Genomic DNA, 57,379 nt, shown 5'->3' on the forward strand with positions numbered 1-57,379 from the left:
CCTATCTCGCCTTGCGAGACGTGGAAGCCATGGTCGACGCTATAAAGACCAAACGCGGCATCAGGAGGGTGACCCTGATCGGCTGGTCATGGGGCGCGATGATAGCGGGCTACTACGCGTCTTTGCACTCGGAGAACGTGCGGAAGCTCGTGCTCTACGCGCCGCTCTACAATTTCAACGATCACACGAACCTGGGACCCGGCAGCTCGCTGCAGAACAAGCGCAAACCTCGCGAATTCAACTTCTCGCTTGGAGCTTATCGCCTTGCTTCCGAGGCCGCGAATACCGGCCGTTGGAACGGCGAAATCCCTGTCGAGAACAAGGATGAATATCGCGATCCGGCTCTACCTGCCGAGTTCTGGAACGCCTGTCTTGCCACCGATCCAACCAGCAACTCGCGATCACCTCCAAGTCTTCGAGCGCCGAACGGTGTATTGGAAGACTCGTTCTATCAGGCGACCGGCAGGCCACTTTGGAATGCCGCCAACATCTATGCGCCCACATTGATCATCGGCGGCACTTTCGACACCTGGTCCTATCAAGAGGATCGTGAAGGGCTGATGCGCGATCTCATCCACGCGCCGACCAAGAAGAACGTGCTCATCACAGATGCCACTCACTTTGTCCTGTTCGAGAAGAAGCGGTTTGAGTTCTTCGATCAGGTCCTCAGGTTCCTGCGCCAATAGCGAGGACGGCTGGTAGCTGGAAACAGCCTAGGGGATGATCCTGCGGATGAACGCGTTTGCATTGGGCTCTTGCAAATTGCCGGAGAATTTTTCATGAAACATCTAACTCGGCTCGTATTCATTGGATGGGAGTTTTGATTGGCTTGGCATAAGCCCATTCGCGAAGTGCGCTTTGGATAAAGAGCTCGGCTTTGCCGTTGGTTTGGAATTGTATGCCTAGTGAAGATTTCGCGCAGGCTTGGCGTTTGCAACTCTTGAGCGGTGGCACGGGCCATTGTCTCATCACATGCTCAAGACGGGCTCTGAGCCTTGGCAAAGTAAGTGGCGGAAAGCCACAGCACTTTCCTGGCGCTGATTGGGCATGACCTGCACGAACTTGACGTGCGAAGCGTCGTCAATGGAGCCGCGGACGAGCTCCCAGCAGCCGATGCCAAGATGCCGATTGACCGCGCCAGGATAGCGCCCGGTGATGCGATGTCCCACAGAGCCAACGACGGCGGCGCACGCGGCTGCTGGGGTTGGCTTGACAAGGAATGGGCAGCAGAAACGATCCCGCAAACCATCCATGATTGTAAACCCGGAGCGTGTCGACGATCGCGCCGCTCTGATTTTTGACAATGACCTCGACTGCGTACGCATCGGAGGTGTTCGAAACGGTCGCTGTACCGGAAATGGTCAGCGGCGAGCTATACTCCGCTGCACTGAGGATGTTGTCGCCATAGAGCTTGTTGATCGACATAGACGACGATGACGGCGTCGCCATTGAGATCCCCCACGAATATATCAGTGCTGTCAAATAACTTTAGGAGCTGCGACGGTGCTGACTTCGTTGCTCTGAGAAATGCTCGAGAGAAATTCTACACAGCGAAAACTGCTCCGCGAGCGTGGCTTGCACCAGCGCTTCGCAGTTCCCGCTATTCACTACTGAATAGCCCGAGATGAAGGCTTCGATTTACACGTGAAAAGAATCTCGCGGCCCTGAATCGGAACTAATGCAATCTCTGGCATTGGAGCGCAATTACAATACCCATTTGGGAGTAAGCCCTTTCGGGATTGAGACCGGTTGAATCTTGTCTTTCTCAAATTTGGCTATTGCATTGGCGATCCCCGCGTCGACCTTTTTGGGGCGCGAGGGGCGTATCGCGGGCCGGGCGAGCTTGATTTCTGGACCTATCCCCCTTGCGAGATCAGCAACTCGCATTGAAGGCGCGGGCTCGGCTTTACTGGCGCGTGCCGAGCACTTGCAGGAATCGCGGCTCGAACTCCAGCGGATCACCGAGTTGGAGGCAAGTGCGGTCTAACGGACGCTCTTTCGAGGTGCAATCTTGGTCAATGCGGCTGCATTCGCGGATGCGTTGTTATGGAAGAAATCCGGCATGCGCCAAGAACTGCTCTCCCCGTCAGGTCGCATTGACCCGATGCCGTTTTGCGCCAAGCGTCACATTAGCTAAGCAGCATTTACAAGCACTGAGTGCGATGACCATCGAAACGTGATACTCCGTCACCCACGTCCTCTCTAGCTTTGCTTTGGCGGCCGCCCGGCACGCCGACGCAATGCTGACGTCAGTCCGTGCTGGCTCTTGAGGCCAAAGCGGCCAGGCAGCAGCCGGCTCACGCCAGCCGTCGGACGGAACGACACTTACCGCAATTGCGCGGGTATTTCGATACGACGAATTGCGAGGCTGTTCACATACCCAGATCCGACAGCATGCTATTGTGGATGGGTAAGGTCGAACTGCCCGCTGAATGGATCTTCGAGCAAGTCGAAGAAGCCCGAACCAAGGTTTGGCTTTGAGATGCCGAAGCTTTTCGCACACACCAGGGTCCTGCCATGGAAATCGGGACTTGGCTGAGAAGGCTGGGACTGGGACAACATGAGTCCCTGTTCATCGCTAACGCCATAGATTGCGATGTGTTGCCGCAATTGACCGAAGTCGACTTCGAAAAGATTGGCATCCCACTCGGCGACCGGAAGCGCCTCATGAACGCAATCAGTGTGCTTCCCTCCGGCCCTCCCTCCGGTGTCGTGAATGCTGCAATTGCGCAGTACGCGGAACGGCGCCACCTCACGGTAATGATATGTGACTTGGTCGATTCGACCGCCCTGGCGGCACGCCTTGACCCGGAAGATATGGGTGCCGTCATCGACGCCTATCACGCTGCTTGTGCTCGTATCACGCGCTCCTATGACGGCTTTCTCGCCGACTTTCGCGGAGACGGCATCTTAGCGTATTTCGGCTATCCCATTGCGCACGAGGACGATCCCGAACGAACTGTGAGAGCTGCGCTGGATATCATTGCTGCTGTCGCACGGCTTGAAACCCGCGCAGGAGAGCCACTCGCCGTGCGTATCGGCATCGCTACCGGCATGGTGGTAGTCGGCGACCTGGGCGGCGAGGGTAAACTTCGGGAGCACTCCGTGGTTGGGGGCGCTCCTAATATCGCGGCTCGCGTGCAAGCCTTGGTCGAGCCGAATACGGTGGTTGTCGCCGACTCCACCCGCCGTCTTCTTGGCGATATCTTTAGTCTTCGCGACCTTGGCGCCCACCACCTCAAAGGCATTAGCGAGCCCGTGAGCGCGTGGGCCGTTCAGGGCCTTTCGGCTTCCGAAAGCCGCTTTGAGGCGGTGCGTCCGACAGAACTCGCCCATCTCATCGGCCGCGATTCCGAGTTGGAGTTCCTGTTGGAACGTCAACGTTTGGCTCGCACGGGCGAAGGCCAGATCGTTCTCATCTCCGGCGAGCCGGGCATCGGGAAATCGCGCTTAGCGGCAGCTCTGGCTGAACGTGCGGCTAAGTACCAACCACACGTGCAATTCCGTTATCAATGCTCGCCTTACCACGCCAACAGCGCACTTCATCCCGTGGTCGAGCAGTTGGAAAGGAACGCCGGATTTAAGGCGGACGATCCCGTCGAGACGCGGCTTGACAAGCTGGAGGCGCTCCTCTCATTGAGAGCGCAGCAAGTTCAGACGGTGGTACCACTTTTTGCTGAACTGCTATCGATCCCATTCGCGGGCCGTTATCCAAAACTGGAGCTAAGCCCCGCCCAGCAGCGTCGCCGCACGCTTGCCGCACTGCTCGATCAATTCGAGAGCCGTTCCCGCAAACAGCCCATCTTGCTGCTTATCGAAGACGTTCAGTGGGCCGACGACACCACCCTCGAATTGCTCGACCTCATCGTAGAGCGAGCCCGACAGCTGCCTATCCTTGCGCTGGTTACTTTTCGACCAGAGTTCGAGCCTCCCTGGACCGGTCTCGCAAATGTCGGAAGCCTGGTGCTCGGACGGCTCAACCCGGATGATGTCAAAGGTGTTGCCATGCAGGTGGCCAATGGCCGCGCGCTTCCGATCGACGTGATGAAGCAGATCGTAACAAAGACTGACGGAAACCCGCTCTTCGTAGAGGAACTCACCAAGGCAGTCCTCGAAGCAGGCATTCTGGTTGAACATCAGGATCGCTATCAGCTCGAGGGACCGTTACCGCCCTTTGCCATCCCGGAAACCCTTCACGACTCCCTGATGGCGCGGCTCGATCGCCTGCACTCAGTGAAGGAAATCGCCCAGATTGGCGCCACCATCGGTCGCGAATTTTCTTATTCCTTGATGCGGGCTGTGGTCGCTCGAGACGAAACACGGTTGCAGCATTCCCTCACCGAGCTCGAGGAGGCCGGGCTTATTTTCCGCCAAGGTGACCTGCCGGATGCCATTTATAGCTTCAAGCACGCATTGGTGCGGGATGCGGCTTATCAGAGCCTGTTGAAGAGACGGCGGCGGCAACTCCATGCGCAAATAGCCCGCGTCCTAGAGGGAGGATTCCAGGACGCCGCCGTGAACGACCCTGAAATCCTTGCGCACCATTTCACCGAAGCCGGCATGCTTGAGCAGGCTACGGACTATTGGCTCAAGGCCGGAAAGCGCGCGCTCGGTCGCTCCTCCAATGCCGAGGCTGTAAAACATCTCACGCGAGGAATGGAGCTGACCCAGCAACTGCTCAGCTCGCCGCAACGCGATCGCAAGGAACTGGATTTCTATCTGGCTCTTGGTCCTGCAGTCGCCGCAACTGAGGGCGATGCCGCGGCTGAAACGTCGCGGGTCTTCTCACGTGCTCGCGCGCTGCTTGGCGAAAGTGCCAGCCTAGAAGAACGGATGACGATCCTGTGGGGCAACTATCTAGCCCACACTATGCGCGCGGAGTATAGCTCAGCGCTGGAGGATGCCCGGCACGGCCTCGCGTTGGCCGCAGAGCATGATCATCCCGGTGTGGCCGTCCTAGCCACACGCTTCATTGGACAGTCATTGCATCTCACGGGTGCCTTCGCCGAAGCACGCGAACACCTCGATCGCGCCCTCGCATTATGCTCAACCAATCCAGCCACGATCTCGACCTATCGCCGCTTCGGAGTCGATGATGCGGTGAACAGCCTGGCGTGGCTCTCGACGACGCTATTAGTCCTTGGCTATCCTAAACAGTCTACAACAATCGTCGAGCGGACTGAAACTCTTGCTCGAACGAGAGAACAAAGCTTTACGACGGCCTTGGCTCTGGGGAACATAGTCGTTTTAGGCACGATAGGGGGCGACGCAAAGCGCGCCTTGGCTCACGCCGACGAGGCGATATCGCTTAGCATCGAGCATGAATTTGCGGCAATTGAACGAAGAGCACGTTTTTTCCGTGGAGCACTACTAGCCCAAGGAGGAGATCTTCAAGTCGGGATCGAACTGATGCGCAGTGCCTTGGCGGCAACTTACCGAAACTCGGAACGGTGCCGCCGCACTCTCTATTTGGGCCATCTCGCCTTCGCCCATGCCCAGCTCGGAGAGCCTGAAGTTGGACTGCGCTTGCTGGATGAAGGCGTTCAGCTGGCCGAAGCAACAGGCGAGAGGTTCTTTGAGGCCGAGTTGTATCGTCTTCGGGGCAGCATCAACCTAAAACTCGGCAGACGTGACGAGGCAGAGGCAGAACTGCTGCGAGCCGTGGCGATCGCACGGCAACAACAAGCCCGCTGGTGGGAGTTGCGTGCCTCGATCTGTCTCGCGCGGCATTGGAGTAACGAAGGCAGATATTTCGAAGCCAGGTCCCTCGCAAAGCCAATATACACTTGGTTCACAGAAGGTCGGGATACACCCGATCTAAGAGACGCCAGGAATCTCGTCGACGAACTAAGCGCAGTTTCAGGAATGAAAGAGGAGCCAGATCACGGCAACTGCTAGCCAACTCCTCTCAACATCATGCCTAGCGTAAATTGACCAGCGTCCGATCACCGCCTGCCCTTCGCCCGCTTTCGAGCCTTGGTGCCTGTTCGTTCAAGCTTGGCAAGGGCGCTCTCGACATCCTTGATTGCCTTCTTGAGCTGCTTCTCGCGGTTTCCAAGAATGCTCTTGAGTTGTTTTCGCTGCTCCGCAGTCAATGTGGTAAAATCGATCACCTTCGTAAACGCGATGAAGGCCATTGCTTACCTCCCGATGATGGTGGTCGTCAGGCCGTGATCACTATGTGCAAGGCAGTGAAATGCAATATTCTCCATCATCGACCTATAGTCAAACGGCATTTCTTCCAGAAATACTCGATAGGCCTTCCTGCGCGCGGTGCCTGCGGGAGCACTAGAAGAAACGGTAGACATCTCACTAGCACGCCGTCGCTGTTTCACTTCCGCTTTTTCTTTTTGAGACACTTCGGTCGTGAGGTGCGCTTCGCGCGGGCGGGGCGGGCGGACTTTACAGTCAGAGATTCATGCTGCGGCCTTGGTCGCTGCAACAAGGCACGGAGCGTGGCAAACTCATGTTGATCCAGCTGATTGGCAAAGCTGTCGAAGTTGGCAGCGTCACTGCCAAGCTGGCTCAACCAAACAAATGCAGTATCCAGGCTGCGCAGTTCAGGCGTTTGGTATGATAGCAGATTTTGGTAATAAGCGGCCGATTCCTCGCAAAACAGATCACGCGCGATCCCGTTTACGAGCCGCCGCACTCCATATTTTATTCCCGTGATGGCCGCTCCCGAAATACCATGGCTCAGCATCGCTCCGAACGTGAAATTGTGTAGTCCTCGCAGGAACGGAGCGGCACCGCGGTGCCGCTCCGTGAATTCGAAGGCTTGACCCAAATAGGGATAGCGCGCGAGTGACTCGCTTTCTTCGCCGGATGGAGGCGTAAAGCGATCGTGCCAAAGGGCTATTTGTTCAAAGAATAGGGCGAGCTCCGGACGCGCCGAGAGGTCCGTCTCGACTCCGCTCGCAAATATCATGAAATCGAATTCGAAAGTGCGATTGCTGCTTCGGACCCTCGCAATGCCGCATGCTTCGTCAATGACGCTCCATCCGCAGTTGGGGTGCCAGCTAAAATTCTCAAACCTGCGGCATCGCCAATAGGCGTCCTGTGTCGGCGGAACCGGAAGCTCCTCGAGAATGTGGCGCATGAATCGCCAGCGGTCCAGGTCCGTCAGCTCCCCGAAGTGGCCCAACATACCGGCAAAATTCATCCAGGTGAGTGGGTTAACTCGCGGCATCTCCGAACGGCGGAAGCAAAGGTCTACTCGCGCGGCGCCCGCCTCAAGTGCGAGAGCTGCGTTGTCAAAGGCCGATGCACCGGCACCAAGGATACCAATGCGTTTTCCCGCAAGCCTGCGAAAATCGATATCATCGGCCGAATGTGCATAGAGCGCTGCGGACAAATGAGCGACCAGAGACTTAGGAGCTCGCCACCTGCCGCTCCCCTCAAAGCCCGTTGCAAGAACGATCTTTCTTGCATGCACCCGCTCAATCCCATCGGAGCGACGCAGATGGGCTAGGAAAATGTCATCCGCCGGCTCAATCAGAATTAGTTCGACCTCGTTTTCAACCGCGAGATCCAAGACATCCCGGTACCAATCCAGATACAAACGCCATACTTCCGGAGGGAGGGTGTCTATGCGATCCCATGCTCGCCGCCCAAATTTTTCCTCGTACCACGCCCGCACCGTTAGACTCGGAACGCCGAAATCAATGCCGGTCACCTCTTTCGGCGTGCGCAAATGCTTCATCCGCGCGAAACTGCGCCAAGGTCCTTCAAACCCGCGCCGACGACGATCAATGATCCTGAAATTTGTTATACGCTCCAGCCTCAGACCGAAGGCGATCCCCAGCCCGCTCTGTCCAGCGCCGACAATCAGCACGTCCAGAACCGGCACGCCGTCTATTAATCGCGGGACGGTCCACTCCCGAGCCGGATAGTCCAAATACGTCAGCTCGCGCCGAACGCGCTTCGTGAGTTCGGAAACGCTCATGGGACGTTCCTGCCGCTGCGATCTTGTTAGATATGATCTTTGCCTCTCGGCTTAGTTATGTTCCATTACCACGGGTCTGAGTGCAGAAAAATCGACCACTCGACTGCCGGCGTTGCCATGTCCGCCCAGTCAGACGCGGCGAGCGACGCTGAATGGCCGAGTGCTGCGTTCGATAAACTAGCATTGCGTCGGACCCTGCCCTTCTCGCGATCGCGGGTCACCCCGTGCGAGATATCGCAAGTGCGCGTCAACCGCCTTGCCTGCCAGCCCACGCATTCTCGGGACACGCGGCCCGCGCTCTGGACTGAGCTTGACGACCCAGGCCTTGACGACGACACGGCGGAAGCGGCCGGCGGCATCGCTTTGCCATTCACCGCTATCCCGGGGCAGCGAGGCCTTCACCTTCGCGCCGCGACCACGGGCATTGAACCGGCCGCGGCCCTTCCCGTTCCGGCCGGCTGATGATTGCGACCCGCCGATCCGAGAGGGATTGCCGACCGCTTTGCGCACGGCGATCTGAACCTGCTTGAGGAACGGCTGGGTCTTCGGGTTGAGGCGCGATCCGCCGCTGCGGGCTTGTCCCGGTCTGATCCGGAGCGAGGGCAAGGGCAGTTTCAGATCGAATCCGCAGCGCTGGAAAGCGCCGGTGTGCCCCTTCCCGGGGAGACTATCCTTGTTGCGGCCGCTCTTTTGGCCGCCGCCACCAATCAGATCGATATCGTTGTCGTGGTCGCCGCGGCCGCTGCAGGCGCAATCGTCGGAGACGGGATCGGATACACGGTCGGGCGCCGCTTCGGAATGCCGCTTCTTCGCAACTACGGGCGATACATTCGTCTGGATGAAAACCGATTGCTGATCGGTCGATACCTGTTCCTTCGCTATGGCAGAGCAGTCGTGTTTTTTGGTCGCTTTATCGCGGTGCTGCGCATGTTTGCGGCTTTGCTTGCCGGCGCAAATGGCATGCCGGCGGGCCGCCTTTTCATCTTCAACGTCACCGGGGGCATCTGCTGGGCGTGTCTCTTCGGCTTCGGTGCCCACGCAGTCGGAACCGAAATCTACAAGATTTCTGAAGCGCTGAGCCTGGCGTCGCTGGGATTGTTTATTGGCGCTGGATCTGCGCTTTCCGTCGTCATGCGGCGATATGAAATTGTGCTTCTTCGTCAGGCCCAGCGTGCGCTGCCGGATGGCTGAAGCAGAAAGAACGTTGCTGGTGGCTAAGCGGACATGATTATGGGTGCACGGCCTGGCGCTGGTCGGATCGGCAGGTGATCTCGGCTGGCGGTGCGACGATGGATGCGCGGTTTGACCAGCCACGCAGTGCTCGCCCCTGCATTTGCCGCTTATCATCGCCGCGGTTGTGTCGAAACTGCCGAACGCGATCGAGCTGAACATCTGTTCCGTACCGCTGGATATCCAGTGCGGTTTCTTTCACGCAGCCCCTAAACCACAGCATCCTCTCGCCTTTGCGCGAGAGGATGCCTATGTTGTGGAGTACCTGCGGCGACCCCAAAGCGACAATGGGAGGCATGCATGGACGCGCCCGGCAAGGAATTTGCGCTGGCGGGCAGCCTTGAGGAGCTGAAGATCGAGGGGCGGCTCGTTGTGCGCGGTGGCCATCGCCCGATCCTCGTCATCTACGACCGCGGGCGCGTCTTCGCCCTCGACAATCGGTGCCCGCACATGGGCTTTCCGCTCGAGCGCGGCAGCGTCGAGGACGGCATCTTGACCTGTCACTGGCACCACGCTCGCTTCGATCTCGAAAGCGGCTGCACCTTCGATCTGTGGGCGGACGACGTGCCGATCTGCCCGATCGAGGTGCGCGATGGTGACGTCTGGGTGAAGACCACTCAGGCCGATCCCGCTGCGCACTGGCATCAGCGGCTTGCAAATGGCCTCGCCCACGACCTCAGCCTCGTCATTGCCAAGGCGGTGCATGGTCAGCTCGCGGCCGGCGTACCGCAGGGCGAAATCGTCCGGCAGGTGGCGCTGTTCGTGGCGCAAAACCGCGACGGCTGGGGCGTCGGACTTACGATCCTCACGGCACTCGCCAATCTCCTGCCTGTGCTGCCGGAGGAGGAAGCCTATCTCGCTCTGTTCCAGGGCGCACGCCGCGTGGCAGCGGACTGTGACGGCGAGGCGCCGCGGCGGGAGCGCGCGCCGCTCGGCAGCCGACCGGATCCGGCCGCGCTCAAGCGCTGGCTGCGGCGCTGGACCAATGTGCGCCATCGCGAGGCGGCCGAGCGCACCCTGCTCACGGCGATTGCGGCCGGCTTCTCCCCGGCTGAATTCGCTGATGCCCTGTTCGCTGCCGCGACCGACCGCGCGTTCGCCGACACCGGCCACTCGCTCGACTTCGTCAACAAGGCCTTCGAGTGCCTCGACCTCGTCGGCTGGCAACACGCGGCGGCCCTGCTGCCGACTGTCGTCGGTCAGATGGTGGCAGCCCGTGGTGCCGAGGAATCGACGGCCTGGCGCCAGCCCGTTGACCTTGTTGCGTTGTGCGAGGAATCAGGCAGCGAACTGGCGGACCTGTTCGCGGCCGGACGCGGCGCGCGTGACTGGTCGGGCCACGCTGCACTGGCGCAAGAGCTGCTCGGTGACGATCCGGCCAGGATCGTTGCCGCTCTCAAGAGGGCGATCCGCGCCGCTGGCGCTCCGGCCGACCTTGGCCAATCCCTCGCGTACGCGGCCGCGCTGAGGGTGGCGCGCTTCGGCAATGCCAACGAGCACGCCGACTGGGAGACGGCGCACCACGTCTTCACCTACGCCAACGCAGTCCACCAGATGCTGACGCGGATCGGGACCGCCAGCATCGACACTCACGTCACGGCCGTCCGCGGCGTCTTGCACGGAGCGATGGCGCTCTACCTTGCTCGATATCTCAATGTGCCGCCGGCGCGCATCCCGGGCGACGGCGGCGAGCAGCTCAATGATCTGCCCGCGGATCCGAAGACGATCGGTGCCGCCTTGCTCGACGCCTTCGACCGGCAGCGACAGGTCGATCTCGCCGCACGCTTGGTGGCACGGCACCTCACGCTCGGCCATTCGCCGCAGCCGCTGATCGCTGCGCTTGCGCGTGCGGTGCTGCGCGAAGATGCAGGCTTCCATGCATATCAGATGCTGGAGGCGGGAGCCCGGCAATTCGGCGCGTGGGGCGACGTGGACGCAGGCCGGCACATCCTGATCGCGGTTGCCCGCTATCTCGCGGCGCATTCACCAACCGAACGCGCGTTCCTGCAGACGGCCGACATCGCCCGCCGCTTGATGCGGGGTGGGGAGCTGCATCAAGAGGCTGGATTGTCCTGACCTCACGCGCTGAGATCGCAGCAACGGCGATCTGAAGTGGCAAAAGCCTGCGCCGGCGAACCGAAACGCGCTTCCAATTACCATTCGCATTGCCCCTGCTTTGCGAGTAGGTATGACGACGTCCGGATCATGTCCCGGACAGAACCGCGACAGCACGGCTCACTTGGGGGTCCTCCGATCCGGCGGAGGCACCGCCTGCCTGAACCTCGATCGTCGGCGTCACACCCACGCCCTCCAGGCGCTCGCCATCGACCCGGACATCCTCGACGGCGAGCAGTAGCAGGACGCTTCCGATGAGGAATGCGGTGGCAGCAAGGACCGCGCCCTCTGTCCGGGTCCCGATGAGCTCGCCCAACCGGTACTTCTTGAAGCCATAGGCAAGGACCTCCTTGCCGCTGCGCGTACCGCCGTTGATGAGCATCGCAACGGGTTTGCGCCACTTCACGTTTACGAATTCGCTAGTGCCGCTTCCGGTCGGTGACCTGCATTGTTGGCGCTCGGGCGTTGAACAGGTCGAGATATTCGGGTTGCGCGCCGCCCCAGCCATCCCGCAAATCCCAGATCAGCGCGTCCGGGTCTTTTAGCTCACCTTGCGACAGCAGACGTTCAAGAGCGCGTTGATAGACGGAGCCTGCATAGCACCAAACATGGACATAGCCGATGCGTCGTCCGTTGGACTCAATGACGCGAGCACTGGACTCCAACCCACGAAGGAACATTGTCGTGGGCTCGAGGTCGACCGGCCTGACCGGGATTTGCACCACCGCCGCGCCGCGCTGCACCTCCAAGACCACCGATTCGCCCACCTTCCCACGGAAGGACCCGACCGGCTCAAATGCCGTCCCGTCAGCCGCAATTATCTCGTCTCCAGCACGGAGCCCCGCCTGCTGAGCCGGCGTTCCATCGATCACGCTAGTGATCGTGGTACGATCAGTCACCTCGGAACCTGAAATGATACCTATGCCAGGGTACGAAATGCGGCCGTCCGGAAACGCACGTTGCAGCCCCCGGCGTCGCAGTACGCCGGAAAAGATCTCTGCAAGTTGATATATTCCGGCGCATCCGGCGTGTAGAAACGCGTGTGCGAAGCGCGCAACTCAGACAGCATGGCATTGATGATGCGCGCCAGAGAGTTCTGGGAAGTTGCCCGTTGAACGTCCGGAAGATATCTCTCCCGAACCGCCAGCCAGTCCAGCCCGTTGTGATGCGGATCGTAAAAGCGATCACGCACGGTCTGCCAAACGCTTTCGAAGGTCGAGACGCCGTCAGCGGGAACATAGGAACTGCTTGCCTCTCCCTTTAGAGGCTCAGCGTTCGGGGCCTTCGCAGCCACGGCACATGCCGCAACCATCACTGCCAGTCGCAAAACTTGGCGACGCGAAGGCGAAATATCGATAGCCTTTTTCATCGTCTTATCTCGCGGTGAAGCGCCCGCCGGGCGAGTTCGCCGGCGCTGCGATGCCGGCGCGTTACCCATTGGCGAAAGGAGGCGGTCATTGAGGTCAGGACGTGCCAGACCAGGATAGCGATCCTGCCACCACGAGGCTACTTCTCGCAGGACTTTACCCTTGTCGAGCCCCAAAGATTAGGTTGTGCTCCTCCAACTATTTGCCTAGGCTTCGCGCATCCCGCTAAGTGGTTTCCAGCGAGCGTCGCGCCAGCTGTTAGCTAGAGAGACTTCAACGGCGCACCGTTTACTCGCGCCTAAGCCGGCTCGGCTCGATGACGCTGCTTAAATTGGCGTATCAACGTGCCGAAGTCCGCTGGACTACCAGTCGAAATAGGTGGAGAACGAGCAGATCGACTTCTGCGCGGGATACTTTACTTCCTCGATGAGGACTACCCACAGTCTGGCGTTCTCGCCCAGAAGTACGTTTTGCCCACCGCTATTCGACACGACATCTCTGAACCTGCTGGGGACAAGTGGCGAATATCCGCCCCCATCCGAACCTGGTTCGTCGGCTTGCCTGAGCCGACCAAGGTCAAGGTCCTGCATGCGATCGTGCTTCATCTGCTGACGAACTCAGGTGATCTCACGAAGAAGATCGTGTCTCGGACGTTAAAGAGGCATCATCTCACGTTTCTGCAGGGATCATTCTTCGACACGAGGATCTCCGAATACAGAACGGTGTTTCACGCCTATCAAACCGACACACGGGTCGGAGAGGGTGGAAACGGGACGGTTTGGAAAGTTCGTCGCGATGACTACCGGCCGTTTGCGATGAAGGTACTTACCAAAGTCGACCTTCTTAGTTCTCGACGTGATCGCTTTTCCAACGAGCTTTGGTTCTGCGCGCACTCCAACCATCCGAACATCGTGAAGGTACTGGATTGGGGCCTGTCGACTGTCGGCGGGCAGCCATTCTACGTGATGCCGCTCTTGAACAGCAGCCTGCGCAAGCTCATCGACGATGGAATTGAACCGGACAAGGTACCGAAGCTGTTTGCCACAGCGCTCGCTGGCGTCGAAGCAGCGCACAAACAAAACATATGGCATCGCGATCTCAAGCCAGAGAACCTGCTCTACGACAAAAATTCAGAATCGTTAGTCGTCGCAGACTTCGGCATTGCCCACTTTGCGGCAGACGCAATGAAGACCAAGGTCAACACTCAAAAGGGAGCGTGGGTAGCAAACCGAAACTACGCTGCACGCGAGCAGCGTCAAAAGAACAGAGTGGTAGATCAACACGCGGATATCCGACGAGAATCACGACAAGGGATTCGCCCCGTCGGTTCCGTTCGTCGCGTGCGTCAGCGCCTGCATGATCGCAACGGAATTCGTCCGTCACCTGAGCGAGGGACGCGTCGCGCCCGCCCCGAGATATGCGCTCAACCTGCTCTTGGGCCCGCAGCGCGGAACCGACCTTCCCGAGGCGCGGCACGCGAACTGTTTCTGCGTCGAACGCGCCCGTTTGATCGACAGGACGAGAGCCCGGCGCAAAGCCACGGGCACCTGATTCCTTGTCGGGTCGACCTAAGCGGGCCTCGGTGCGGACCTACTCGCGGCCGGTTCGCGATCCCGCTTCGAGCGCGGCTTCCTTCAGAGGTCTGGAATCTTGATGCCCATCTCCCGCAGCCGGTTCAGAGTGTAGTAGCACTGGCCGCCGCGGCAGACGCATCCGGGCCCGCAGGACGTACCGTCGTCCTTGCCGGCACAAGGATTCAGTTCGGAGGGGCGCGACAAGGGATAGAAGGTCTCCCCATCGATCTCCACGCCCTTGCCGAGGTCGACCGACCCACCGCCGCCGAATTCGCTTTCCGACACCCCGCTCTCCCTTATCTGGACTGGCTGCGAATGGCGGCGGCCGTGGCGTTGCCTGCGACCGCGGCGTCGTGCTGGACGGCGGCCTGAAGGGCGAGTTGCGCGGCACCCGCGGGTCCGGCGGGCTTGGCCAGCGGCCCGAGCGTCACGATCACCTGGCTGGTCTTCGTCCGCGAGCCGGACAGGAACGGTCCGCCCGGATTGACTGACAGGCGGATGAATTTCCAGCTCGGAGTGACGTCGCCACCGACGGAGACGACGAAGGTGAGCGTCTCCTGGAAGGTGCTGAACTGGGGGTACAGGATCGGGCGCGTCCTAGCCTCGTGCCCGCCCGCGATCGACGCCTTGTCGTAGATGAACTCGTCGATCTTCAGGTCACTCGATACGGTGACCCCGTCCTCCAAGGCGCTGCAATCGAGTCCTTGACTGGCATGGCTGGTCAGCATCGCCTCGCGCAGAAGCTCCCTGTTCTCGAGCGTGAAGGTGATAGCCTCGTTCCGCGTGGAATGCGCCGAACCGGACACCCCGCCGCCGGCGGAAAACACGTCGGAGCCGCCGATCGGCGTCGTGTAGAGGATGCCCGGATTGACGTTCGACGTCTCCTCCCAGGTGAGATTGAGAGAAATGCTGGTGCCCCATCCCGCCAGCCAAGGCACATTCCCGGTGTTTACCGCGCGATAGAGGCCCCTGGTGATTTCGCACCTGATGTTGGCAATGATGTTGCTCTCGATCTTGCCCTGGCGCGACATGCCATTGCGCGGATCGATGTCGTTTTGGACCAGCGGGTCCTTCTGCGGGACGTAGAGCCCGCAATCCGACAGGACCGGCAATAAACAAAGTAGGAGCCCTGAATTGCGAAATGAAATCACGGCGTCCCCCATAGACCCGTTACGACCAGAAATTGTCCACCGGATAAACCCTAATCAAAAGTTTTGCGGCTCGTACAGTCCTAACGGAGGTGCCGTCCGGCTCCGGCCACAGGCTTCGCTCCGCGATCTCCGGGCAGACAGCGAAGGCGACCGTCACGGCGGGGGGCGCCGGCGATGGCGCTTCGGCAGGAAGCCGGTTCGAGGGCGAGCCGGCGGCGGGCACGCAAGGATTATGGAAGACAGGAACGAGCGGTGCCGTGACGGCTCGACCGCGAAGGAGCCCGCCGCCGCCAGACTCCCCCCGTATTCGAAATGCGGCGGCTAAACGACTTCCTCCGCAGCGCGACCGCCCGGCGAATCACGGTCGGCCATAGCCCCGCGCTCCATCGCGAACCGTCCTGCTTTTGGCCGTCGGCTGCGTTGGCATACGAGGTCGGAAAACGCCGCCATCGCCCGGGTTCAAGGACTCGGCCCGTCAAGAAAAACTGCTTTCGAAGGATTCGGGCTTTCGCCAGCGGGGTAATGATGGCAACTTGAGCCTGCCGCGGTCCCCGTCAGGGTCTCCACCGCAGTTCTCCACCGTCGAATCCGGTGGCTCTCGGCGCCCCTTGTTTTACTGGGGTTTTCGCACGCTGTGGTTAGTTGGCGGAGAGGGAGAGATTCGCATCCCTGTTAGAGGACGCTGTGTTTATACGGAAACATATCCTGAGTTTTTGAGATAGTTGGCGCATTCCTGTTTGGAGAAGATATCGAGGAGTTCGCCGACCTTGCGCCAGGTTGCCTCGACATCGCGCGTCTCCGCGGTGCGCATCAGGTGTTTGAGCTTGGCGAAGACCTGTTCGATCGGATTGAGGTCGGGGCTGTAGGGCGGCAGGAAGAAACAGATGCGCACCCCTGGCGCGGATGGCGCTGCGGGCCGCCTTGCCCTTGTGGCTGCCGAGGTTGTCGAGAATGACGACCTCGCCCACGGTCAGGGTTGGTGCCAGCACCTTCTCGACATAGAGCGTGAAGAGCTCGCCGTTGATGGGACCGTCGATGACCCAGGGCGCGCCGATCCGGTCGTGACGCAGCGCTGCGATGAAGGTCATGGTCTTCCAGTGGCCGAAAGGAGCAGATGCTTCGAGACGCTGCCCCTTTGTCCCCCAGCCGCGCAGCGGTGTCATGTTGGTCTTGATCCAGGTCTCGTCGATAAAGACGAGGCGCGAGGCGTCAATCCTGCTCTGATGGGCCTTCCAGCGGATCCGTTTACGGGCGACGTCGTGCCGATCCTGCTCGGCCGGCCGAACGGTTTTTTTTGAAGCTCAGCCCCTCGGCGTGCACAAAAGTCCACACGGCCCGCACGTCTGTCTTGATCCCGCGCGCCGCCAGTTCCTGCGTGAGCTTACGCAAGGTAAACGGTCCCGAGCGAATGCGCTCGCGCAGCCAGTCGCCGTTGGCACCCGACAGAACCGGCTTCTTGTGACCGCCGATCTTGCCGGGCGATAGACCTCCTGTCTCCCGCCGCAGATTCTTCCACTTCGTCACACAGGAGGGGCTGATCTGCAGCGCTGCCGCAATCGAGCGAACCGTCTCGCCCGCATCAGCCCGCGCCAGAGCACGCTTGCGAATGTCTTCTGAAAACGGTCGCGTCATCCATGCTGGCCTCCGTTCCCCAGCATGGAGTTTGAATCAGAAATTGGTTCCTCTGGGAATCCCGATTCCGGCAAAAGACAACATGCTCTAGGTGCGGTGGCGCTGATACCGACGTTTCCTGCACTGTCGATGCTTATCCGGTTCGGTAATCATTTCGAGCGGCTGGACGGGCGCCTCGCAGCCTCAACTAACACCATTGGCAGGCCTGATGCGCGATGCGCGCGCCCGGAAGTTCGAGGTCATCATTGCCGAGTCGCTCGACCGCCTGTCGCGCGACCTTGAAGAGTTGGCGCGGTTTCACAAGCGCACCAAGTTTTGCCGGCGTCCAGGTCATCACCGCACAGGACAACATCGTCGCCGATGATCTGCAGTCGGCGTCAAGGGGCTGTTCGCCTCGCTCTTCCTCAAGGACCCAGCGCACAAGACGCGCCGCGGTCAAGCCGGCGTTGTCCGCGACGGACTCCACAACGGCTGCCCCAGCTACGGCTATCGGCCAGCCCCGGAAAAGCCGGCGAGCTGGAGATTGACCAGACGGAAGCAGCGGTCATCCGCCAGATCTTTGCCGATTACCTCAACGCCAGGTCGCCGCGCGACATCGCGGCCACGCTGAGCAAGCAGGGCCTGCCAGGCCCGCGCGGCGGCGTCTGGAACGCATCGACCATCGCCGGCAGCCGCAAGCGGAGCAGATCACGCAGATGCGAGAGCTGGTGGCCCAGCACGGGATCGATATCGGGTGGCCGACTTGATCTTCCTTTGAAAGTTAGGCCTTGGGATTCTAATGAAGTTGTCACCGCAGGTTGTGCAAATGGAGTTGCTTGGCGACACAATCAGCATCCGGAGGCAGGCGGAAGAGCCTTGCGTACGCTTTCTTGAACTCGTCCAAGCTATTCATCGACCACGCCCGCTTCTGCTGCTTCACTTGGTGCGCTCATCGGTGACCGCTTCGAGCTCCGCCACACGCTGCAGTGCCCCCGTGACCATCGCTTGAAGTCTTCCGGCTCGCGCTTGGAGTGTTCGTATCCTTCATTTTGATCGGCCAAGTCCCGCAGCGTCGCTACTATGGCCGCAGCCTTAGTATCGGCGGAGAAGACGGTCGATGAGTGGCATGGCGACTTGGGTGGGCGACCGCGCGATGGTCCGGGCGTCCGCGGCAATGGTCGTGATCCGACCGGGCTCAAAACCGCAAGCCTCGCCGATCTCACGTTGCAGAAGTCTCAGCTCGGCGATATTGACAGGCCACCAACGCGCGAACTCCTGCGCTCGGTAGAACGCGATCGGATCCACGACGGTCGTGCCGCCAGCCTCGTTGCGACGGCGAAACTCGACCAAACAGAACGATGCGAACTCCTCCTTTGCGGGCACCGGATTGAAGTCCCGGAACGGATCGACGAGCACCGCGACCGCCCGGGTACTTTCCTTCGCTTTCAGCAAATCGATGATGCGCTTGATCTGATCGATCTTTCCACCGTAGCGGCCAAGACGCGCACCATGAATCTACGGAATCCGATGCTCGAGCTGGGACCGGTCCCGTTGCCACCACGCAGATGTAATTGGCGACTTCCGCTGGTTGTGTGGACACGACTACGATGTATCAACGAGACATCCCTCGCGTCGAAACATCGATCGGCCAACTCTGGGAAATCAAGGATTTACGCTGGATATGGTAGCGGGGGAGCGCTACCGCCTTTCCCCACACCAACCAAACCTACGATACCTCATCCAATCTTACGCATAAGACCGTTCGTGAGCCCGGGGACGAGTGCAGGTCTTCGCTCATACGGAGGAATATTGAAAGACCTCGGGCTATGGGTCGGGTGAGAGCGACCTCCGTCGCGAAAAATCGAAGGCACGCGCATTTCGGTCCCGCCATCGTCGGTAGGGCGCGGTGTCTCTGGCCAGAGAATTTTCACCCCGCTCGGATTGCAGGTTCAAATCCAGCATCGACCAAAAGCTGCGATGGCGTTGCCGCTTCTGATCGCCATGACGCGGAGCCAATTTCCGTATCACGCTGCCTGCGCTCTTGCTCCGGGTTTGGCAGAGCGCACACTTGGGAGTTTCGACAAGGAAGCCGTGCCGCCGTCGAGGTCGATCAGCGCATCAATGGCTTCATTGAGCTGCGAGGACGCGCTCGACGGCATGCCCTCCGTTGCGGACAACTCGATGCGGTATGCGTCTAGCGCCCACTGACGTAGCAGATTTCGCTTCTGCTCCGCGGATAGTTTCGGGTCACGCAGGACGTCGCTTGGATGGGCGTAGCTACTTGCAAGATTGGCCCACGCGCGATCGTCGCCCGCTAGGTCTTTTGCCGCCGTTGCTTGGGATGCGTTTTGGACGACGGCATCGGGCGAAGCGCATACCGTCGGTTGTCCGGCGACGCCCTCAGTCCCTGACAATCTGACATTTGGGATCTGGTCCGACATAGACTCCTCCCGATGAAGCGGGAGCAGGATCAGTTGCTATTGATTGCGATACGCCTCACCTCGCGTTGCGCCTGGCAGTCTTGGGCAAGGTGATCGTCAGAACCTCGTTGCGAAACGAGGGTGACTTTGTCCTCGTTGATGTCCTCGACCTGCAGCATGGACGCTTCTCCTCGAGTGAGGCGGCCTGAGCGAGATGGCGGCGTCGGCCATCTCGAACGTGCATCGATGGATCGCCAGATTTGGAGCGACTCGCATGGTCCGGATTCGGGTCGTTCCCTGTTCTGGCGCATCCGATGCCCCTCCTCGGCCCGGCGCTTGCGGGGCGCGGGCAAAGGGTGTTCAGCGGCGAACGATTTGGGAGGCATGGTGGATGTTTCAAGGGGCTGCCAGCCAAATAACTCATTGTAATTAGTACTGTTTTGTATCGGCAGCGCTCAAGCAAGAGGAGTGCTAATTTTTTTGAAGGCACATCTTGAAACCGATTTTGCGCGTTCCTACACCAATTTTCGCCCTGGGTAGGGCTTCTGCCTCCCGGGCGCGGCACTATCAAAATTCGGTCTTGCAGAAGGAGGAATGCATGCAGTTCCGCCCGCTCCACGACCGCGTGGTCGTCAAGCGTATCGAAGCCGAGGAAAAGTCCGCCGGCGGCATCATCATCCCGGATACGGCCAAGGAGAAGCCGCAACAAGGCGAGGTCATCGCCGTGGGGCCGGGAGGCCGCGACGAAACCGGCAAGTTGATCCCGATCGACCTGAAGATTGGTGACCGCGTTCTGTTCGGAAAATGGTCAGGCACCGAGGTCAAGCTCGATGGGATCGAATATCTCATCATGAAGGAGAGCGACGTCATGGGAGTGCTTGAAGAATCGGCGGCCAAGAAGAAAGCGGCCTGACTCCGAACTCGACTATCAGTCCACACGCATTGGGCGGCCTGGTTCGGGACGGTTCCCGAGACCTCGCCAAGGAGGCATGAATGGAGCGACTAGATCTGCCGAAGCACGTCCTGGAGCGCGTGGAGCGACGGTGGGCCCAGGAGCTTCAACCGCAGCCGGCACGGACAGGACCAGATGGCTCCACCAGTCTGGGAGAACACAATGGATCTTTGAGGAGCTACCAACATGAGCGCGAAGGAAGTCAGATTCTCCACCGAGGCGCGCGAGAAAATGCTGCGCGGCATCGATATTCTCGCCAATGCGGTGAGAGTGACGCTCGGCCCGAAGGGCCGCAACGTGGTTCTTGAAAAGTCGTTCGGCGCGCCGCGCATCAGCAAGGATGGCGTTACCGTCGCCAAGGAGATCGAGCTCGAAGACAAGTTCGAGAACATGGGCGCACAGATGGTGCGCGAGGTCGCATCCAAGACTTCCGACCAAGTCGGCGACGGCACCACGACCGCGACGGTGCTTGCTCATGCGATCGTGCACGAAGGTGCCAAGGCGGTGGCCGCCGGTATGAACCCGATGGATCTCAAGCGAGGAATCGACCTCGCGACAGAGGCGGTGGTCGAGGACCTCGGCAAGAACTCGAAGAAGCTCGCCACAAACGACGAGGTGGCCCAGGTGGCCACGATCTCGGCCAACGGCGACGCCGAGATCGGCCGCTTCCTGGCCGACGCCATGAAGAAAGTCGGCAACGAGGGCGTGATCACCATCGAAGAAGCAAAGTCCCTGAACACTGAGCTCGAAGTCGTGGAAGGTATGCGATTCGACCGCGGTTACGTCTCGCCCTACTTCGTCACGAATGCCGACAAGATGCGGGTTGAGTTGGACGACCCGTACATCCTCATCCACGAGAAGAAGCTCTCCGGGCTGCAACCGCTCTTGCCGCTGCTCGAGTCGGTTGCACAGGCCGGCAAGCCGCTCCTCATCATCGCCGAGGATATCGAGGGCGAGGCGCTGGCGACGCTAGTGGTGAATAAGCTTCGCGGCGGGCTCAAGGTTGCCGCCGTGAAAGCGCCGGGCTTCGGCGATCGCCGCAAGGCCATGCTGCAGGACATCGCCATCCTCACCGGCGGCACCTTCATCTCGGAAGATCTGGGCGCCAAGCTCGAGAACGTGGCTCTCAACATGCTTGGGCGCGCGAAGAAGGTTGAAATCGACAAGGAGAACACCACCATCGTCGCCGGCGCCGGCAAGAAGGCGGACATCGAGGCGCGCGTCAAGCAGATCAAGACCGAGATCGGGGAGACGACGTCGGATTATGATCGTGAGAAGCTGCAGGAGCGGCTTGCCAAGCTCGCGGGCGGCGTGGCGGTGATCCGCGTAGGCGGCGCCACCGAGGTCGAGGTCAAGGAGCGCAAGGATCGCGTCGACGACGCGATGCACGCGACCCGCGCCGCGGTCGAGGAAGGCATCCTGCCGGGCGGCGGGGTCGCATTGCTGCGCGCAGTGAAGGCACTGGCGCGCGTGAAACCGAAGAACGACGACCAACGCTATGGCGTCGAGATCGTCCGCAAGGCGCTTGCCTGGCCGACCCGCCAGATCGCGCGCAATGCAGGCGAAGACGGCTCCATCGTCGTCGGGAAGATCCTGGAGAAGGATACCTACGCCTATGGCTTCAATGCGCAGGACGGCGAATACACCAACCTTGTTTCCAAAGGGATCATCGATCCGACCAAAGTGGTTCGCTCTGCGTTGCAGGACGCCGCGTCGGTGGCGGGTTTGCTGATCACAACCGAAGCCATGGTCGCCGAGTTGCCAAAGAAGAAAGCCCAACCGCCGTTGCCGGACGCCGGAATGAGTGACATGGACTTCGCGGCATGAGGAACGGAACAAACTGAGGTGGCGAGGTACGCGACGGACCCAATCAAGTGATCAATAGAGCGTTGCAGTTATGAGCTACTCGTTCGACGGCTGAGCACGTCGGATCGGAGGGTGTCTAGGATCAAGGTGTGAAATGAGCATGCTGGCCGAAAATGACAGAGCTGAAATGGACAGAGCTGAAATGGAAGGAATCCGGAGTTGATATCGCAAATCTCATCCTAGCGGCTCTCTTGTTTCTGACGCCGTGGATCTTTGGGTTTGCGCATGACTACCCCGCGGCGCCAAGCGCCTGGGTGAGTGGTATCATCATTGGCGTTGTAGCGATCGCAGCGCTCACAAAATTCGCCGAGTGGGAGGAATGGGTCAATCTCGTGCTCGGAGTGTGGGTGTTGGTGTCGCCATGGGTTCTTGGCTTTGCCGCGCAGAGCGCAGCCGGATGGGCCCATGTCATCGCGGGTCTGATCGTCGCTGTGCTGGCGGGCGTGAAGCTGTGGTTCATGCATCAGACGCCACAGGTGACCGCCCGACGATAAGGACGCGGGTCGGGTGTCGACCTGGCCCGTTCTCCGCCTTGATCGTGATCGGGTCCTGTTCGCGAGCTCCATGAGCGAGGGCTGCTTTGAGCGAGGGCTGCTTTCCGTCAGCCTGTTGGTTTGCGCGGATCCGGAAGGAGGATGATCATGGAGGGCGCAATGCTCCAGCCTGAGCGAAACGAGGCCGATTTGCAGGTGGCGGAAATACGCCACAGGATCGCGAATTGCTTTCAGCTCATGATCGGTGCCATACATTGCCGGCTCAAGCAGACGGCCGATCCCGTGGCGCGGGACCAGTTGGTATGGGCCCGCGACATCATCCATACCATGAGCCTCCTGCAGGGGCGTCTGACTTCAGATGCCGGGCAGAGCTTTGCCGACTATCTCCGTGACCTGGCCAAGTACTGGCAGCCTCTGATGGAGGTTCAATCGGTCCACATCGAAGTCGATGCCGATCCCATCGACCTTGGGCCTGGCGCATCTTCGTCGCTGGCGCTGATTGTCCAGGAACTGGTGACCAACAGTGTCAAACATGGCCTTGATGGCACCGCCGGCTGGATTCGGATTGAACTCAAACGACGCGACGCCGAGGTGGAATTGGTCGTGGCGGACAACGGTCGGGGCGTGTCCAAAGACAGGCGCGCGCGGTCCGGACTTGGAATGACGATCGTCAGCCAGCTGAGCAAGAGAATCGGCGCCGTCATGGAATTCGATTGCGGCGCATCGGGAACGATTGCCCGCTTGCGGCTCCCGATCGCCGGTGCAACGGCAGCTGGGAGATCGAGTTGTCCCTCGTACCAAATGGCCGGTTAGCTACCATGTCGTCGAGGCGTCCTATGCGGAATAGGCACCCAGTCCAATGAACAAGGCTATTGAAGCATCGACGGAGCGGCTGCCAATGACAGCCGACGGCTATGCATCTTTGCAAGACGAGCTGAGGCACCGCATTCAGGTCGAGCGACCGCGCATCGGCGAACGCATCCAGGATGCTAAGGCGGACGACACCAACCTACCTGAGAATGCGGAGTATCTAGCCGCCAAATCCGAGCAGGAGGTCAATGAGGCTCGCATCGCGCAACTCCAGGACAAGCTCGCGCGTGCCGAAGTGATCGACGTATCGAGCCTTTCCGGCGACACCATCAAGTTCGAGGCCACGGTGACCCTGACCGACACGCGCGAGAAGCGGATGTGGCAGATCGTTGGCGAGTCCGAGGCGGACGCAAGGAGCGGTAAGATTTCGATCTTTTCGCCGCTCGCCCGCGCGCTCATCGGCAAGACCAAAGGCGCGGTCGTCGAGGTCATCGCGCCCGGCGGTGCGAGGGCCTATCAGATCGACAAGGTCGAATGGCATTGATCGGCAGGCGCTGTGTGCCGCGAGTCGGGCCCTTCGACCCTCTGTTGCTCGATCTCATGCTGCCGCCCGCGACGATATCGATGTCTCTCGCTACGTTGCCGCATCGACGGCCCATGGCGAGAGAACACGCCGGATACGACCCGGGCTCGGTCGAACGCCCTCATTCCGGCACTAATCTGTTGCGAACAATCAATTGGCACCCAAGTTATATAGACGCCAAGCCCCACCAAAAGTATCGGGTACCAAGTCAGCCATGCCGACCGGCTCAGATCTCGATATCCGCCGTGCCAGTGAGGAGGAACGAGCTTATCTTGAATCGTTGATTCGCGAGGATTTCGAGCGATGTCATCCCGGCGAGACGCTGGAAGACCTGAAGCGGCGGGCTTCCTTTTCCAAGGAGGACAGGGGATTGTTGCGCGATTGGATGGCGGTGGCGGCGACCCGCGCCGCGGCTGATCCGGCCAAGCCCCCGCGGCTGAATTCAGCGGCGTAGCAGCGGCAACGGCTTGTCCGAACCTCCTTCGTATCACTGGACAGCGGTCTCTCCTCAGACGGGGGACAGCTAAGAATGATCCCAGGAATTTTCGGCCTCCTGCCAGAAAGGAGTTACTCAATGCGATCTGCGCGGAGCGCACTTCCATAATCATTCATTACGGTCGGGTGAAACCGGCCTCGGTCGCGGAAAATCGCAAGCGAGCGCATTTTCGATGCCGCCATCGTATGGTAGGGCGCGGTGTCTTTCGCGTGGGGCGGATTGCAGGTTCAAATCCCGGAGGCGCAACCACCGATACGGACATTCAGTTCGGGTTGCGACGATCTAATCGAGGGCTTTTCGCCCCTCTTTGCGTCCAACGCCGAGCGGCTTGAGCTTCGCGCGCGATGTCCTTAGTTCGGAATCCATCCTCCGACCGTGGCGCCGCCTGGGAAGCTCGGCCAACGTCACGGTCCTGAACCGCCAAGGCGAGGTCGCCGATCGTCTGATCCTGGATGGACCCCAGCCGACGAATTGTGCCTTTGCGCTCGAAGGCAAGAAGCTGCGCGTCACGGAGGTCGGCAAGGGCCAGGTCGAAGAGATCGATATGCCCTGCGAAGGTCTGCCGCTGCACCTGCCGAAATTCGCCTGACCAGGAGCCTCGCGGTTCCCGCGAGGCTCCTGCTGAGCCGCTCAAAGGAAGCCGATCGACAACCAGGGCACGGCTGCGACGATCAGGGTGCCGATCAAGAGCGCGATCATGTAGCCCATGATCGGCTTCATGCCCTCGTCCGGATTGATGCGGCTGATCGCGCAGGCCGCGTAGTAACCGACGCCGAACGGCGGTGCGAACAGGCCGATGCCCATGGCGAGGACGACCACCATCGCATAGTGGACATCGTGCACCCCGACCTGCCGCGCGATCGGGAACAGCAGCGGGCCAAACAGCACGATGGCCGGGATCCCTTCCAGCACGCTGCCCAGGATCACGAAGGTAACGATCGTGACCGCCAGGAAGACAGGGACGCCGCCGGGAAGGTTGGTCATGCACTTGGCAAGAGAGGCAGAAAATCCCGACTGAGTCAGCGCCCAGGCCATCCCCGTCGCCGCGCCGATGATGAGCAGAATTGCCCCGGACAGCGAAGCCGTCTCGACCAGCATCGGATAGAGACGGCGCCAGTCGAACTTGCGGTAGACGAGGAGACCCGCGCAGGCCGAGTACAGGATGCCGATGGTCGAGACCTCCGTTGCCGTCGCAACGCCCTCGACGACGGCAGTCCGGATCACGAATGGCAGGGCGATAGCGGGTATCGCGATGACAAAGGCTCGGCCGATCTCCGACCCCTTTGCCCTTTTGACGTGGGACAAGTCCTCGCGGCGGTATCGCCACCACACGACGGCCGCGAGCATGACCGCGAGCACCACGCCCGGCAGCAACCCGCCAGTAAACAGCGCAGAGATCGACACACCGGTGACCGAGCCGATCGTGATCAGAACCAGCGACGGTGGGATCGTCTCGGTCTGCGCGCCTGTCGCGGCCAGGAGCGCGACGAGATCGCCAGGCTTGGCCCCGCGCTGCCGCATCTCGGGAAACAACACCGGAGCCACCGCAGCCATATCTGCCGCCTTGGAGCCGGAAATACCCGAGACCAGATACATCGTTCCGACGAGCACGTAGTGCAGTCCGCCGCGCACGTGGCCCAGAAGGCTTGCCAGGAAGCCAACCATCGCGCGCGCCATGCCTGTCATCTCGATCAGCAGACCGAGAAAGACGAAGAGAGGCACCGCGAGCAGAATCAGGTGGCTCATGCCTTCGTCCATCCGCCCGATCATCACCACGTCGGGCGTGCTGGTCGTCAAGGCGAGATAGCCGACCGTGGCGAGGCCGAATGCGAACGCGATCGGCACGGCTGCGAAGACCATGGCGCCAACCACGACAACGAAGAAAATTAGAAGATTCAAATTGCCGAGCGGCTTCAACGCCGGAGCCAGCAGAATGAAGGTCGCGATGATGCCCGCGACGATCGCCAGGGACGCCAGCAAGCTGCGCGGGCTCGCGATGCGGATGAGCCGGAGGACCGCTGCGATTAGCATCAGTCCGATCCCGATCGGCAAAGCCGCCGCACGCCAGCTATTGACGATCTCGAGCGCAGGCGTGGTGACGAATGCCTCGTCTGCGGCGAATTCATAGGCGGGCCAGACGACGAGGACGAGAAATGCTAGCGATGCCGCGGCCGCGACGACGTCCAGAAACGCACGAACCTGAGCACTGAGAACACCGACGACCGCGGTCATCCGCATGTGCTCGCCGCGCTGGAACGCAATCACGGAACCGAGCATGGCGAGCCAAAGAAAGAGAAGGCCGGCGAGTTCGTCGGACCAGATGATGGGCGAGCGGAACACGTATCGACCCACGATGCCCGCAGACAGCACCGCAATCTCCGCCAGCACGAGCAGTGCTGCCGGGACCGCGACGACATGGCCAAGCACCGTGTTCGCCGTTATCACCCAACTGCACCGGCCTGCCTGCGACGCGCCGGCCGCCATACCGGCACCGACATGCGGCGTATGGCTCATGCTGGTCATGATAGCTGGCCCGCCGCTTTTTCGAGTTGCGACCACGCCTCCTCGCCGAATTTGCCCTTCCAGTCCGAATAGAAGCTGGTCTTGGACAGCGCCTGGCGGAAAGCGGCACGATCGACGTCGACGAACTTGAGGCTCTTGGCGGAGAGATCGTTACGCAGAGACCGGCTGAGCTTTGCGATATCGGCGCGCTGATCGATGGCGGAGCGGTCGAGCTCGCGAGTGACGATCTCCTGCACGTCCTTGGGGAGACGCTCGAAAGCGCGCTTGTTGCCGAGAATCCAATAGCCGTCCCAGACGTGACCGGTCAGGCTGCACGTGTTCTGCACTTCGTAAAGCCGCGCCGTCGCGATGATGGGCAACGGATTCTCCTGGCCGTCGACGACCTTGGTCTGCAGCGCGGAATAGACCTCGTTGAAGTTGATCGGGGTCGGCCCGGCGCCGAGCGCCTTGAACAGCGAGGTCAGCAGCGGCGCGGGGGGAACGCGGATCTGGAAATTCTTCAGGTCGTCCGGCGTGCGGATTTCGCGGCCGGAGGACGTCACCTGACGGAAGCCGTTGTCCCAGGCCTTCGAGACCGCCATGATCGGCGTCTTGGCGATCTGCGCCCGGATGTAGGTGCCGAGATCGCCGTCCATAGCCTTCCAGACGCTGTCGTAGTCGGCGAAGGCGAAGCCGGTATTCACGATTCCGGCGCTCGGCACCAGCGTGGCGAGGATCGAGGACGACTGGTTGAAGAACTCGACGCCGCCGCTGCGAACCTGCGTCAAGAGCTCGGTGTCCGAGCCGAGCTGGTTGGCCGGGAACAGCCTGATCTCCAGGCGGCCGCTGGTCGCTTCCTTGATGCGGTCGATCGCTTCCTGCGCCCTGATATTCACCGGATGCGTCGGGTCCTGTCCGGTCGCGAACTTGTAGACGAACTCAGCGGCGGATGCCGGGCGGGTCAAAATCCCGCAGAGAGGTACGGCCGTGGCCGCCATCAAGAGCGAACGGCGGCTGATGCTTGCGGACTTCGCGACAGGCATATTTTCCTCCTGAACCAATATTTGAGAATGGTGCCGGCTGCATCGGCCCCAGAGGGCCTGCAGCGTTGCGGTCTGTTCGTTCACCGGCTCTCGGCCGCCGGCATGTGGACAAGAGCCATCACCCGTCGCCGCAACATGCGGCGGGCGCAGCTCCTCGACTGGTTTGGTCTGGTCGCGCTTAGCGTAGGTACGCTAAAGCCAGTGTATGATCTGCCTCGCGACCTCTGCGGTCGAGATCCCGTAGCGGTCGTGCAGCGTCGGCAGTGCGCCGGCGTCAAGAAACTCGTCCGGCAATGCAATCTGGCGGAAACGCGGATGGACGCCCGAGCGCATCAGGACCGCCGCGACCGCCTCGCCGAGACCGCCGATCGTCGTGTGGTTTTCGGCAACGACGACAAGGCGGCCGGGCTTGCCGGCTTCACGCAAGATCGTCTCCGCATCGAGCGGCTTGATGGTTGGAACATGCAGCACCGCAGCATCGATGCGGTCGTTCTTCAGGCTTTGCACGGCCTCGAGGGCGCGCATGGTCATGATGCCGGATGAGATGACCAGGACGTCTTTCCCGTCACGGATCAGCTTGGCGTTTCCGAGTTCGAACTTGTAGTCATATTCGTCCAGCACGACCGGGACCTGGCCACGCAGCAGGCGCATGTAGACCGGCCCGCGATGCGCCGCGATGGCGGGCACCAGTTGCTCGATTTCATGGGCATCGCAGGGATCGACGACCGTCATGTTGGGCATGGCGCGGAACAGCGCGAGATCTTCGGCGGCCTGATGGCTCGGGCCATAGCCGGAGGTCAAGCCGGGCAACGCGCAGACGATCTTCACGTTGCGGTCTTCCTCCGCGATGGTCTGGTGGATGAAGTCGTAAGCGCGCCGCGATGCAAACACCGCGTAGGTGGTCGCGAACGGCATGAAGCCTTCGGCGGCAAGGCCTGAGGCCGCGCCGAACAGCAGCTGCTCGGCCATGCCCATCTGGTAATAGCGGTCCGGGAATTCCTTCGCAAAGATGTGCAGGTCGGTGTATTTGCCGAGATCGGCCGTCATGCCGACCACATCGGGACGGCTGCGAGCGAGCTCGACCAGCGCATGGCCAAAGGGCGCCGGCTTCGTTTTCTGTCCCTCGGCCGCGATCGAGGCGATCATGGCCGAGGTGGTCAGGCGCGGCTTGCCCGGTAGGGGCGCTGATCTGACGGTCTTCATGCCTGCCTCCCGGCTTCCAGCGCGGCCAGCGCGAGCTGCCATTCGTGCTGCTCGACGCGGATGAAATGGTTCTTTTCGCGCTGCTCGAGGAAGGGAACGCCCTTGCCCATCAGCGTGTCGGCAACGATCATTCGCGGCTTGGGCTCGGGATGGGACTTGGCGGCATCGAACGCGGCAACCACCGCATCGAGATCGTTGCCGTCGATGCGCTGTACGAACCAGCCGAACGCCTCGAGCTTCTCGACCAGCGGCTCGAAAGCCATCACCTGGTTCGAAGACCCGTCCGCCTGCTGATTGTTGACGTCGACGATGCCGATGAGATTGTCGAGCTTGTAATGGCCAGCCGACTGGATGGCTTCCCAGACCGAGCCTTCGTCGAGTTCGCCATCGGAGAACAACGTGTAGACCCGGGCTCCGGATTTCTTGCGCTTGAGGCCGAGCCCCATGCCGACGGCGATGCTGAGGCCCAGTCCGAGCGATCCACCCGACATTTCCATGCCGGGCGTATAGGACGCCATGCCCGACATCGGCAGACGGCTCTCGTCGCTGCCGTATGTTTCGAGCTCATCTTCGGGGACAATCCCGGCCTCGATCAACGCCGCATACAGCGCGATCGCATAATGCCCGTTCGAGAGAAGGAAGCGATCGCGCTCCTCCCAGGACGGATCTTCAGGCCGGTAGCGCATCGCGTGGAAGTAGGCCACGGCGAGAACGTCGGAAATGTCTAGCGCCTGCGCGATATAGCCCTGACCCTGGACTTCGCCCATGCGCAGCGCGTTGCGGCGAATGTTGTAGGCGCGGTCCGCCAGCTTGGGGGTGTTGGTCAGCGTGTTTACAGGCGTTTCCATCGATCTCGACCTTGTCTCGCTGTCTCAGTGGATAAGCATCCCGCCGTTGACGTCGATCACGGCACCGGTGACGTAGGTGGATAGATCCGAGGCCAGGAAGGTGTAGATGCCGGCAACGTCTTCTGCGGTGCCGAGACGATTGAGCGGAATGCCTTCCAGGATCTTCGCCCTCATCTCGTCGGTCAGCTTGCCGGCGGTGATATCGGTGCCGATCAGGCCGGGCGTGACGCAGTTGACGCGGATGCCGTCCGGGCCGAACTCGCGGGCCATCGCCTTGGCGAGACCCAGCACACCGGCCTTCGCCGCCGAATAATGCGGGCCGCCGAAGATTCCACCGCCGCGCTGCGCCGAGACCGACGACATGCAGGCGATGGATCCGGACTTCCGCGCGCGCATATGCGGGATCACAGCCTGGGAGAGGAACAGAATGCCCTTCAGATTGACGTCCTGAATGCGATCCCAATCAGCCGGCGAGATATCGAGGAACTTGACCGGTTGGGTGATGCCCGCATTGTTGATCAGGATATCGATGCCGCCGAAGGCCTCGACCGCGCGGGCGACCGCCTGCTCGCAGGACGGCTTGTCGGCGACGTCGCAACCCAGCCCGATGTGCGATTTTCCGAGCGAAGCCGCAGCATCCGCTGCCGCGGCGGCGTCGATGTCGAGAATGGCGACCCGAGCGCCCTCGGCGGCGAACCGCCGGGCCGTGGCCAGCCCGATGCCGCGCGGCGAGGCCGCGCCCGAAATGATGGCCGTCTTACCGCTGAGCAGCATCAGTTCCTCCCGCGAAATTGTTTTTCCTTGGCAAGACAAATGAACCGCGGAGGCGCAACGGACAAGCGCACAGTTGTCACGGATCGATGAATCTGGTTCACTTATGGAATGCTGTCGAATGTCCCGATATCGGCAATTCGCGCCTTTGAGGCCGCTGCTCGCACCGGATCGTTTCGCGATGCGGCGAATGAGCTTCACCTGACGCCGAGTGCGGTCAGTCATGCCATCCGCAAGCTGGAGGACACGCTTCGGACCGTTCTGTTCGAGCGCAGTGCGCGATCAGTTCGGCTCACGCCAGCCGGCGAAAATCTGATGCGCCACACGGGAGCGGCGTTCGATCAGCTCCGCCGCGGTCTCGAGGAAGTCGCTGCGCGCGGTCCGCAATTGGTGCGCGTCCACTCAGCCCCCAGCTTTGCCGCGCAATGGCTGGCACCGCGGCTTGCACAGTTTCTGGCCGCTTATCCGAAGCTCGAGGTGCGGCTGGCTGCCAGCACGGACTATGCGCGTTTCAGCAACGATGATTTTGATATCGACATCGTCTACGGTCCGCCTCGAGCGGAAGGTGTCGAGGTCGTTCCTCTGCCGGAAGAGACGGTCACCCCGCTCTGCTCCCCCGCGCTTGCAAAATCAATCAGGAAAGCTGCCGATCTCCTCGATCAAACGCTCATCCGTTCCGACGTGAAGCAGGTTCAGTGGCACCAGTGGTTCACGGCGAACGGATTGGAATCACCTGCGCTCCACGGCATGAGGTTCGATCGCAGCTTTCTGGCAATCGCAACGGCTGCGGAGGGATTGGGAGTAGCGTTGGAATCAACGCTCCTGGCCGAACGCGAGCTGGCGAGCGGGCGACTAGTTGCGCCGCTGGCAGTGCGCGCCAACAATATCCGCTACGTCGGCCATCGCCTGATCTACCCGCGCGCCAGCCGACAGAGATCTGCGGTACGAGCCTTTGCAGATTGGCTCGTGGCGCAACTCGCTGGCGAGACCGCAGGTTCCTCGCACTAAGATCGAAGTCAAGCCGAGCATCACCGCAACCAAGCAAGCGTGCGGCTGTTTTGCGTCTCGAGCTCCGACGGTCGCGTCTTCAACGCATCGAAGTCGGCGCCAAAGCCAAAAGAAAGCGCAACAATACCTCATGGCATGGACTTCTGTGCGGCCTACTCGGCCTAGCCGCCTTGCTGGACGAGGCTCGCCGATCCGACCCAGCCTGGTATCGCGAGTTGGGGGCGGCGGTGCCGTACTCCACGGATATGCGGCAGAAGTGCGCCGCGCGGCTCGCAACATCCGAAGGAACGCTGTTCATGGAATGGAAATTGCTGGCGCTGAGGACTGAAGGCGGTAAGCCGAACGACAAGGCGCTGACGGAGATCCTTTCGCCATATCGTCAGCATCGCAGCGCCCTGACCGACGGTCTTAGGCTCAGCAAATCGAACTTTGCCGGGGCCAAAGCAATCGTCATTGCAGGCTACAGCTACAAGGACATGCCGCTTGAGCCCGCTATCGGAGCATTTGAAGCGTCCGCGGCAACGGTCGTGAAGCTTAGCCAGCGCTCTGAGGCAAGCTTCTCCGGGCTATCCCATCCCGTGCATCAGGAAGGAAAAGTCTTCGCTTGGCTCATTGAAGGCGAAGCCAATTGAAACCGCGAATCTCCTCAAGCTGGCTGGAATAAGACTTTAGGGACGATACACGCGATACACGCGGTGCCAAGGCACCCCGATGACCGCGCAGGCAAGTCGGCTCTACCAAAAGCTAGGCGGTGTCGGCTGATGCACGAGACGAGGCCGTCCAGTCCCCCAAGTCCGCCTTTTACCCACCTCTGATATCACCCTTCGGGCACCCCGGCCATACGCATCCCATGAATGACGCGCCTGCCCTGCTCGCGAAACGTCGAATCGTCGCTAAATGGAATGGCTTTCAGGCGACGGATGGTGAAAGTTGGATTCAGCGCAAGTCCCTTTTTGACGGCACCTCGCGCCTCATCCAGTTTCCCGAGATGTGCGAGCGCAGCGGCGAGTTCGAAATATGCTATTGGAAAGTTTGAGTTATCATTCAGACTTCGACGAAACCATACAACTGCTTCGGCATCCGCTCCGAGCATCAATTTGCTGAAACCGACCCAAAACATCCATCGATGTGCACCTTCGTCGCGAGGAGACAAGCGTATCGCTTCGTATATGTGTGCCTCTGTTTCTTCGGCGCGCCCGATAAAATATTTGGCGACACCGATGAAAGCATGGGCTTCCGCCAAATTCGGATTTAAAGCCAACGCGTGCTCGCATTCCGCGATGCCTTCCGTCCCGCGCTTGGTACAGAACAAGACGCACCCCAGAAACGCGTGAGCAAGGGCGTACTGTGGGGCCAAGGATAAAGCCTTATTCAAGGCCGTTTCAGCCGCGGCATAAAGCGCGTCAGGGTTGTCGGTGAAATTAATGCCAGCGTTTGCTATATCGATAGCTGCGATGCCTACCAGCGCCTCGACATTGTCGGGATCAAGCTCTAAGGCACGTTCGAAGAAACTTCCTGCCTGCGCCAGGTGGGCAGGGGTCCAACCCTTGTTCCAACGGGCCATCCCCTGGAAATACAGGTCTAGTGCGCTTGGGTGCAATGAGCGTTCCGCTCGCCTTGCCTCAGCGGCGATGAGTTGAGCATTCAGCGCGTTGGCCAGTCTCGATACGATTTCATCTTGCATCTCGAAGAGATCAGAAATCGGCTTGTCAAAACGGTCGGCCCAAAGGTGAGCACCCGTTTCGGCATCGACAAGCTGAACGTTCACCCGGAGCTGGTTTTCGCTGCGCTGCACCGAACCTTCGAGCGCGTAGCGGATGTTCAACTCGCGCCCGATCTTCTTGAGGTCGAGCGCTTTGCCCTTGTAAGTGAATGCGGTGTGTCTGCCGATCACGAATGAGCCTTTGATGCGCGACAGATCAGTGGTCAAACTCTCGGTCACGCCATCCACGAAATAGTCCTGCTCCGGATCGCCGCTGAGGTTGGCGAAGGGCAGTACAACGATGGAAAGACGAGGTGGTGAAAGCGAGCCCGACCTTGCGTCGTTTGTAGCTGGGCTGGTTGCTCCCTGGACCATGGCATAGGCCCGGATGGCGTGGGGGATGTTTTTGAGGGTCTGCTCGCCCAGATCAGCGAACTCGATAGCCACCTTGCCCCGAACATGCGCGTACACCAACGACGATACGCAGATGCCACCGGGTTCGGCAATCCCCTCAAGCCTCGCAGCAATATTTACGTCATCTCCAAAGATGTCATGAGGCTCGACAATCACGTCGCCGATATTGACGCCGACACGGAAAGCAATTCGCCTGTCCTCTACCTCGCCTGCTGTAATGTCCTTGATGCGGGTCTGGAATTTCATCGCAGCCCGAACCGCTTCGACCGCGCTCGGAAACTCTGCCAATAACCCGTCCCCCGTGTTCTTTACGATGCGGCCGCCGTGTTCGGCGATTGCCGGATGGACAACCTCTGTCAGGAGAGCACTCAGTTTGGCGTGGGTAGCTTCTTCGTCGTGGTGCATAAGTCGCGAATAACCAGCCACATCGGCGGCCAGTATCGCCGATAACCTGCGCTCGACCCGGCTTGGTGGTTTCTGAGGCATGGCCTGCATCCCGACCCAAACGATACTGTACATCGGATCAGACCGCAGTACCAAAAATGCGCATAGACGGATGCCGCCCGTGCTATTGGGCTCTGCGCGGTCGTGGGAATGCACAGTCCAGGGAAAAGGGCCGCACCGCAGGGCTCCGAATGAGATACCTTGGGTGCGGCCTTTGTCTTGCGCGAGCGGCTACGCCGCCTTCACGAGTTCGCTCTTTCCACCCCTGCCCCTGCTGGCAACGTAGGTAATGCCCATCGTCTTAAGGGCCAATGTGGTCCTGTGGTTCTCATTGCGAAGGTTCTTCTGCAGGTCCTTCTTGGCGCTCGATTTGAGCCCAAGCTCACGCGCAACCACCGTCATCGACGTGCGCCCCGGAGCCCGGTTGCCCATGAAGGTCAACAAGCGCTCATGAGGCGTCCCCGCGCTTCCCCTGCGAACCTTCGGACCATCAGGCTCGAAGGGCCAATCGACGACCTGGAACCTACACGACGACCCCTGACATCAGCCGCAACGGCCAGGCGGTGACCATCCGGTTTTCCGATTTTGTGGTGGACGTGGTGATTGGCTTCCACCGAAACGGCGGCGGTTACATCATCGCCAATTCGGTGAACAACTTCTGGCTTGAGACCGACCCAAAAAAGCACGTCGAGATTTTCAGCGAAGCCAACAAAGCGCATAGCGGCAATCTGGTCCCGCTCATCAAGATGATTAAGAGCTGGAACAAGGCCCACGGCTCATTCTTTCGCTCCTTCCATCTCGAAGTCCTCGCCCTTGAAGCCCTGAAAGGCGTTATCATTACCGACTTCCCTTCGGGGCTGAGGTTTTTCTTCCAGAAGGCCGCAACCCTTGTGAGAGGGAAGAACCCCGACCTTGCAGGGTACGGCGACGACATCGGTCGTTACATCACCCAAGCGACTCTCGGTGAGGCATCTCAAAAGTTTCAGGGCGCGTTCAACATGGCCGCGGCGGCCGAGCAGTACGCGAACCGTGGCCAAGTGCGCCAAGCAATCGAAATCTGGAGACACCTCCTCCCTAACCATTTCCCCGCCTATGGCTAAATCACTCCAACCCACTACCGGCGAGCTTCCCCCGTCCCAAGCGCGGCCGCAGATCGTGGACGAAGCAAAGCGCCTAGAGGAAACAACCCTTTGCTCGTCTAAGGGCCATCACAACGCCGCCGCAGCGTGGGCGTCAGCGCATTTATGGTTGGGGCTGCCGACAACTATCCTCTCCACCCTGGTCGGTGCCGCATCGTTTGCTCAGTTCGCAAAACAGAGCCCAGAGATTGCGCTTGCAGCCGGCTGCATTTCCATCGCCATCGCGGTGCTCTCTGGTATCATCACCTTCCTTAATCCGAACAAGCGTGAAGCTGCTCACCTTGCCGCCGCCCATGCATTTGACCGGCTCAATAATGAGGCTCGCGTCTTTTGGTCTGTGGACTGCTGGCTTGAGAAATCGGAGGTCGTCCTCGGCGCGAAACTCCGCGACCTGATTGACCGCAAGGCAGACCTCAACACGAAAAGCCCACAGATTCCTCGGCGGGCTTACGAAAGAGCAAAGGCTGGTATCGACGCTGGTGAGGCTGACTTCAAGGTCGATAAGGTCAATCAAAACTCAGCTCAGCCGACCATTTTCTCTCCACCTCAGCCCGCCGCCATACCGCGCCCAATAACTTCGGCTTAATCCATGATGCCGTTCACTGTGCTGCTTTCGGCCAGCGCTCCAGCGCCGCAATCTGTTCGAAACCCTTGTTGGTGGTAGCGAGACGTGCAACCCCGCCGCAGAGAGCCTGATTTGCGCTGATTTCAGAGCCATGCTGAGGCATTCGGTCCTTTCCCTAGGGAGCGCCATTCGAGCCAAACTGTGGCCGCCTTGCTCTCTCGCGAGCACAAGGACCGCGTGCTCAGGCACATGTTCGTACCGCTTGGCACAGTTCTGTCACAGGCAACTGTGACACGCCACGCACTCTTGCACGGTATCGCGAGCGCGCCTGTTTGAAGGCTTACCTAAGTGTGCTATTATCATTTGGTGTAACGGATTGGTTTCCAAAGGGAAACGGAAGCGCATCGAACGCCGTGGTTATGTCCAGCCACGCTGCACCCGTAGCTCAGCTGGATAGAGCGTTGTCCTCCGAAGGCAAAGGTCACACGTTCGAATCGTGTCGCCGATCCGGCACGATGTCCAGATGGTCATCCTTGCGCCGGCTCAGGGCGGTGTCGCTCATGCTCACTCCATCCGTCGCAGGGCGACGGCGTTGCGTCGGATCGGACCGCGGCAGCGCGCGCACGCCGCCGCCTCCCGGGCGTTCAGGCCGGCGAACGCTGGCCTCCCCCGCAGAGTCGCTGCGGTACCGGCTGGCCGAGGTCTGGTAGTACTGCGCAGGGATGGCCTCCATGGCCTCGATCAACGATCCCCACGGCGCCGGGAAGCGCTCTTCAGCCATCACCCGATGCAGCATGCGCGTATAGCCGGCCAGCTCGTCGTTGAGGAACTCCACCACAGGCATAGCTGGATAGCGCTGCAGCAGCAGGATCGCCGCGTTGTCGGCCTCGCCGGCCGACGTGTCCTTGTCGCGTCCGTGCAGATCGTTCTGCAGGCGTCCTATCGCGGAGATGAGCCGCAGGACCTGGCGAAACGCCGGACGCGCGCGCAAGGTCGCCATGTCCAGCCCCCACAGCAACGACAGGCAACAGAACACGTTCGCGTAGGCTATTGAATCGATGCCGTTGTGCAGGTACTCGGCGTAGGACCAGCGTTCCCGCCCTGCCGCCTGCGCGTGTCCGGCGCGCAGCGCCGCGCAGTAGCGCCGGGTAGCCTCGAGAAGCTGAGCATAGTCGCGACGATCGTAGGCGAGCGCGGCCAGCGAAGCGCGCAGCACAGCGCAGCCCTCGAATCCGGGGAGCGCGCACGGCTCGCCCTGCCCCAGCGCCTGCTCCACCGCGGCGAGCTGCTCCGGCAAGATCAGGCCAAGGTCGTTACAATCGTCGAGCCAGAACAGCAGCGCCAGTTCGCGATAGAACGCCAAGATCAGTGTTTCGTCCTGCGCATCGCGACCGGTGCGGACGCTGATGTCGCGCAGGCTCGGGCGGATACGCTGCAGAATGTACTGGCCGCCGTTGACCGCTTCCACGGCATGCTCGTCAGCGAACCCGGTCAGGGAACGCCCCCACTCCAGCACCTGATGCAGCGCGCGTTCTGGCTGGATCATGGCGCCGCTCCTGCTCCCTCGGCTAGGACGCGCCGCCCCCAACGAAGCGCCAGCCACAACCCTGCGAGTTCGGCCACGCGCACGACCCGAGTGGGGCAATACAGTTCCTTTCCGATCCACAACGGCGTTTTCGGCAATGCATGCGCCTCATGGCGGGCGAGCATCCACTCCAGCGCACGCGCCACCACCTGCGCGATGCGCCGGCGCCCTGTGGTCTCTTCGCTCTCGTCCATCACGCGTAACGCGAACAACGCATAGGCGGTTTCCTCGAATGTGGACGCGCGACCGGCGCCCCAGCCGCCGTCGCCGCGCTGCGCCTGCAGCAGCGACGCCAGCGCGCGCTCGTCCCGCCACTGAGGCTTGCCTTGCGCCAGCGCAGCGACCGCATGCGCGGTGGGATACAGCCACGAAACGTGCCATTTTTCGTTGTCCCATAGACCGTGCGGGTTGCGATTGGCCTCGACGTAGGCGCTGGTGCCGGCGGCGGGCTTTCCCAACAGTCGCAACGCATGCAGGGCGTGGATGTTGGTCGACACCGAAGCATTGCGCTCGCCGGGGAAGGTGACGAACAGCTCGCCGATTTCAAAATGGCGCAACGCATCGACCGCCGCGTCGCGGCCTGCCAGGTGCAGGACGCATAACGCAACGGCGGTGTCGTCCGCATCAGCCGCGAAATGCAAGGCCGGGCCCAGACCGCGCACGCTCAGGCGGGCGTCGAGCTGCGCGACAATCACGCGGACCGGCTCGGCGAGCGCGGGATGCGCGAACAGCCCGGCCAGATGCAGGGTGTACAGCGACCAGCATGGCTCGAACACGTTGATCGGCCACACGTTGGGAACGACGCCTTCGATGCCGCTGCGCGTCGCCCGCGATGCCATTTGGAGATACGCATCGGCGCGCCCGACCTGCGGCGTGCTTCCCCGCGTCACGGCGTACGCACGCCACGCGGCGGTGGCCGCCGGACTGATGCCGATGCTGCCCTCGTCATCCGGGCATGCGGTCGTCGGCGACGTCCCCCAGGCTTCCCAGGAGTGCAGCAACGGATGACCGCTCGGCAACATCGCCACCGCCCCCAGCTTGACTAGGCACGCTTGCCGCAACGGCAACAGCGCTGGATGGCGCGGAAACGCTGCGCCACCCAGTAAGGATGCGGCTTCACCGCAAAGCTGCGGCAGGATCAGCTCCGCGCCGATCGGCGCGTCTTCCGGCACCGCATGCGCGTAGGGATCGGGCTGGCGCTGGAGGAACCGGGTTGCAGCCTGGACTGCGTCGGCAGCACCGGGAAGAGGATCGGCACGCTGCAATGCCAGTAACGCTGCCAACGTGGGCGCATGGCGGAACAGCGAGAAGTCCGCGCTTCCCCATCCGCCGTCGGCCTGTTGCTGCGCGACGAGCCACGCGTATGCGTCCTGCCGACCGGTGACGTTGCCGTGGAAGCGCAGCGCCCGCGCCGTGTCGTAGACAGACGGACCGACGCTGCCGCCATCGCTCATTTCGCTCAGCAGGCCGCGCAATTCGGAAAGGATCTGTTCGGACAGCGCGTTCACGCTGGATGTTCCTTATGCAGACGGTTGAAGAGAACCGGGATCGGGCAGACGCCGCGCATGTCGCCGCAAGCTCGTCGCATAGGCAGCGCCGGATGGCCGCCCTGCTCCGGCGCGGCGAGGTCCCCGATGCTGGCGCCGGTCCGCCGCGCAGGCTTGCGCGCGGGGCGCCGCGTGCGCCGGGGCGGGCAACCGCTGCGACCGGCACCGCGACTCGGACACAGTGCAGCATGTACCTCTGTCGCCGGTCGATCGCAGTGGCACGGGGGCGGACGGGCGCGCTCATGCGCATGGCGCGTGCTTGAACAGATACGCGTTGGCCCGCTGTAGGAGTTGCGCCAACCGTTCCGCACGCGGCCCCAGCGGCGCGATGGCCTCCCCGGCATCGCGCAACAGATCCAGCGCGAACTGGCGTGCTGCCTGCAGTCCCATGATCGACGCGCAGGTCGGCTTCTGCGCCGCCGCGTCCTTGCCAGGGGTCTTGCCCAGCGTCGCGGTATCCGCTGTCACGTCGAGAATGTCGTCGATCACCTGCAACGCCAGGCCGAAACAGGCGCTGTAGTGATCGAGCGCACAGTACAGCGCAGCGTGCGCGGCATTCTCCGCGAGAGCGCATAGGGCGCCCATGCGAACGGACGCGCGCACTAGCGCTCCGCTCTTCATCCGGTGCATCGCCACGATCCTGTCCAGCTCGACGTGCTTTCCCACCAGAGACAGATCCATGGCCTGCCCGCCTGCGGCACCCTCGGCTGACACCGCCCGCGCCAGTTCGCGCACGAGCGCGATACGGTTGTCGCCCGGCGCATCCAGGCTCGCCAAGGTCAGGAAGGCGTGCGCCTGCAGGGCATCGCCGACCAGGATCGCAGTAGCTTCGCCGAACTTGACGTGCACGGTCGGAAGGCCGCGGCGAAGCACGTCGTCGTCCATCGCGGGCAGATCGTCGTGGACCAGGGTGCAGGCGTGCATCATCTCGATGGCGGCGCCGACGTGATCGAGCATGTGCGCCGGCGCGTCGGCCAGTGTGCCGGCAGCCAGACAGAGCAAGGCGCGGGTGCGCTTCCCGCCATGCAAGGTGGCGTAGCGCATCGCCGCCATCAGCTCGGTCTCACCGTCATGCTCGGCGCAGAGAAGACGCGCCAGCACCTGTTCGACCCGGTTTGCGCCCTCATGCATCCATATCTGGGGCAGCAGCCCGCCGGATGCGCCGCGCGCCTGCGCGCCCAATCCGCCGAGCGCGGAATCACCAGTTCTGTCATCCTGTAGCGTAGAACCGGTCTGCATGTTGTTCATGTCCTTGTCCCTGACAGGCGAGCCGCCGCGGTGTTGTCTGCGTCGCACCGTGCGCGCGCCGAGTGCAGCAATGCCGCGCGTCGCCGGCGCCGCTACCTCGCCACAGGGCATGTGATGCCAGTTCATGAGAATCCGATGCGGATAGTCATGGACGGATGTGCGGTCGGGTAATAGCGCCGGCCTTTTTCGACGCCGCTCAGCAACCGCGGCCGCGCCCCGCCCTCGTGCATGGTCAGCGCCAAGGCGATGCAGAACTGCACCAGTCCCAGATATGCCAGGTGGTAGCCGATGCAGACGTGTGGGCCGGTACCGAACTGCAGCATGTCCACCGGCCGGATCGGCTCGGTGCGTTCCAGCCACCGCGCCAGGCGAAACTGATGAGGCGCCTCGTGCAGCAGCGCCGAGGTCGAGAAATGCAGCAGCGGGATGCACAGATCGGTGCCCGCGGAAATGCGCCGTTGGCCGAGTCGCAATTCACGCTCTGCGCGACGCACCAGGAGCGGCGTCGGCGGATGCATGCGCAGCGTCTCGCGGAACAGCGCCTCGGCGACCGGACACTGCGCCAAGTCCGCGTGCCGCGTCGGCACCGCGCCCACGCGTTGCGCCTCCTCGACCAGAGCGTCCCACAGCCCAGGCTGCCGCGCCAGCTCGATCACCATCCAGGCCATCGTTGAGGCGGTGGTGTCGTGACCACCAAGCAGCAGCAAGCGGATATTGGCGACCAGGACCTCATCGGAGAGCGCATCGTCGCTGCGATCGAAGGCGCTCACCATGTCGTTGATCAACCCGGTGCGCGCGGCATGTTCGCGCGCGTCGCGAACGAACTCGCGCAAGCGCGCATCGATCCAGTCGCGGGCGGCGCGACCGCGCCGCAAGGGCAGTCCGGGCAGGTCGACCGGGGGCGCGACGATCAACTGCAGCAGTTGCCGGTACTTGCGACGCCATTCCGGCAGGTCCTGCGCGGGGATTCCCATGAGGCTGAAGATGAGCTTGAGCATCAGATCGCCGGTTTCGCGCAGGATGGTTACGTCGCCGCGGTTGCGCCACCTCTGCACCCGCGCCCGGATGACGGGCGCGAACAGCTCGCCGACGCCAGCCTGGGTCAGCCCCGTGGGCAGGAACGCCGCCTGGATCGCACCGCGCGCCTGCCGGTGCGCGCCGCCGTCCTGGGCGACCAACGTTCCGCCAAACAATTCGGGCGCGATATCTTCGATCAGCGCCGAGGACACGTCCTTGTGCCGGAGCAGTGCGATCGCATCCGGATCCAGACAGGTCACCATGTGTCCGGCAGGGCCGAAGTCCAGCCAGAAGTGGCTGCCCAGCGTCCGTTCCGCGCGCCGCAGCAGGCGCGGCAGGTCGCAGACGATGGCGGGAAGATGCCCGACCAAGGGGAAAGCGCCGGGCACGACCGGGATGTCGTGCCGCAGCCGATCTCGACGGTTCAGCGGGTTGAGCAGCATATCCATCAGCAGCGCGGCGACGCAGCCGCTTCGGCGGTCTCGCCGGAAGGCCGCGCGACGCGGCTGTTCCCACCGTCGGCGTACGTCGGCACATGCGCCAGCATGCCGCCGTCGATGCACACTACTTGGCCGGTGATGAACGCAGCATCGTCGGAGAGCAGGAACGCCACCAGCGCGGCCACGTCCTCGGGGCGGCCGACGCGCGGCAGGAGCTGGTGCCGGCGCAGATGCCGTTGCATGCACTCGTCCAGCTTGGCCAAGAGTCGCTCGGTCATGATGAGACCCGGCGCAACCGCGTTGCAGCGGATCTGCGCATGACCGTACTGGGTGGCGAGCGAGGCCGATAGCATGTTCATCGCCGCCTTCGATGCGGCGTAGGACGTCAGCGCGGTGTCACCGCTGAGCCCCTGGCACGACGACATGTTGACGATCGCGCCACCGCCGCGGGCGATCATCCCTGGGATGGCCTGCCGGCAGCAGAGCAATGTGCCGCGCAGATTGGTTGCCATGGTCTCATCCCAGACCGCCAGGTCCAGGTCAAGGATCGCGCGGTCGCGCGGAGTCAGATGCATGGCGCCCGCGTTGTTCACCAGGAGGTCGACCGCACTGAAGTGCCGCTCCGCCGTATCGAACAGCGCAGCCACAGCCTGCGCCTCGGCGATGTCGATGGCCAGAGCCAGCGCGTGGCCCGCCTCGGCCGCGATTTGCGCGGTACACGCCGTGGCCGCCGATCCATCGATGTCGGCGACCACCACTCTGCCGCCCTCGCGCGCGATGGCGAGGGCGCATGCCTTGCCGATCCCGGCGCCGGCGCCGGTCACCACGGCCACCTTGCCTTCAAACCGTCCCATGGTGTCCTCCTGGATTGCGCTGGTCTCTCGCGGCATGCCGCTCCGCCTCCGCCGGAGAAGGCGCAGTGTCGGCGCTGGCGCGCTCGTCACCGCCAGCTTCGCTTCTGATGACCCGAATGGCGGCGACCGGGCACTGGCTGGCTGCGAGCCGCACGGCGGCGTGCAGCGCCTGCGGGACTGTCGCCCCGCACACTTCGGCCACGCCGTCCGGTTCGCGCTGGCGAAAAGTACCCGGTAGCGTCAGCACGCACTGTCCGCTGGTTCCGCACAGATCCTGGTCGACCACGACGCGCATCTCAGCCCCCTGCGCACGCAGCCGCACCGGCAGCGCGCGGAACGTCCTAAGGAACGCGGAGGGCTCCCGGGTCGGCAGCTCGGCCAATGCCAGCGTGGGGAAGCGCGCCTGAATCCGCGGCAAACTTTCGGCCAACTGCACCCGAGCCAGTTGCGCACCGAGGCAGAAGTGGATGCCGTGGCCGAAGCTCAGCATGATCTTCCCGTCGGTCGACATGCCGGGACTGGTGCCGTAGAACCGCGCGGGATCGAAGCGGTCGGGATCGGCGAAGGCGTCAGGGTCGCGATTGCCAGACGCGATCAGCACGCGCACGTCCGCGTTCTTCGGGATCACCACGCCGCCTAATTCGATGTCGCGCTGGGCGATACGCGGAATGGAGCTGAACATGGCGGGCGCGTCGCAGCGCAGGACTTCTTCGACGAATGCCTTCACCCCCATGGCGTCTCCCTGCAGCCAGTGCCGCTGTTCGGGATAGGCCAGCATCGCCAGGACCGCATGGTCGATGGTCGCAGCAGTGGTGGCGAAGCCACCCAGCAGCATGCCCCACAACATGCTGATCAACTCCGCATCTGACAGCGTGTCGGCATCATCGTCGTGTGCGCCGACCAGCATCGACACGATGTCGTGGCAGGGATCGGTGCGCTTGCGCTGTATGAGACCGCCGAAGTAGGCCTTCACTCTGGCACTGGCCGCGTCCGCCGCGGCGAGCCGGGGATCGCTGGCGTGGGGGCTCAGGCCTTCCAGAATGGCGCCGATGCCGGCGGCGAGCCCGAACATGTCGTCCTGGGGCATGCCAAACAGTTCGGCGAAGACCAGTATGGGCAAGGCCAGCGCGAATTCCCGATGCAGGTCGACGGCCTCCCCGCGCTCCAGCGCGGGCGCCATGCCGTCCAGCCGCGCTTCGACGATGCGCGCGATGCTCGGCCGCAGGTTGTCGATCTGGCGCATGGTGAAATCGCGCGAGATCAGCCGGCGCAGACGCGTATGCGTCGGTGGGTCCTTCATCGCTAGCGTGGAGGCCAGCAGATTGAGCGACAGGCTGGTCGCCGCATGCGGGAAATAGCGCGCCAGTTCGCCCGGCGCCGGTCCCCGAAACGCATCGCCCGTGGCCCTGAGGGTCCAGTAGATGTCGGCGTGGCGGCTCAAGAGAAAGAGGCCCGACGCCGCGCGATGCACCGGGTCGTGCTCGCGCAACCACCGCATGAACGGATACGGGTCGTGGATCCACGCCGGCGACGCCAGTTCGGCGAAGGCGTCCCGGCATGCTGCCGTGGTTTCTTGCACGTCCATCCTCGTTACCTGTTGGCTGGCTGATCTGAGCGGTGCACGGCGGGTGCGCCGGCAAACCGCGGACACGATCGCGTCCCCAGCGGCGTCCGCACATCACCAGAAAACCGGGAACTCCTCGAACCCGCCAGTGATGATCTCCTTGCGCAACTTCAATTGTTCGGGCGCGACGGCCAGGCGCAGCGCGGGAAAGCGCTGGAAGATCGAACCGAACACCGCCTTGAGTTCCAGCCTGGCCAGCTCCCCGCCGATACAGGAGTGCGGCCCGTAGGAGAACGCCAGGTGCGGCTTTTCCTGGCGTCCGATGTCGAAGATTTCCGGCTCGTCGAAATGGCGCGGATCGAACGACGTTGCCGGCAGGCCGACCAGCACCTTGCTCTCGGCGGGAATATGCACGCCCGCGATGGTCACGTCGGTTTTCGGATAGCGCATGATGCCGTCCCAGCCCGCGCCCGGCGGGTACATGCGCAGGATTTCCTCCACCGCCTTGTCCACCAGGGATGGATCGCCGACCAGGCGTTCGCGCTGTTGCGGATGGCGGAACATGGCCAGCAGGCCGCATTCGATCTGCGCGACGGTGCTCTCGTGCCCCGCCACCAGCATGCCTGCCGCCAGGCCGATGGCTTCTTCCTCGGTCGCCTTGCCCTGGTCGACCGCCGCGAGCAGATCCGTCAGCAGGTTGTCGCCCGGATCCTGGCGCTTGTCCCGCATCTTGTCGCGAATGTAGGCGCGCAGTTCTTCCCAGGCCGAGCGCGACGCCCTGCGCGGGCCGCTTTCATGCTGGTGCGTCATCACCTCGTCGGACAGCCGAGCGAAAAAGGCGTGATCCTCGTAGAGCAGGCCCATCAGGGCGCTGATGACCATGGCCGGAAGCGGAAACGAGAGGTGGCGCCGCAAGTCGGCGGGCTGGCGCTGGGCCGCCAGGTTCTCGAACAACTGCGCAGCGATCGCCTCGACATGCGGCGCCAGCAGCTTCACCCTGCGGCTGCTGAAGGCCGGCGCCACGAGCGAGCGTAACCGGACATGTTCGCCCCCCTCGTGCGAGACGAGCCACCCCGGCGAACCGAGAATCACCGAATCCGGGGTGAAAGCCGTCGGCGGCATTCCCGCCGGCCGGAACGCCGCGTCGGACAGCGCCGCCTTGGCCTCGTCGTAGCCTGTCACCCACCAGCCTTCGTGCCCGGACGGGAAACGCACGCGGTGTATCGGACCGTTGGCGCGTAGTGCCAACATCTCGGGCGAGGGCTCAATGTGATCGACGCGCCACATCGGCAGCATCGGGAGGGGTTGTTCGGACACGGTGGCACTTCACTCTCTAAGCGATGGAAGGGCGGAAGGTGCCCGCAGGCGCTGCGGTCACCGACTTTACGTGCGCTTGCGTTCACTTCTGTTGGTCGATGATGCGGCGGGGAAGGCGACCGAATCCTAGGGCGTCAAGTTGGCTTTAGCCAGCTACCGAATCTTGTAGTAGCCCCCTAAGCTAAGCGCCTGGTGCCGCAAAAATATGCGGAAACTCTGTCGCCACGCGCTACCATACGGAAACCTATTTCAGACCGGTATCCGCTCAGTTAGTTGACCTCATGCGCGTCTCAGAACACGGACCTGCAGCGCGATGCGCTGCTCGGCTCGCCATCGTGACCTCGCTCAAGGACAATCGGGTGGCGTTCCGCTCGCTGACCGAGAACCTGCACACGGCGACGCCCTCGGGCGAATTCCTATTCCGGGTGCGGCGCGCAAGCGCAGAGGGCGCTTTAATCTAGGAGCGTGTTGCAAGCCACTTGCGCACGTTCGCGTTGGCACCCGTGCCAAACTCGCGAAGCGCGTTCTCGTCGATGAAATACGCGGTCGCGGAATCCGGCGCGGCGCAACCTCGCCCGCCTCGGCTTCGTCATCGAACCCAAGGCCGGCTAGCTCTGCCAGCGCCCGCTTCAGACTCCGCGGGAGATAGGGGCCCCCTCGCTTGGGGACGCGATGGCGTATTCGATCGCGGCCTCAACCTGATCGCGCGTCAGCGATGGAAAATCGTCGACAATCTCCTCGGCCGATTGCCCACGGGCGAGGGCGTCCACCATAGACGGGAACTCTCGTGTTCTTAATGATGGGTTGGTTGCGATCACCTCCGACTTGTACCCATCGACGCAGTTCAGACGATGAAGACGGCTTTTGAGGTCGGCGTCGATCTTGCCAAGATCAAGGACTAGTTCGCCAAAACGCGACTCGGTGCGCGTCGAAGGACAGCTACCGGATCGCTTCATACAAACGACCCCGGGTGAGATCTCTAAAGGTCCATGAATGCCTGACTCAGCCCGCAGGAGAAAGCTACGGAAACACCAACCCAACAGCAGCTCGACGGACTGAAGCGGCTGAGTGGAATCGCCCGCGTCCCAAATAAATCCGAAGCCGTCACGTCAAATTAGGAAGCGGAGAAGCTCTACGGGAGCGACTAAAACTGGCAGTTTTCTCGCATATTGACTTGCGTCTATCTCGATGACCTCCAACGGAGAGCCTTCATGTACATACCAACCCACTTTCGAGATGACGACATCGAGAATATTCGAGCGACAATCCGCCGCGCCCGATTGGCCAACCTAGTCACAGCGACATCAGATGGGCCACTTGCGACGCCTCTTCCGCTCTTCCTCGATGAGAGCGAAGGCGAACACGGCGCGCTATACGGGCACCTGGCGAAGGGCAATCCGCAATGGCGCAGGGCCCCGATCGGAGAAGCTCTGGCGATCTTTACTGGCGCAGAGGCTTATGTGACGCCATCCTGGTATCCCAGCAAGCGACAAGCTGAACAAGTGGTGCCGACATGGAATTACATCGTGGTCCACGCCCATGGGCCGATTGAGTTCTTCGAGGATCCCACTCGCCTGCTTGAGGTTGTGACGCGTCTGACCAATATCCATGAGACATCACGTGCGACGCCCTGGGCCGTCAGCGATGCTCCCGCGGATTTCATCGCCGCCCAGTTGCGTGAAATCGTCGGCGTGCGCATCCCCATCACCATGATCGAAGGCAAACGCAAGATGAGCCAAAACCGCCCTGCGCCTGATCGCATTGGTATCGCCACCGGCCTAGCGGCGAGCAAACTGGCACGGGACCAGGAAGTTGCAGCTCTTATCTTGGTTCAGGACTGAGACGATAATGCGCATGACCAGCAGCGCCGCAGCCATCTTACATCTACAGCTCCCACAGACTCCAGCGGTCGGGCCATCAATTGCCTCGCGAAATTCACGAACGGAAACGCCAGCTCGGGCTTGCAGCACTGTGCAGACACCTGTCGGTATTCTGACAGAGGCACAATCTCGTGTCAGGTCCAGTACAACGCGCATAATAAGCGTTCAGACTTTCGAAAGCCGATCCGACTTTGCGGCTCCCCGCGCCGCCTGGGATGGCCATTGCTTAAAACAAAGCGATCCAGAAACAGAGCCACAGAGGCAGCAATGCTCACGCTCTCCAAACTCCCTCTCGCCCCGGAAGCAATTAGATTGTTGAACCAATTCGCGCACAAGTGCAAAAACTTGGAATCGAGACTCACGTCAGCGACATTTCGACATTTGCGAGCCGCGCAACTCAGTTTAGGAGCATGAGCAAGCAAGAGCGGCCGCTTCGCGATTCGACATTCGAAGGGGTGAGCTCGGTGAGCGAGTTCTTTCGTCACTCGGCCCAACCATTGGCTCAGTTCGAGGACTCGCGCCAAATGCCACGATTCGTTTACTGCCCATTGTCGAGTACATGCTTGTGTTTCGCTTGGCACGATGCTTGCTGAAGATCATTTGTCCCAAGGGGCGAGGAAGAACTGCAAGGGCTTAGAAAAGCAACATGAGCACAAACGCTTTGATCGGAGGCGTCATTCCGAGCACCGATGTTTTGAAACGTGCAGCGCGCATCGGTGCCGAAGTCAAAAATATCAAGCTATCAGGCGACCTACCGGATCACACGATCGCCGCGATCAACAGCTTATTGCTCGAGCACAAGGTGATCTTCTTCCGCAATCAAGGACATCTCAATGACGCCGAGCATGAGCGCTTTGCCGCTCGTCTCGGAAAGCTAGTGCCACATCCTATGCTCGGTGCTACCAAGGGGATGGCGTCGCTCCTCGAACTGGACTCCACTCGCGGCGGCGGTCGCGCCGACGTTTGGCATGCGGATGGGACCTTCGCCGACGCCTATCCCAAGATTTTGGTCCTGCGGGCCGTTGTAATGCCAACGTTCGGAGGCGACACCGTGTGGTCGAACACAGCTGCCGCTTATCTTGGTTTGCCGCCGCCGCTACAACGGCTTGCCGAGGGCCTATGGGCCGTTCACAGCAACGTCTTCGATTACGCCGGGATCGCGCAGGTCCGCGAGGTCGACAAGAAACATTTTGACGAGGTGTTCACCAGAAGGGTTTTTGAGACCGAGCATCCCGTCGTACGCGTCCATCCCGAAACAGGCGAGCGGACGCTAGTGCTCGGCGCCTTGGTGAAGCACTTTATTGGAATCCGCAAATACGACGGACAAAAGCTGTTCGATCTGCTCCAGTCTCACATCACCGCGCCCGAAAACACTGTGCGCTGGAACTGGTTAGAGGGCGATATTGCTATATGGGATAACCGCGCAACGCAGCATTACGCGGTCAACGATTACGGGGACCAGCATCGCGTCGTGCGTCGGGCCACGATCGAGGGTGACGTGCCTGTCAGCGTCGATGGCCGGAGCAGTGTAACGCGCCTGAAGGTGACCGAATAACTGCACGTCGACGCCCAGCGCTCTCGCGTCTGAAAACCGAGAAAACCTGGTAATCGGAATTGTTTCGGGCAGACGCGGGAACACACTTTCCGACACGATATCTCAGCTCTTGCGCCAACTCGGCAGCGCCTAGGTTGATGCGCGCAACTATTTAGCGTCGACAAACAGTTTCGAGGAGACCTTGAGCATCACTGTCCTTCGCCAGCGGCCGGTACGTGGCCTTCACGTTTCAGTTTAGAAAATCCTCGATCCGTGGCCATAAAGCGCGCCAACATGGGGGCGATGAGTTTAGTCGGATCGACCACTTGACCACCCTGACGCGTAAGCGCTTCTGCATATGCAATGAGATCACGATGCACGGCCGCAGGCAGCTCCGTAGTCACTTTGACGGGCTTGTCGTCTGGAAGCTCTCCTATTTTGAGTTTTGGCATGTCGTCACCCTCTATACGGCGTAAGTATGAGGTCGTGATTGACAAGAACACGAACCGGGAAGCCAGGTCGCACGGTCAGAGTAGGCTGGATGCTGAGACTGCGGCGAACGACCTGCTGCCCGGTCTGGTTTAGTGAGTCCGAGGCGCCGTGTCGCAATGCCTGGATGATTGCACTGTCGTTGCTATTGGTGTCCGAGCCGGCACCCAGTTCGGTCCCGACGGCCAGAAACGTCGATAGTGCCGCAGCCTTGAACAACTCGCCCCAGTGATTGTCGACCTGATCTTCGAGACCTGCATACCCGGCAGTGTCAGCGCCAGGCTGCCGCTCGAGAACGATAGAACGTCCATTCGGCATGATCAGCCGTGTCCAGACGAGCAGGACGCGAGACTGGCCGAAAGTGACCTGGCTATCGTAGATGCCGATCAGACGCGCCCCCTGAGGGACAAGCAGAAAGCGGCCGGTCGGGGTGTCATATACGCTCTCGGTCACCTGGGCCGTAATTTGGCCTGGCAGGTCCGACCTGACGCCCGTGATCAAGGCTCCCGGAATGACCGTCCCAGCCTGCACCATATATGGTGAAGCCGGCCTGGTGACACGGTCAGGGCTGACCGTGCGACGGTCTACCGAGGCGCTCACGAAAGCAAGCTTTCGGTCCTGAGCGTTCTGCGCAGATGCGTCTTCGCCAGTGCTCGTTGCGTTCGGTGGCACGAAGCGGTCGCTCCCAGCAGCCGCAGCGTCGGCGGGTCGCACGTCTCGCCCATTGGTCGCAGCGAACAAACGGCTGATGCGAGCGGCCTCGGTCTCTTGATCCTGGCGCTGCTGTTCCAGATTACCGCCGATGGTCGGCGACTGTCCTTGGGCAGCAAGGATTGGTCTGCCGAGGTCACCAGGGAGCGGCGGGCCAAGCTGCGGGGTTGGTTGCTGCGGAACGCCAGCGTAGTCCTTTGGCAGAGCCGTAATGCCATCGGCGACATTGCGATGGTCAGTGCTGTAGAGCTCATCGGCCGGCTGGCTTCGGGGACGATTGTTCTGCAGCGACCACAGGACCGCTCCACCGACCACAAGCAAGGCAGCCGCGCTCCCTGCCGCCAGGACTTTTCGGGACAACCGTGTCACGCGCGGATGCTCTGCTCTCAGGCGGAAGCTTTTGGACTGTTCCTCTTGTGTCTCCGGTGGAGCTGCTTGCTCCTGATCGTTTCCATTCTGAGCGTTCATGACGACGGTCTCCCGTCAGTCCTGACAATCCTGACCTTCTGCTGGTGCTCACCACCGAGCCGCAGTTCGGCGGCTGCGAACAGCCGATCAACGATCAACACGTTACTGTAGGCACGATAGTTGACGAGTTCGGTCTTGCCGTCGGGGCCGATGACAAAGAGCGGTGGCATCTCACCTTGCACGATGCCTTGCGGGAATTCGACATAGACCTTGCGGCCATCGTCATATACGGCGAGCGGCCGCCAGGGAGGACTGTCCCCTTCGATTGCGTAGCGAGAGATACGCTGCGCCGGATCCGGAAGAACGGGTTTCAGAGCGAGGGAGCGCGACCGCTCGCGGACTGTTTCGGGATAGTACCAGGCAACGGATGGCATGTATGGTCGCTCGCGGGAGCGGAGCTCGATGAGGTAGGTGCGCCGATCGGTATTGACGACCAGATTGGTCTCGATCGATGCGCGGGTCGGCTTGACCAGGATATGGACGCGTCGCGTGTCGCCGCTCCCGCTCTCGGTATCCCCAACGACCCAGCGTACGGTGTCTCCGGCCGCGATGGGCCCTGATCCCGTTAACTGCTCTCCTTCCTCGAGCGCGATATCCGTGATCTGCCCCGGTGCGGCGTAAATCTGATACAGCGCTCCGGGACTGTAGGCGTAGATTTGGGCTGCATTGAAATACCCCCGCTTGCGCGGTTCGACCCGGGCTGCGCTGTTTGCGGTCTCAACCCGCCCCACGGGTTCAGCGTCTTCCTTCCCTCCCGACTTGCCGCCGAGCGCCGGCTTCCAGAGGGGTGGAACATGAAGCGGTCGCGATCTGTCGTCGAGAGCCACTGGCGTCGCCGCCAACGGAGGAACTTCAGCGTCATAGCTGATCTCCGGCGGTATGTAGGTCGCGCACCCACCGAGCAGAGACGAACAAAGCAGAAGAGCGGATAGAAATGCACGCTTCGAGCTCACGAACTCGGGCCAAGCCGAATTGAGCCTGCTTTGCTGAAGGAAACATTTCGAATGAACGTCAGACGCCGTCTTGATCACTGACCCAACTCCTTTGACCAGTTGATGGCGCGAACATAGACGCCAAGGGGATTCTTGCGCAGACGTTCGGCATCGCGCGGCGTCTCGATCACGATCGTTAGGATTGCAGTCCAGCGCTCAGTCGAGCTCAACGAGCCGTTGTCGTAGATGCGCTGGGTCCACGCGACCCGAAAGCTTTCTGAAGATGCCCGAATGACGCTCGAGACGTCGACCGAGATCTGGGCCTTGCCCAGCTTGGCAAAGGGGTCGTTGTTGCGCGCATAATCGTTGAGCGCGGCGGCGCCGCGATCGGTCGTAAAATCATAGGCCCGGAGCCAGTTTTGGCGCAGAACAATGCCGTCCGCGGGCAGGCCTCTGACATCCTCGATGAAGCGCGCCAGATGGTAGGCGATCTGAGCATCTGTGGGCTGATAGTCGATGTTCGCCGGCGCAACCCTTTGGGCCTGGCCGAGATGGTCGACTTCGACCACCCAGGGCGTGATCAAGCCCTGGCTCGATTGCCAAACCAGGCTACCTGCGAGACCGGCTGATAACATCAAGCAGCCGAACGCCATCAGGCGCCAGTTCTTAGCCTGCACGCGGGCCGATCCAATGCGTTCGTCCCAAACCTGCGCTGCCTTTTGGTAAGGCGTGATCGGCTCGGGCATGCGCCCGTAATGAACGGAAGGTCGTTTGAACATCGACAATGGCCCCCGGATCAGGTGATCGGCTTTGCTTCGCGTGGTATTCGGATTTGAGATGCGGCTGCGCGACCGCGGTAGAACAGCAGTGGTGCGTGTCAGCTCTCTCCCTGGGACAAATCGACGGAGGATCCGCTGCCGCCGTGATCTCCGGAGCGGACCGCGTGGCCAGCTGCCGAGGCACCATGCCGAATGGTCTGGGCGCGTTTCATGCGGCGCGCCCAGTCGGGCTGCCCTTCGGTCGAAGTGTTCGCGGCTTGCGCGCCGGCTTCCCCACCTCCGCCGGGCGCGGCAGCTGCACGACGCAACGGGCTCATGACAGCGGAAGCGCCCGCCTCCGCGACGCCAGCAAGACCACCGCTTCGATAGGCGGCTGATGCTCCGCTTATAACAGCGCCGCCACCGCGCCCGGCGCCTGCAATCGCGCCGCCAGCGAGACCAGCGGCGCCGGCGGCGACACCTGCGCCTGCCGCAATAATGCCGCCGGCAGCAAGGCCCGTTCCAATCGCGGCGCCGGCGCCGAGCTGCGGTCCGCCGGATACCAGGCCGTTTGCGATACCAGGACCAAAAATGCCGAGTCCCAACAGAGAGAGCGCAGCAAGGACCAGCGTCATTGCGTCTTCAATAGTCGGCTGAGCGCCGCCGAAGCCAACGGTGAACTGCGAGAACAAGGTCGATCCAATGCCAATGATAACGGCCAAGACCAGAACCTTGATCCCCGAAGATATGACGTTGCCCAAGACCCTCTCTGCCGCGAATGCGGTGTTGCCGAACAGGCCAAATGGAATGAGCACAAAGCCGGCCAGCGTGGTAAGCTTGAACTCGATCAGGGTGACGAAGAGCTGGATCGCCAGGATAAAGAAGGCGAGCAGCACCACGACCCACGCAAACAAGAGAACGACGATCTGGACGAAATTTTCGAAGAAACTGATGTAGCCCATCAGGTTGGAAATCGACTCGAGCAGCGGTCGGCCGGCGTCGAGTCCGACTTGGGCGATCTTTCCAGGTCGCAGGAAATCGGATGCAGACAGGCTTGCACCCGATGCTTTCAACCCAAGCCCCGCAAAGCTCTCGAAGACGATGCGCGCCAGGCTGTTCCAATTGCTGATGAGGTAAGCAAACACGCCGACGAAGAGCGTCTTTTTGACGAGGCGCGCGATGATATCCTCGTCTGGTCCCCAACTCCAGAATAGCGCTGCGAGTGTGATGTCGATCGCGGCAAGAATCGTTGCGAGATATCCGACGTCACTCCCCAGCAACCCGAAGCCGTTGTCGATGTAACGCGTGAACGTTTCCAGGAATTGGTCGATGATCCCGGTACCAGTCATGGCTTGCTCGCCTCAGGTGTCCCCGGTTGCGGATAACCTTGCGGGATCCGGCTCTGGTCTTTTGGGCCGGGCGCCAAACCTGCGGAATCATCTCGGCCAGGATCTGTGGGACCGTTCTTCTTGCCGAAGAAGCGACGCCGGTTTTCGGCCCAGACCTGTCTGCAATGCTGATAACCTGCCGTTTCCTCCGCAGTGACGCTGCGGCAGCGTGCGAGGTCAGAGCTGATTACATCTGTCGTCTGCTCCGCCTTCGGCGGCGCTGGCGACTCGTCGCCACCGCGAAGCTGAATCGTGCAGGCCGCGACCACTAATACGCCGATTGTCGTAAGCAGCGACAACGCCTTGAATGCCTTTACCTCAGTCATCAGTGGAACATCTGCACATTGGAGGATTGATAGCCCTGTCCAGGCGTCAGGAATCGTCTGAGCTGCTCTCGCCCCTGATCCTGGGCCGAGGCGCGCTGAGCCGCTTCGAGACTCTGCGCCCTGCCCTGCGCCGCCGCGGCCGCCGTGAGATCGGCAAGTTGTTGCGCTTGAAGCGCGAGGATCTGGTTACCGGCCTGAGTTGCCTGCAAGGTGCCACTGGCACTCTGGCTCGAGGTTACGAGGGCCGATGTCTGGATGCGATTAGTGTCGAGGTTGCCAACGATGCCTGCCTGGACACGAAGCGCGTCTTGCGTCGCGGCATAGGAATTCTGCCATCGCGATTGAGCGTTGGAGATCAGTAACTGGTTCGATTGGCTGCTGGTCGCTGGCGCGTAGCTGGTCGAGAACGCGCGATCGATCTGCTGGATGTCGTAGGCGATCCGCTGAGCCTGGGCCAGCAGTTGCTGGGTCCGCTGAATCGACGATTGCAGTTGCTGCAACGACGAATACGGCAGGTTAGCCAGATTCTTTGCCTGATTGATCAGCATCTGCGCCTCGTTCTGCAACGAGGTGATCTGATTGTTGATCTGCTGGAGTTCCCGCGCGGCGGTCAGGACATTCTGGACGTAGTTGTTGGGATCAAAGACGATCAGTGCCCGTGCGGGCGCCGTAACGCCAAGCACCAGCGCGAAGACGGCCGTAGTCGCCAATAGGCGAAGAGGTCTCATAGCGATTTCTCCAGATTGACGAGGTTGGGGATCAGGTCGAGGGCCCACGCGACGCCACGATGCTGGAGCCAGGCGGGCACGAAACCGTCGGGGCCATGTTCAGCGATAAGTTGCGTGATGGTGGCCTGGTCTGTCTTGGAAGAGGCTGCGGTGAATGCGAGCGCAATCTCACCAAGACCAAGTTCGAACATCCGGTTGCCGCGACGGGACTGACAGTAATAGTCGCGCTTTGGCGTTGCCCGGCTCAGAAGCTCGATCTGGCGGTCATTGAGGCCGAAGCGACGGTAAATCGCCGTGATCTGCGGCTCGATCGCTCGTTCGTTCGGCAGCAACAAGCGCGTTGGGCAGCTTTCGATAATCGCCGGCGCGATCGCGGAGCCGTCGATGTCCGAGAGCGACTGGGTGGCGAAGATGACCGACGCGTTCTTCTTCCGCAGCGTCTTCAGCCATTCCCGGAGCTGGCCGGCAAAATCCTCGTCATCGAGGGCAAGCCACCCTTCATCGACAATCAGGAGTGTCGGCCGGCCGTCGAGACGATCCCCAATCCGATGGAACAGATACGCCAGCACGGCCGGGGCCGCACTCGTGCCTATCAAGCCTTCGGTCTCAAACGCCTGGACCGAGGCCTCGCCAAGGCGCTCGAATTCAGCATCGAGCAAGCGGCCGGAAGGTCCGCCCAGGCAGTATGGTTGCAGGGCGCGCTTCAGGGAGTTCAATTGTAGAAGGACTGACAGGCCCGTCAGGGTGCGTTCCTCTCTCGGCGCCGAGGCAAGAGACGTCAGCGCCGACCACAGATGATCCTTGACCTCCGGAGTGATCTCGATCTTTTCCCGTGCGAGGATCGCGCAGATCCATTCCGTCGCCCACCCTCGCTCGGCTGGATCGTCGATCCAGGCCAACGGTTGCAGGGCAACGGGGCTTTCGTCCCCGTCAGACAGTGCGCCGCCGAGATCATGCCAGTCGCCATTCATGGCGAGCGCGGCCGCCCGGATTGAACCGCCGAAGTCAAACGCAAAGACCTGAGAGTTCGGATAGCGGCGGAATTGCAACGCCATCAGAGCCAGCAACACGGACTTGCCGGCGCCGGTCGGACCCACCACGAGGGTATGACCGACGTCGCCGACGTGGAGCGAGAAGCGGAACGGCGTTGAGCCCTCGGTCTTGCCGAACAACAGAGGAGGGCCCCTGAAGTGTAGGTCCCTCGCCTCGCCCGCCCACACGGCCGACATCGGAATCATGTGGGCGAGGTTAAGAGTCGAAATCGGAGGCTGCCGCACGTTGGCGTAAACGTGCCCGGGCAGGCCGCCGAGCCAGGCTTCGACGGCATTCACCGTCTCGATCATGCAGGTGAAATCGCGACCCTGAATGACCTTCTCGACCAGACGGAGCTTTTCATCGGCGGCACCGGGATCGCGGTCCCAGACGGTAATGGTCGCGGTGACAAAGGCCTGCCCGACCTGGTCCGACCCCAGTTCCTGCAAAGCCGCATCGGCATCGATCGCCTTGTTGTGGGCGTCGGTATCGAGCAGCGTCGATGCCTCGTTGGTCATGACCTCCTTGAGGATGGCGCCGATTGATTTTCTCTTCGCGAACCACTGGCGGCGGATTTTGGTCAGCAGCTTGGTGGCATCGGTCTTGTCGAGCATGATCGCGCGGGTCGACCACCGATACGAAAATGCCAGGCGATTCAGGTCATCCAGTATTCCCGGGGTCGTCGCGCCCGGAAAGCCGACAATCGTGAGAACCCGGACATCGGCTGAGCCCAGCATCGGCTCGAGCCCGCCGGTCAGCGGCTGGTCGGCCAACAGCGCATCGATGTACATCGGGATTTCGGGCACTCGTACCCGATGACGCTTGGTCGAGATCGTCGAGTGCAGGTAGGTCAGCGTGTCCTGATCATCGAGCCAGGCGCATTCGGGCATGAACCCTTCGACGAGTTGCAGCACACGGTTGGTTTGGTCGATAAACCCACGGAGGACCTCGCGCGCGTCGGCTCCGACGGTGCGGTCGCGGCCCTCGTAAAGCAGTTGCTCTGCCCTGGCGGCCCCTTCCTCTGGAGGCAGATAGAGGAAGGTCAGGAAGTAGCTGGACTCATAATGGGCACCCGCCTCCTCGAATTGAGCCCTGCGTTCCGCGTCAACCAGCGCAGACGCGACATCCGGAAAGGAGTTAGGCGGGTAGGTCCCCGCAAAATGACGCTGCGCTTCGACGAATACGGCCCAGCCTGATCCCAGGCGACGCAAGGCGTTATTCAAGCGACCCGCGACGGCGACGAGTTCAGCCGGCACTGCGCTATCCAGGTCGGGTCCGCGGAACTTTGCTGTCCGCTGGAACGAGCCG

General features: G+C 61.6%; 52 protein-coding genes, 1 tRNA gene and 2 pseudogenes (2 of these 55 running past the window's edge). 20 read left to right on the forward strand and 35 right to left on the reverse strand.

The window, feature by feature from the left end:
• Positions 1-686, forward strand: partial view of an alpha/beta hydrolase gene (locus MTR72_RS02870; RefSeq protein WP_341510055.1) — the 3' portion only. The gene continues 232 nt to the left of window position 1, outside the view; only the last 686 of its 918 coding nucleotides appear in the window; its start codon lies off the left edge, out of view; its stop codon occupies positions 684-686.
• Between the two features lie 394 nt (positions 687-1,080).
• On the opposite strand, the gene MTR72_RS02875 is transcribed toward MTR72_RS02870, so the two are convergent.
• Positions 1,081-1,449: a hypothetical protein gene (locus MTR72_RS02875; protein WP_280966236.1), complete on the reverse strand. Its 369-nt coding sequence runs from the start codon at positions 1,447-1,449 to the stop codon at positions 1,081-1,083.
• A 1,068-nt stretch (positions 1,450-2,517) separates the two neighbouring features.
• Here MTR72_RS02875 and MTR72_RS02880 point away from each other — a divergent pair.
• On the forward strand, positions 2,518-5,898 hold the full coding sequence (locus MTR72_RS02880) for an AAA family ATPase (RefSeq protein WP_341510056.1): 3,381 nt from the start codon (positions 2,518-2,520) through the stop codon (positions 5,896-5,898).
• A gap of 47 nt (positions 5,899-5,945) precedes the next feature.
• Here MTR72_RS02880 and MTR72_RS02885 read toward each other — a convergent pair whose 3' ends face one another.
• On the reverse strand, positions 5,946-6,137 hold the full coding sequence (locus MTR72_RS02885) for a hypothetical protein (protein WP_280966238.1): 192 nt from the start codon (positions 6,135-6,137) through the stop codon (positions 5,946-5,948).
• Positions 6,138-6,331: 194 nt separating this feature from the next.
• Complete coding sequence (locus tag MTR72_RS02890) at positions 6,332-7,945, reverse strand: NAD(P)-binding domain-containing protein (RefSeq protein WP_280966239.1); 1,614 nt, start codon at positions 7,943-7,945, stop codon at positions 6,332-6,334.
• Positions 7,946-8,410: 465 nt separating this feature from the next.
• Between MTR72_RS02890 and MTR72_RS02895 the strand changes: the two genes are divergently transcribed.
• Entirely contained in the window at positions 8,411-9,136 is a 726-nt protein-coding gene (locus MTR72_RS02895) for a DedA family protein (RefSeq protein ID WP_280966240.1), read from the forward strand.
• Between the two features lie 339 nt (positions 9,137-9,475).
• A complete protein-coding gene (locus tag MTR72_RS02900) occupies positions 9,476-11,251 on the forward strand; it encodes a Rieske (2Fe-2S) protein (protein WP_341510057.1) in 1,776 nt (591 codons plus the stop codon).
• Positions 11,252-11,378: 127 nt separating this feature from the next.
• Here MTR72_RS02900 and MTR72_RS02905 read toward each other — a convergent pair whose 3' ends face one another.
• The 3 genes from MTR72_RS02905 to MTR72_RS02915 are packed head-to-tail and all read right to left on the reverse strand — an operon-like array spanning position 11,379 to position 12,659.
• Positions 11,379-11,696 (reverse strand): S41 family peptidase, encoded by a 318-nt coding sequence (locus MTR72_RS02905; RefSeq protein WP_280966242.1) that lies wholly within the window; start codon positions 11,694-11,696, stop codon positions 11,379-11,381.
• A 13-nt stretch (positions 11,697-11,709) separates the two neighbouring features.
• The gene (locus MTR72_RS02910; protein ID WP_341510093.1) at positions 11,710-12,303 is read right to left on the reverse strand and encodes a S41 family peptidase; all 594 of its coding nucleotides are present in this window, start codon (positions 12,301-12,303) and stop codon (positions 11,710-11,712) included.
• A complete protein-coding gene (locus MTR72_RS02915; protein ID WP_280966244.1) occupies positions 12,210-12,659 on the reverse strand; it encodes a hypothetical protein in 450 nt (149 codons plus the stop codon). Before MTR72_RS02915 ends, MTR72_RS02910 begins: the two co-directional genes overlap by 94 nt.
• A 342-nt stretch (positions 12,660-13,001) precedes the next feature.
• Between MTR72_RS02915 and MTR72_RS02920 the strand changes: the two genes are divergently transcribed.
• Positions 13,002-14,603: a serine/threonine-protein kinase gene (locus tag MTR72_RS02920; RefSeq protein WP_280966245.1), complete on the forward strand. Its 1,602-nt coding sequence runs from the start codon at positions 13,002-13,004 to the stop codon at positions 14,601-14,603.
• Here MTR72_RS02920 and MTR72_RS02925 read toward each other — a convergent pair.
• The 3 genes and pseudogenes from MTR72_RS02925 to MTR72_RS02935 all read right to left on the reverse strand — a co-directional run bounded on the left by MTR72_RS02925 (position 14,528) and on the right by MTR72_RS02935 (position 17,453).
• The gene (locus MTR72_RS02925; protein ID WP_280966246.1) at positions 14,528-15,382 is read right to left on the reverse strand and encodes a hypothetical protein; all 855 of its coding nucleotides are present in this window, start codon (positions 15,380-15,382) and stop codon (positions 14,528-14,530) included. The genes MTR72_RS02920 and MTR72_RS02925 overlap by 76 nt on opposite strands.
• 688 nt (positions 15,383-16,070) lie before the next feature.
• Positions 16,071-17,014, reverse strand: a pseudogene (locus MTR72_RS02930) (IS630 family transposase).
• Positions 17,015-17,201: 187 nt separating this feature from the next.
• Positions 17,202-17,453, reverse strand: a complete 252-nt coding sequence (locus tag MTR72_RS02935; protein ID WP_280971186.1) for a hypothetical protein — start codon at positions 17,451-17,453, stop codon at positions 17,202-17,204.
• Here MTR72_RS02935 and MTR72_RS02940 point away from each other — a divergent pair.
• Positions 17,375-17,887 carry a recombinase family protein gene (locus MTR72_RS02940; protein ID WP_280966247.1) on the forward strand — a complete coding sequence of 171 codons (513 nt, stop codon included), beginning with the start codon at positions 17,375-17,377 and terminating at the stop codon, positions 17,885-17,887. The genes MTR72_RS02935 and MTR72_RS02940 overlap by 79 nt on opposite strands.
• 198 nt (positions 17,888-18,085) lie before the next feature.
• Here MTR72_RS02940 and MTR72_RS02945 read toward each other — a convergent pair whose 3' ends face one another.
• From MTR72_RS02945 to MTR72_RS02955, 3 genes are all read right to left on the reverse strand, one after another.
• Positions 18,086-18,445: a hypothetical protein gene (locus MTR72_RS02945; RefSeq protein ID WP_280966248.1), complete on the reverse strand. Its 360-nt coding sequence runs from the start codon at positions 18,443-18,445 to the stop codon at positions 18,086-18,088.
• Positions 18,446-19,017: 572 nt separating this feature from the next.
• Positions 19,018-19,434, reverse strand: a complete 417-nt coding sequence (locus MTR72_RS02950; protein WP_341510058.1) for a hypothetical protein — start codon at positions 19,432-19,434, stop codon at positions 19,018-19,020.
• Between the two features lie 29 nt (positions 19,435-19,463).
• Positions 19,464-19,592: a hypothetical protein gene (locus MTR72_RS02955; protein ID WP_280966250.1), complete on the reverse strand. Its 129-nt coding sequence runs from the start codon at positions 19,590-19,592 to the stop codon at positions 19,464-19,466.
• A 419-nt stretch (positions 19,593-20,011) separates the two neighbouring features.
• Here MTR72_RS02955 and groES point away from each other — a divergent pair, with 419 nt between their 5' ends.
• The 7 genes from groES (at position 20,012) to MTR72_RS02990 (ending at position 25,203) form a co-directional block, all read left to right on the forward strand.
• A complete protein-coding gene (groES, locus tag MTR72_RS02960) occupies positions 20,012-20,326 on the forward strand; it encodes a co-chaperone GroES (RefSeq protein ID WP_280971094.1) in 315 nt (104 codons plus the stop codon).
• Positions 20,327-20,551: 225 nt separating this feature from the next.
• Complete coding sequence (gene groL, locus MTR72_RS02965) at positions 20,552-22,192, forward strand: chaperonin GroEL (protein WP_280966251.1); 1,641 nt, start codon at positions 20,552-20,554, stop codon at positions 22,190-22,192.
• A 152-nt stretch (positions 22,193-22,344) separates the two neighbouring features.
• The gene (locus MTR72_RS02970; RefSeq protein WP_341510059.1) at positions 22,345-22,725 is read left to right on the forward strand and encodes an SPW repeat protein; all 381 of its coding nucleotides are present in this window, start codon (positions 22,345-22,347) and stop codon (positions 22,723-22,725) included.
• Positions 22,726-22,872: 147 nt separating this feature from the next.
• Positions 22,873-23,538, forward strand: coding sequence for a sensor histidine kinase (locus MTR72_RS02975; protein WP_341510060.1), 666 nt, complete (start codon positions 22,873-22,875; stop codon positions 23,536-23,538).
• A 46-nt stretch (positions 23,539-23,584) separates the two neighbouring features.
• Positions 23,585-24,079: a transcription elongation factor GreA gene (gene greA / locus MTR72_RS02980; protein WP_341510061.1), complete on the forward strand. Its 495-nt coding sequence runs from the start codon at positions 23,585-23,587 to the stop codon at positions 24,077-24,079.
• A 193-nt stretch (positions 24,080-24,272) separates the two neighbouring features.
• Complete coding sequence (locus tag MTR72_RS02985) at positions 24,273-24,572, forward strand: hypothetical protein (RefSeq protein WP_341510062.1); 300 nt, start codon at positions 24,273-24,275, stop codon at positions 24,570-24,572.
• A gap of 370 nt (positions 24,573-24,942) precedes the next feature.
• Positions 24,943-25,203: a hypothetical protein gene (locus MTR72_RS02990; protein ID WP_341510063.1), complete on the forward strand. Its 261-nt coding sequence runs from the start codon at positions 24,943-24,945 to the stop codon at positions 25,201-25,203.
• A gap of 41 nt (positions 25,204-25,244) precedes the next feature.
• On the opposite strand, the gene MTR72_RS02995 is transcribed toward MTR72_RS02990, so the two are convergent.
• The 5 genes from MTR72_RS02995 to MTR72_RS03015 form a co-directional block, all read right to left on the reverse strand.
• Positions 25,245-27,098: a TRAP transporter large permease gene (locus MTR72_RS02995; protein ID WP_445819545.1), complete on the reverse strand. Its 1,854-nt coding sequence runs from the start codon at positions 27,096-27,098 to the stop codon at positions 25,245-25,247.
• Between the two features lie 35 nt (positions 27,099-27,133).
• Complete coding sequence (locus tag MTR72_RS03000) at positions 27,134-28,159, reverse strand: TRAP transporter substrate-binding protein (protein WP_280966257.1); 1,026 nt, start codon at positions 28,157-28,159, stop codon at positions 27,134-27,136.
• A gap of 192 nt (positions 28,160-28,351) precedes the next feature.
• Positions 28,352-29,362: a transketolase family protein gene (locus MTR72_RS03005; protein ID WP_341510064.1), complete on the reverse strand. Its 1,011-nt coding sequence runs from the start codon at positions 29,360-29,362 to the stop codon at positions 28,352-28,354.
• Positions 29,359-30,210, reverse strand: a complete 852-nt coding sequence (locus tag MTR72_RS03010; protein ID WP_341510065.1) for a transketolase — start codon at positions 30,208-30,210, stop codon at positions 29,359-29,361. Before MTR72_RS03010 ends, MTR72_RS03005 begins: the two co-directional genes overlap by 4 nt.
• A gap of 24 nt (positions 30,211-30,234) precedes the next feature.
• Positions 30,235-30,984: an SDR family NAD(P)-dependent oxidoreductase gene (locus tag MTR72_RS03015; RefSeq protein ID WP_341510066.1), complete on the reverse strand. Its 750-nt coding sequence runs from the start codon at positions 30,982-30,984 to the stop codon at positions 30,235-30,237.
• Between the two features lie 108 nt (positions 30,985-31,092).
• Between MTR72_RS03015 and MTR72_RS03020 the strand changes: the two genes are divergently transcribed.
• Both MTR72_RS03020 and MTR72_RS03025 read left to right on the forward strand, forming a co-directional pair.
• On the forward strand, positions 31,093-31,989 hold the full coding sequence (locus MTR72_RS03020) for a LysR substrate-binding domain-containing protein (protein ID WP_341510067.1): 897 nt from the start codon (positions 31,093-31,095) through the stop codon (positions 31,987-31,989).
• Positions 31,990-32,285: 296 nt separating this feature from the next.
• Positions 32,286-32,621: a hypothetical protein gene (locus MTR72_RS03025; RefSeq protein ID WP_341510068.1), complete on the forward strand. Its 336-nt coding sequence runs from the start codon at positions 32,286-32,288 to the stop codon at positions 32,619-32,621.
• A gap of 185 nt (positions 32,622-32,806) precedes the next feature.
• On the opposite strand, the gene MTR72_RS03030 is transcribed toward MTR72_RS03025, so the two are convergent.
• Complete coding sequence (locus tag MTR72_RS03030; RefSeq protein WP_341510069.1) at positions 32,807-34,591, reverse strand: adenylate/guanylate cyclase domain-containing protein; 1,785 nt, start codon at positions 34,589-34,591, stop codon at positions 32,807-32,809.
• 189 nt (positions 34,592-34,780) lie between these two features.
• The gene (locus MTR72_RS03035) at positions 34,781-34,990 is read right to left on the reverse strand and encodes a hypothetical protein (RefSeq protein WP_341510070.1); all 210 of its coding nucleotides are present in this window, start codon (positions 34,988-34,990) and stop codon (positions 34,781-34,783) included.
• 122 nt (positions 34,991-35,112) lie between these two features.
• On the opposite strand from MTR72_RS03035, the gene MTR72_RS03040 reads away from it, so the two are divergent.
• The 3 genes from MTR72_RS03040 to MTR72_RS03050 all read left to right on the forward strand — a co-directional run bounded on the left by MTR72_RS03040 (position 35,113) and on the right by MTR72_RS03050 (position 36,760).
• Entirely contained in the window at positions 35,113-35,649 is a 537-nt protein-coding gene (locus tag MTR72_RS03040) for a hypothetical protein (protein ID WP_341510071.1), read from the forward strand.
• 55 nt (positions 35,650-35,704) lie between these two features.
• Positions 35,705-36,274 carry an SLATT domain-containing protein gene (locus tag MTR72_RS03045; RefSeq protein WP_280966265.1) on the forward strand — a complete coding sequence of 190 codons (570 nt, stop codon included), beginning with the start codon at positions 35,705-35,707 and terminating at the stop codon, positions 36,272-36,274.
• Between the two features lie 418 nt (positions 36,275-36,692).
• Positions 36,693-36,760, forward strand: a tRNA-Arg gene (locus MTR72_RS03050).
• 137 nt (positions 36,761-36,897) lie between these two features.
• Here MTR72_RS03050 and MTR72_RS03055 read toward each other — a convergent pair.
• From MTR72_RS03055 to MTR72_RS03095, 8 genes and pseudogenes are all read right to left on the reverse strand, one after another.
• Positions 36,898-37,799: pseudogene (locus tag MTR72_RS03055) on the reverse strand (terpene synthase family protein).
• Positions 37,796-39,346: a hypothetical protein gene (locus MTR72_RS03060; protein ID WP_280966266.1), complete on the reverse strand. Its 1,551-nt coding sequence runs from the start codon at positions 39,344-39,346 to the stop codon at positions 37,796-37,798. Before MTR72_RS03060 ends, MTR72_RS03055 begins: the two are co-directional and overlap by 4 nt.
• Before the next feature lie 279 nt (positions 39,347-39,625).
• On the reverse strand, positions 39,626-40,624 hold the full coding sequence (locus MTR72_RS03065; RefSeq protein ID WP_280971096.1) for a polyprenyl synthetase family protein: 999 nt from the start codon (positions 40,622-40,624) through the stop codon (positions 39,626-39,628).
• Between the two features lie 131 nt (positions 40,625-40,755).
• Positions 40,756-42,099: a cytochrome P450 gene (locus tag MTR72_RS03070; RefSeq protein WP_341510072.1), complete on the reverse strand. Its 1,344-nt coding sequence runs from the start codon at positions 42,097-42,099 to the stop codon at positions 40,756-40,758.
• On the reverse strand, positions 42,099-42,944 hold the full coding sequence (locus MTR72_RS03075) for an SDR family oxidoreductase (protein WP_280966268.1): 846 nt from the start codon (positions 42,942-42,944) through the stop codon (positions 42,099-42,101). The genes MTR72_RS03070 and MTR72_RS03075 overlap by 1 nt, the downstream gene beginning before the upstream one ends.
• Positions 42,931-44,529 (reverse strand): cytochrome P450, encoded by a 1,599-nt coding sequence (locus MTR72_RS03080; protein WP_341510073.1) that lies wholly within the window; start codon positions 44,527-44,529, stop codon positions 42,931-42,933. Before MTR72_RS03080 ends, MTR72_RS03075 begins: the two co-directional genes overlap by 14 nt.
• A 93-nt stretch (positions 44,530-44,622) precedes the next feature.
• Positions 44,623-45,825: a cytochrome P450 gene (locus tag MTR72_RS03085; protein ID WP_341510074.1), complete on the reverse strand. Its 1,203-nt coding sequence runs from the start codon at positions 45,823-45,825 to the stop codon at positions 44,623-44,625.
• A 629-nt stretch (positions 45,826-46,454) separates the two neighbouring features.
• A complete protein-coding gene (locus MTR72_RS03095; protein WP_341510075.1) occupies positions 46,455-46,781 on the reverse strand; it encodes a DUF433 domain-containing protein in 327 nt (108 codons plus the stop codon).
• A 255-nt stretch (positions 46,782-47,036) separates the two neighbouring features.
• Between MTR72_RS03095 and MTR72_RS03100 the strand changes: the two genes are divergently transcribed.
• Together MTR72_RS03100 and MTR72_RS03105 are read left to right on the forward strand one after the other, a co-directional pair.
• Positions 47,037-47,666, forward strand: coding sequence for an FMN-binding negative transcriptional regulator (locus MTR72_RS03100; protein WP_341510076.1), 630 nt, complete (start codon positions 47,037-47,039; stop codon positions 47,664-47,666).
• Positions 47,667-48,351: 685 nt separating this feature from the next.
• Complete coding sequence (locus tag MTR72_RS03105) at positions 48,352-49,260, forward strand: TauD/TfdA dioxygenase family protein (protein ID WP_341510077.1); 909 nt, start codon at positions 48,352-48,354, stop codon at positions 49,258-49,260.
• Between the two features lie 188 nt (positions 49,261-49,448).
• Here MTR72_RS03105 and MTR72_RS03110 read toward each other — a convergent pair whose 3' ends face one another.
• The 8 genes from MTR72_RS03110 to trbE form a co-directional block, all read right to left on the reverse strand.
• Positions 49,449-49,691, reverse strand: a complete 243-nt coding sequence (locus MTR72_RS03110; protein ID WP_280966275.1) for a DUF2274 domain-containing protein — start codon at positions 49,689-49,691, stop codon at positions 49,449-49,451.
• Positions 49,692-49,695: 4 nt separating this feature from the next.
• Positions 49,696-50,907, reverse strand: coding sequence for a TrbI/VirB10 family protein (locus MTR72_RS03115; protein ID WP_280966276.1), 1,212 nt, complete (start codon positions 50,905-50,907; stop codon positions 49,696-49,698).
• Complete coding sequence (trbG, locus tag MTR72_RS03120) at positions 50,904-51,938, reverse strand: P-type conjugative transfer protein TrbG (protein ID WP_341510078.1); 1,035 nt, start codon at positions 51,936-51,938, stop codon at positions 50,904-50,906. The genes MTR72_RS03115 and trbG overlap by 4 nt, the downstream gene beginning before the upstream one ends.
• Complete coding sequence (gene trbF, locus MTR72_RS03125; RefSeq protein ID WP_341510079.1) at positions 51,935-52,618, reverse strand: conjugal transfer protein TrbF; 684 nt, start codon at positions 52,616-52,618, stop codon at positions 51,935-51,937. Before trbF ends, trbG begins: the two co-directional genes overlap by 4 nt.
• A 98-nt stretch (positions 52,619-52,716) precedes the next feature.
• Positions 52,717-53,946, reverse strand: a complete 1,230-nt coding sequence (gene trbL / locus MTR72_RS03130) for a P-type conjugative transfer protein TrbL (RefSeq protein ID WP_341510080.1) — start codon at positions 53,944-53,946, stop codon at positions 52,717-52,719.
• The gene (gene trbK-alt / locus MTR72_RS03135; protein WP_280985384.1) at positions 53,943-54,311 is read right to left on the reverse strand and encodes a putative entry exclusion protein TrbK-alt; all 369 of its coding nucleotides are present in this window, start codon (positions 54,309-54,311) and stop codon (positions 53,943-53,945) included. The genes trbL and trbK-alt overlap by 4 nt, the downstream gene beginning before the upstream one ends.
• Positions 54,311-55,039 (reverse strand): P-type conjugative transfer protein TrbJ, encoded by a 729-nt coding sequence (gene trbJ / locus MTR72_RS03140; RefSeq protein ID WP_280966281.1) that lies wholly within the window; start codon positions 55,037-55,039, stop codon positions 54,311-54,313. Before trbJ ends, trbK-alt begins: the two co-directional genes overlap by 1 nt.
• Positions 55,036-57,379, reverse strand: partial view of a conjugal transfer protein TrbE gene (trbE, locus tag MTR72_RS03145; RefSeq protein ID WP_341510095.1) — the 3' portion only. It continues 98 nt past the right edge of the window; 2,344 of the gene's 2,442 nt are visible here — the last part of the coding sequence; its start codon lies off the right edge, out of view; the stop codon is at positions 55,036-55,038. Before trbE ends, trbJ begins: the two co-directional genes overlap by 4 nt.

The organism is Bradyrhizobium sp. ISRA442 (genome assembly GCF_038085055.1).
In the GTDB taxonomy this organism is placed as follows: Bacteria; Pseudomonadota; Alphaproteobacteria; order Rhizobiales; family Xanthobacteraceae; genus Bradyrhizobium.

Coding starts and splice junctions, on each gene's coding strand:
- MTR72_RS02940 (WP_280966247.1), top strand. CDS start 17,375: ATGATCTGCAGTCGGCGTCAAGGGGCTGTTCGCCTCGCTCTTCCTCAA.
- MTR72_RS03030 (WP_341510069.1), bottom strand. CDS start 34,591: ATGCCTCAGAAACCACCAAGCCGGGTCGAGCGCAGGTTATCGGCGATA.
- trbJ (WP_280966281.1), bottom strand. CDS start 55,039: ATGAGACCTCTTCGCCTATTGGCGACTACGGCCGTCTTCGCGCTGGTG.
- MTR72_RS03065 (WP_280971096.1), bottom strand. CDS start 40,624: ATGCAGACCGGTTCTACGCTACAGGATGACAGAACTGGTGATTCCGCG.
- MTR72_RS02880 (WP_341510056.1), top strand. CDS start 2,518: ATGGAAATCGGGACTTGGCTGAGAAGGCTGGGACTGGGACAACATGAG.
- MTR72_RS02975 (WP_341510060.1), top strand. CDS start 22,873: ATGGAGGGCGCAATGCTCCAGCCTGAGCGAAACGAGGCCGATTTGCAG.
- trbF (WP_341510079.1), bottom strand. CDS start 52,618: ATGTTCAAACGACCTTCCGTTCATTACGGGCGCATGCCCGAGCCGATC.
- groES (WP_280971094.1), top strand. CDS start 20,012: ATGCAGTTCCGCCCGCTCCACGACCGCGTGGTCGTCAAGCGTATCGAA.
- MTR72_RS03020 (WP_341510067.1), top strand. CDS start 31,093: ATGCTGTCGAATGTCCCGATATCGGCAATTCGCGCCTTTGAGGCCGCT.
- MTR72_RS03115 (WP_280966276.1), bottom strand. CDS start 50,907: ATGAACGCTCAGAATGGAAACGATCAGGAGCAAGCAGCTCCACCGGAG.
- MTR72_RS03100 (WP_341510076.1), top strand. CDS start 47,037: ATGTACATACCAACCCACTTTCGAGATGACGACATCGAGAATATTCGA.
- MTR72_RS02885 (WP_280966238.1), bottom strand. CDS start 6,137: ATGGCCTTCATCGCGTTTACGAAGGTGATCGATTTTACCACATTGACT.
- groL (WP_280966251.1), top strand. CDS start 20,552: ATGAGCGCGAAGGAAGTCAGATTCTCCACCGAGGCGCGCGAGAAAATG.
- MTR72_RS02890 (WP_280966239.1), bottom strand. CDS start 7,945: ATGAGCGTTTCCGAACTCACGAAGCGCGTTCGGCGCGAGCTGACGTAT.
- MTR72_RS03080 (WP_341510073.1), bottom strand. CDS start 44,529: ATGGACGTGCAAGAAACCACGGCAGCATGCCGGGACGCCTTCGCCGAA.
- MTR72_RS03110 (WP_280966275.1), bottom strand. CDS start 49,691: ATGCCAAAACTCAAAATAGGAGAGCTTCCAGACGACAAGCCCGTCAAA.
- MTR72_RS02915 (WP_280966244.1), bottom strand. CDS start 12,659: ATGAAAAAGGCTATCGATATTTCGCCTTCGCGTCGCCAAGTTTTGCGA.
- MTR72_RS03105 (WP_341510077.1), top strand. CDS start 48,352: ATGAGCACAAACGCTTTGATCGGAGGCGTCATTCCGAGCACCGATGTT.
- MTR72_RS03095 (WP_341510075.1), bottom strand. CDS start 46,781: ATGAAGCGATCCGGTAGCTGTCCTTCGACGCGCACCGAGTCGCGTTTT.
- trbL (WP_341510080.1), bottom strand. CDS start 53,946: ATGACTGGTACCGGGATCATCGACCAATTCCTGGAAACGTTCACGCGT.
- MTR72_RS03010 (WP_341510065.1), bottom strand. CDS start 30,210: ATGGAAACGCCTGTAAACACGCTGACCAACACCCCCAAGCTGGCGGAC.
- greA (WP_341510061.1), top strand. CDS start 23,585: ATGAACAAGGCTATTGAAGCATCGACGGAGCGGCTGCCAATGACAGCC.
- MTR72_RS03075 (WP_280966268.1), bottom strand. CDS start 42,944: ATGGGACGGTTTGAAGGCAAGGTGGCCGTGGTGACCGGCGCCGGCGCC.
- MTR72_RS02875 (WP_280966236.1), bottom strand. CDS start 1,449: ATGGCGACGCCGTCATCGTCGTCTATGTCGATCAACAAGCTCTATGGC.
- MTR72_RS03000 (WP_280966257.1), bottom strand. CDS start 28,159: ATGCCTGTCGCGAAGTCCGCAAGCATCAGCCGCCGTTCGCTCTTGATG.
- MTR72_RS03025 (WP_341510068.1), top strand. CDS start 32,286: ATGGAATGGAAATTGCTGGCGCTGAGGACTGAAGGCGGTAAGCCGAAC.
- MTR72_RS03005 (WP_341510064.1), bottom strand. CDS start 29,362: ATGAAGACCGTCAGATCAGCGCCCCTACCGGGCAAGCCGCGCCTGACC.
- trbK-alt (WP_280985384.1), bottom strand. CDS start 54,311: ATGACTGAGGTAAAGGCATTCAAGGCGTTGTCGCTGCTTACGACAATC.
- MTR72_RS02900 (WP_341510057.1), top strand. CDS start 9,476: ATGGACGCGCCCGGCAAGGAATTTGCGCTGGCGGGCAGCCTTGAGGAG.
- MTR72_RS02950 (WP_341510058.1), bottom strand. CDS start 19,434: ATGTCGGACCAGATCCCAAATGTCAGATTGTCAGGGACTGAGGGCGTC.
- MTR72_RS02955 (WP_280966250.1), bottom strand. CDS start 19,592: ATGCTGCAGGTCGAGGACATCAACGAGGACAAAGTCACCCTCGTTTCG.
- MTR72_RS03070 (WP_341510072.1), bottom strand. CDS start 42,099: ATGGATATGCTGCTCAACCCGCTGAACCGTCGAGATCGGCTGCGGCAC.
- MTR72_RS03015 (WP_341510066.1), bottom strand. CDS start 30,984: ATGCTGCTCAGCGGTAAGACGGCCATCATTTCGGGCGCGGCCTCGCCG.
- MTR72_RS02995 (WP_445819545.1), bottom strand. CDS start 27,098: ATGGCGGCCGGCGCGTCGCAGGCAGGCCGGTGCAGTTGGGTGATAACG.
- MTR72_RS02970 (WP_341510059.1), top strand. CDS start 22,345: ATGACAGAGCTGAAATGGACAGAGCTGAAATGGAAGGAATCCGGAGTT.